We start from the raw sequence: 57159 nt of genomic DNA, 5'->3' as shown, positions 1-57159 counted from the left end.
GATGTGAATCCGTTGACGCGGGTCGACTGGAGCCCGCCGCAGACGGACGACGAAATCGACTTCCGATACGTGCCGGACCCTCAGCTCGCAGCCGCCCTCATCGATGGCGTGGCCGCACAAGGGCCCCGCGGCGAGCACCTCGAAGCCTTTTTCGGCTGCATGTACTACGCCTATACGCGCCCGTCCGAAGCGGCGGCTCTGGCCGAGGATGCCCTCGTTCTGCCGGAGGAAGACGAACCGGATGCATGGGGCGAGCTGTTGCTGTCCGAGAGCCGTCCCGAGGTCGGCGCGGGGTGGACCAACGATGGATTGTCTTACGAGAAGCGGGGACTCAAGAGGCGAGCGCGGAAGACCACCCGCTCCGTTCCCATCCCGCCGGTGTTCGTCCGCATGCTGCGCGCGCACCTCAAGCAGTACGGCACCGCGCCCGACGGTCGGCTGTTCCGAGCTGTCAACGGCGGGCGCGTGCGCTCCACCGAGTACGCCGAACTGTGGCAAGCGGCACGTGAGACGGTGCTGCCAGCCGAGGAAGTCGGGACGCCACTCGCCGAGGTGCCGTACTCGCTTCGGCAAGCAGGGCTGTCGCTCGTGATCAGATCCGGTGTCGATCCGGTGGAGGCGGCCAGGAGGGCGGGCCACAGTGTGGCCGTGCTGTTCCGCTTCTACGCCAAGGTCATCAAGAACCGCCAGGACGAGAACAACGCTCTCATCGCACGTGCTCTGACCGGCGCGAATGCCGGATCGGACGACAGAGCGTAACGACCGGATCTGGCCCGCGCATGGCCCGCACACACCGACCGACGCCGGGATATGAGCGACGCAGAGTGAGACAGCCAACGGCAGAGCGGGTGCCCCGAACGCTGGGGCACCCGCTCTGACCTGCTTGTACTGCTGTTACCGCGGAGGCTGTGGGATTTGAACCCACGGTGACATCGCTGCCACGACGGTTTTCAAGAGGACCGCTTCCCGGCATGAAAATCGTCTCTGAACTGGGCTTCGCCCCGATCCGTCGCCGTGGAGCGGGCACCTCGGCCCGTCCATGGCCCGTGAGACCCACGCTGAGAACCTCAGTGCCCCTGCGCACCGCGCTCGTCTACTGGCCCTGTAGCCAAGTCCTCACTTTGGGTACTCATTCGGTGTCTCTTGATCTAGCCTAGTTTCGGGAGGGGTGCCACACGCGGCCCAGACACCACAGGGCCGTGGAGGACAAGCGTTCGTGAGTCGGGAGAGCCGGATCGAGGCTGTGAACGAGGACACGTTCACAGCACTCATGGAGCAGCTCCAAGAGGGCTACGTTGCAAGTGTCGCCGCCACAGCCGGCTGTGCCATGGAGCATGTCCGAAGGGACATCTATGGTATGGATGCGTTGCTCGTGCGACCCGCATCCGAGACCGGCAAGCAGGAGGTGAGCGTGTTCGCCCAACTCAAGAACACAACAACCATCCTGCCGGACCCGGCCAAGGCATCGTTCAGCTACCAGTTCAAAAAGCGCGAGTACTTTGATCGACTTGCGATGGACCGGAGAGATCCACAGGCAATTCTGATCGTGATGGCTACGTCCTACCGGCAAGCCGAGTGGACCAATGCCAGTCACGAGCGCCTTGAGGTCAAGCACTGCTGTTATTGGCTCTCGCTAAAAGGTGAAAACGCGCGTGCAGGCGTGGAGAGTCCCACAGTCCGCATCCCCACCAAGAACATCTTCGACGCAGCAGCACTGACGACAATTCTCGACAAGCTGGACAGGGGTGAATCGCTCAATGACTAGCAGAGTTGGCTCACTCGCCCCTCAAAGCGTTAACCCTTCGAGGCTGTCCACCCTGCTTGAGGAAGCAGGGTGGATTACAGTTGGCGGTCGCGCTGGGTCCTACAATCGGCTTGCACCTCCGGGCGATAATGCATTCTTTGCGGGAAGTCTACTAATTCCTCTAGACGAAGGAGCCCCGGAGTTCGCATACCTGATGGAGGCGGTTCTAAAACAACTGTCGGAAGACAGGGATCTTTGGGACCGAACTATCACGCCTAGGCTCACCGTGAGACTTTCCGATGAGTTCAAGTTTCGCAAAGAATCATCGGCACCATCTGGAATGATCTCCTGGCGCGATGGTGAGTTGCTGATTTCGTCTGCCCGACGCACTCTCTTGGCTGGCGCTAAATCATTTATGGAGCCAGTTAGACACTTCAGCAACAGGTTTGGCCAATTTGCTAATAGGTATCTAGAGAGCGTCCTTATGGGGCAAACGGCTCCCGGAAGCTACATTGTCACAGCGTATGCGCCAGTCGATGTCACAGTTCCTTTGCGCGGCGGTTCGCAGTCACCGGACTTGACTAGTTCAAACGTCGCCCAATCACGCGCAATCAACATCGCGGTTGTACGTGCGGTAGAAGCCACAGTGGAAGCCCTGGAACACTACAGATCTCATCAATCACTGTCAGGGTTCGAAGACGGGGTACGCAATGGTGTGTCCTACGAGATGACGACGGCGCTAATGGGGATTGCGTCTCATTCCGACAGTGCAGATATTGCCATTGAATGGGATCCATCTATCCCAGCGCCGACAGACGGACTATCTAGCAGTTTCGATATTCGCGCCAGCGATGCCCCCGTGCTCGAAAAGGCAGCGAACACTCTCGCGGAGCAGGGCGAGCCAACTCGGGCAACTATTATTGGCCGTGTGCATTTGCTCGCCAAGAAGGAAGCCGGAAGTCCAGGCGTCTTCGGAGTCGAATCGCTAAGCGGGACCCTACCAAAAAAGGTAAGGGTACGCCTATCATCCGAAGACGACTACCATGAAGCCGTTCGCGCGCATGAAGAAGATCTAGCTATCCGCGTAAGTGGAAATCTAGAACGCGAAGGTACTCTAAGTTGGTTGTACAACGCTGTCGTAGTGGAAACAATGGGGCCGATTGATCTGCTCCGCGGGACTACGAGTCGCACGCGAGCTGAGCGCCAAAATCCTGGTCAGGATCACTTGTTTGACACCGATTGACATGTAAACAAGTTCAGCCGCTATAGCTGGCGGGCGATCGAATGGGACGTGATGTGCTGTGTCTGACCGACCGTCTCGATAGTGGGATGTCGCAAATAGTTAGACACTCACATCCTCTTGGCGCAACGCGGAAGCGGCGCCACCCGGATTCTCGGAGTCGCCGCTTCGGTGCAGGAAGTCACTACACAGGCAGGAATCCCGGCTTCGCGCGCCCAAGGTCATGTAAACGCATGAGGTACGCCTGTGCCGCAGGTTCCGTGGCGTATCGGTCCTTGACGACAGCAGCGAGTTCACGACTGACCATTAGGAGCGATGGGACCGATTGGCGGTCGCCAACAAGGGCTCGTTCGCCGTACGCGAGCGCCGCTTCAAGGTCGCCCTCACGGGCTGCCGCTACTCCAAGGGTGATACGGGCCTCGGAGTTACGCATCGGGGAGTGCTCGGCATCGTCAAACTCCATGCCAAGGCGAAGGACTTCTTCTGCGAGTGTGCGGGCCATTCGGTCTTCGCCCAACAGCCGATAGCAATCCATGCTGTAGAAGTCGAACTTCGCCGGATCTACCACGAAGTGGTTGTCAAGGTTGTCGGGGTGCGGCAGTCCTTCGAGGAGCCGCCGGCCGCGGTCAAGAGCGACCTCTGTCTGACGCCGATCACCGATGCGGGCCCATGCCTTTGCCTCCTGTGCGGCGAGCTGCACGGCAACACCGTGGTTCGGCGCGATGCTGGCGCCCGCCTGCGAGGCCGCAATGACGCCGCGGTAGTCGCCCGTGGTGAGGGCAAACCAGGCGCGCATTTCGTGGGCCCACCCTTGGATTTCCGCGTTCTCCGATTCATGCGCCAGAGAGAGGGCGGCACGGCGGGTGGATTCGGCCGCCCGTCGGTCGCCGCTGTCGTATTCAACGCAGCCGACAAGGAGGGCCAGCCATCCGGAGAGGGTCAGAACCTCGCGGTGCTGCGCGAGCGTGAGCCGCTGCTCCTGAAGTTGCCCAACACGGCGAAGCCATGCTCGGCCTTCCACGATCAACTGTTCGCTTGGCAGAAACGCATACTCGGAGCATAGCCTGTCGGCTGTGATACGCAATGCTTCAATCGTGGCGTTATCAACGTCCGAAGCTTGCAGACGACTGACTATCTCTAGCGTTTCCATGCCGCTGACGGACGCAATTTCGGCGTTCGCATCGCGCTTCCCTTTCAGGGGGAATAGGGCGTGAGTCACGGTTCCGAACATTGCCGCGATGACCGGTTGATAGAACGTGCCCGGCGTCGCGGTGCCGGCCTCCCAGCGCTTCCACTGTCGGAGCATGTTCGCGTCGTCTGGCAGATCCTTGGGCGCGTGCGCTCGCAGCGCGCGGACGGCTTCGGCCTGAGACCAGTCACGTGATTCCCGCTCGGCAACCATACGCCGTGCCCATGACGGTCGATCGTCGCTCATTTGCCCTCCTCCGGGTGCCTGCTCCGATCTGACTACAGGGGACCTGGTGACAGTCAAGGTGACAAGCCGGTGACAACGAACGTGTCCGCTCTGTCCCCATCGTGAACTGGTGATGTCACTGTGCGTGCTGGATCCCGCACCCCACTGTGGTTGATGTCAGGCGTCGCCGGAGCCGGAACTTCCTTCCAGCTTGGCGACTCGATCACTCAGCTTCTGGAGTTCGGAACGGAGGACAGCGATGGATTCACCCAAGTCTTCCCGATCGACTGCGCTGCCAGCATCCGTGCGCTCCGAGCCTACGGCGAAGTGCCCTCGGTTAGGGACGGAGAAGATCCGCCCCTCTTCCCTGAGCGTGGCCAGGCCCTTCTTGACGGTCTCTTCGGCGATGCCGAAGCGCGTGGCCAGGGCCTTGATCGAAGGCAGTTTCTTGTCCGGCGGGTACAGGCCCGCTTCAAGTTCCTCGCGCAGCGTGTCCGCCACCTGCGCCGATGGCAGCCGTGGGCTGTCCTTCGTAATCGTCATGCAAACAGCGTATCCGGTAGCTCGCACTAGCCCACACTGCTTGCCTACTTGACACACTAGCGTGAACTAGTCCACGCTAGTTATTGAAGCGATTGAGGGCCTTCATACGGGTCTCAGGTCGCTGGTTCGACTCAACTCCATAGCGTGATCCACCGCAGTACGGCGGCCGTGTCCACACCGGCCGGGGCGAGTGGAGACCAGCCGACAGAGAAGGGGCTCGCGCCCTGACACCTCGGTCCGCCCTCAAGACGGCGGCCGTACATGGGACACGCAGTCGGCTCTAAAGAACGACGCGGCTGACCTTGGTCGGCGACGACTTCCGGGAGGGATCTCCCCGGAGTGAGCCGATGCCCGCGTCTGGCTGGGATTCCTGCCTGTCGTCAGCAACGACATCGCACTACCGAGAGGAGATCCGCTGATGGGTCGCCGAAGTACGCAGGGCGCCGCCCGGTTCTGACCAGCCGGGCCGGTGGCCCTTCGCGTCGTTGCGTGACGCCGGTTGTTCCGGGCTTCGGCCGCGGACATCGGCGTTGCGGTGTGCGTCGAGTGCGCACGGTCCCTGACATGGCCTTTGGCGTGTCGGGTGGCCGTGGCTGCTCGAAGCCGAGTGGTCAAAAGAGTGCGGCTCCGGTGGGCAAACACCGGAGCCGCTTACAGGAACCCCAAGGAGGAACCTGTGTTCACGAGTCTGACAGAGGCCGAGCGCGAGGACTTGTCGCGCAAGGTCGGCGAGGCCAACAAGCGGTCCGCGAACGGCAGCGGGAAGTGAGCGCCGACCCCGGCACGTTCGCCGCGGTGTTCGCGGCACTGTTCGTCGCTCACAGCGTGGGTGACCACTGGGTGCAGACCGACGCTCAAGCTCAGGCCAAGGGCCGTCCCGGGTGGGCCGGCCGCTGGGCCGACACCCGGCACGTGGCCACGCTCACCATCACCAAGCTCGTTCTGCTGCTGCCCGCCGGTCTGCTGCTGGGTCTGCACCTGTCGGTGTGGGGCCTGGCCGTGGGTCTCGGTGTGGACGCTGTGACGCACTGGTGGGCGGACCGGCGTACGACGCTGGCCCGCCTCGCCGAAGTGCTCGGCTCCGGCGGCTTCTTCCGCATGGGCGCCCCGCGGCCCGGCTGCGATGACAACCCCAGCTTGGGGACTGGCGCGTATGCGCTTGACCAGTCTTTCCACTACCTGTGGCTGTTCATCGCGGCCCTGGTGATCGCTGCTTTTTAGCTCTGCCCGGGACGGCCGCACCTCTCGCCAAAGACACGCGACCGTCCCGGTTCCCTCGCCGTTCCCGAAGGAACAGGAGTTACCTGCCATGCTGCCCCACATCCGTGATGAGGATGCGCCGACCGTCCACGTGCTGGATGACGAGTCGGAGCCGTCCGCGGCTGAACTGGACGCGATCGAGGCGGAGATGCCCGCGGTCCTGGCGGCCGTGGACCTGCTGGACGCGGAGATCAGTCTGTTGGACCGCGACCGTACCGAGCTGGACACCCGCCGCATCCGGCGGGCGCACCACCGCCTGATGACCGCCCGCTGCAACGCCGCCAACGCCCGCCGGGACCTGCTGGCGGGGGGTGCGGCATGAACCGCACGGCTAAGACTCTGCTGATCACGGCCCTGGTGGGTGTGGTCGGGATGGCGTTTCGGGTGTCGTGGAACGCGCAGCGCGACATCGCCCGCGCGGTAGGTGCGGATCACACCGCAGCGACGTTGTACCCGTTCGTGGTGGACGGCCTGATGGCTTTGGCCTTGGTGGCCACCCTCGTTCTGACCGATGACGACCGGCGGTTCGCGCTGCGGGTCCTGGCCGGGTACACCGCCGCGTCGCTGGTTTTGAACTACGTGCATGGTCTGCTGCCCGCCCTTCACACGGGTACGGCCGGTCGGATGCATCTGGCCGACTGGGCGCCGGGGAATTGGGCGTTGGTGCTGCTGGCCACGTCGCTGCCGGTCGGGTCGATCTACTTCGGGTCGGACCTGGTGGCGAAGGTGCTGCACTACCGACCGGTAGCGGTCGCAGATCAGGATGAAATGATCCTGACTACCGTAAATCGGTTGGGGTCTGACCTGCGGAAGTCGGCGACCCCGATCCCGCCCGCGGTTCCCGCTCCGGCCGCTGTGGAGGCACCCGACCCGGCACCGGCAGTCGAGCCGTCCGAGTCGGCTCCGCTGGAGGCGGTCGCCGCGGCCGTGCATGCTCCGCGTCGGGCGACCGGTCGGGTGCCGCAGGCCGCCCGCGCTCCCCGACCGGTCCGCACACCCGACCAACTCCTCAACGAGGCGAGGGAGTTGACGGCGGACTGGCCGGACGCGGCAATGACCGCTGAGGGCATCCGTAAGGCGGTCCGTACGTCGGCCGCCAACGGCCGCATGCTGCGGGACGCGCTGAAGGCCGAGCGGGCCGGCGGGGACAGCACGGGTGAGGTCGCGGCATGACGCGCCCGTTGCTGCTGGATCTGTTCTGCTGCGCCGGCGGTGCCGGAACCGGCTACCACCGCGCCGGCTTCGAGGTGCACGGCGTGGACATCGCGGAGCGACCCACCTACCCCTTCCTGATGCACCGCGGCGACGCGTTGGAACACCTCGCGCACCTGATCACCACCGGCGACATCGCCCGCTACGCGATGGTGCACACCTCCCCGCCGTGTCAAGACAAGTGCACTCTGACAGTGGGAACCAATCGTTCCCGTGGTTGGGGCGGTGTCCATGAGGACCTGGTGGGCCCGACACGGGACCTGCTGCTGCGGGCCGGCCTGCCGTACGTGATGGAACAGCCCAACGGCCGGGCGAAGATCCGCAAGGACATCACGCTGTGCGGGGAGATGTTCGGCCTCGGGGTGATCCGGCACCGCAACTTCGAGCTTGGCGGCTGGACCGCCGTCCGGGCGGCGCACCTGCCGCACCGCGGCCGGGTCTCGGGCTATCGCCACGGCAAGAAGTACGACGGCCCGTACGTCGCCGCGTACGGCAGCGGTGGCGGCAAACCCACAATCCCGCAGTTGCAGCGAGCCATGGGCATCACCTGGACCGACGTGCGCGAGGAGCTGACCGAGGCCATTCCGCCCGCTTACGGCGAGTGGATCGGCCGGGCCTTCCTGAGCGCCCGCACCGATGCCCTGCCCGTTCTTTGGAACGCGGCGTGAGCCGCTTCTACGACCCGGACGGCGAACGGTTCGGCACTCCGACGTTCCCGTTCCGGTGCGCCCCGGACGGTATGGCCACCCGGCGGCAACTGCGCGCCAAGGCATTGCGGCCGGGTGGTCAGCCGGTCGCCGCGCAACTGATGTGGCGCTCGCGCAAGACCCGCGGCAGCGTGCGCACCGCGTTCCTGTACCGGCTGGACCTGGCTCTGCCGGTCCGGCCGATGACGCCGGCCAAATGGGCCGCGCTCGCCAGGGCGAACACCGCCCGCCGCACCTGCCCGATCTGCCTCCGCGATGCCGGATACGTCATCCCGGCCTCGCTCGGCTCCTGCGTCCCGTGCGCCTATCCCGACGAACAACGCGCCGCTTGACCTGCACCAACGGTGTCCGGCCGCTCACCTTCCACAGTCCGCGGCCGGACCCCGCCACCACTCCTGACCTCATGAGATGAGGAGCAGACCTACCGTGTCGGAAACCACAGATTTTGACCAGCCGGGACACATCGCCCCCGGCAACGAGGGGACCACGGCCGCGGTGCTGCCGTTCCCGCTGAAGAAGACCCTGCCCCCGCCCACCGACCCGACCCCGGACGCACCCGTGCCGGGGGAGGTCAAGCCGGGTGAGTGGCAGGCCGAACTCCCCGACGACCACCCGGACGACGAAGCCGGGGACACGGCCGAGGGTGACCTGGTGGACCCGCCGGTCACGGTCTATCCGCCGTCGATCGGCGAGTGGATGAGCGAGCACGACAAGGCCCGACGCCCGGTGTTCCCGGACTGGGTGAAGCTCCCCGACCAGCGCAAGGCCGTCCGCAAGTGGGCGGTCCGGCACTACTCCGCGATGGTCGGGTATCACGCGTGGCGGCTGCCGTGCATCTACACCCCGAAGATCCTCGTCTATGCCCCGCGGGGTGCGTGGCGGTGGTCCACCATGGCCGGGCACTGGGTCTTCGACAACGAGGGCAAGGCCCTGCGCCTGGCCGCCGTGGTCTCCGAGGACGCGGGGGAGTACCTGAAACTGTCCCGGCAGCGGGACGCCCGCGTTCGGCTGCGCGGCATCATCGCCTCCCTGGCGTCCGTGATCGGCCTGACCGGTGCACTGGTGTTGTGGGTGCTCGCGCCGCTGCCGTTGCTGCTGCTGGCGGTGGCCACCATGACCACCACACTCGGGGTGGCGGGTGCGCCGGCGGACCGGCCGCTCATCGACCGTGCGAAGGTCACCTTCCGCAAGCGGAAGCTGTCCTCAGACATCATCACCCGGGCGTTCGCCGCAGCGGGGTTGACCGGTAAGGACACCGGGATTGCGTTCCCGCGTCCGATCGGTCGGGACGGCGACGGCTGGCGTGTGATCGTGGACATGCCCTACGGCCGGTCGTTCGCCGACGCGCTGGGCAAGCGCAAGGCCCTCGCGTCGGGTATCGACATCGCCACCACGCAGCTCTTCCTCGACCCCGATCTCAGCTCTGAGCGGCGGGTGTCGATGTGGATTGCCGACCGCGACCCGCTCGCGGTCCCGGCGGGTAAGTCGCCGCTGTTGGGGGCGACCAGGGTGGACTTCTGGAAGCCGTTCCCGTGGGGTGTGGACGAGCGGGGTAACCCCGTCATGGCGTCCATGTTGTGGCTGTCGCTGTTGGTGGGCGCGGTGCCGCGGCAGGGCAAGACCTTCAGCGCCCGCACCATCGCGCTGGCTGCCGCCCTGGACCCGTACGTCAGGCTGATCATGTTCGACGGGAAGGCGTCGCCGGACTGGCGGAAGTTCGCGCTGGTGGCGCACCGGATCGGCTTCGGGATCGTCCCGCGCAACGGTATCGACCCCGTGGAGCACCTGGTCAGCTCGCTGGAAGAGCTGAAGGCCGATGTCGAGGACCGCTACCACCGGCTTTCCGAGCTGCCGTTGCACATCTGCCCGGAGGGCAAGCTGACCCCGGAGCTGTCGCGGGACAAGAAGCTGAACATGCCGCTGACGCTGGTGGTGATCGATGAGGTGCAGGAGTACTTGCAGCACCCTGTCTACGGGAACGTGATCCTTGACCTGCTGGTCTACCTCGCCCGCGTCGCCCCCGCGGTCGGCGTGTCCGTGATGCTGTCCACGCAGAAGCCGGACGACACCGCGTGCCCGCCCAAGCTCCGTGACCAGTGCCAGGCCCGGTTCGCCCTGCGGGTGGGGTCCTGGCAGGTCTCCGACGTGGTCATGGGCGCCGGTTCATACTCCGAGGGCCTGGACGCGTCCCGGCTGCTGAAGTCCCACAAGGGCGTCGGCATCCTCAAGGGCATGTCCGACGAAGCCGGGATCGTGCGCACCTACCTCGCGGACGGCCGCGACGCCGAAGCCGTCCTGACCAGGGCCGCGGACCTGCGGGAGGCCGAGGGCACGCTGACCGGCGACGCGGCCGGCGAAGTCACCACCGCCCGCAGCGCCGACGCGGTGCTGGACGACGTGGCGATGGTCCTCGGCAAGGCGGAAATCAAGGTGTGGTCCGAGACCGTCGTTGACCGCCTGGCCGTCCTCAACCCCGCCGCCTACGGCGACTGGGCAGCGCTTGAAGGCCGCGCCAAGGCCGATCAACTGGCCGCTGCGCTGAAGCCGTACGGCATCCGGACCGACCAGGTGTGGGGCAAGATCGAGGACGGCAAGGGCGCGAACCGGCGGGGCATCGACCGGCAGCACATCATCGACGCCATCACCCTGCGTAACAAGAAGCGGGCCGAGAAGTAGCCCGAAGCGTCGCTAGGTCTAGCAACCCCCGTCGCTAGACCTAGCGACCTCGCTAGCGACCCATCAGGCATCTGATCAGGTGCCTAGCGTCTAGCGACTGACCTGCGCAAACCCCGAAAACCCGCCCGGGAGACCCCTCGTGACCCTCGCCATGCTCGCTAGCGCCTTCCTGCTGGCCATCACCCTCGGTTACGCCGCTGTGTGTGCGGGTCAGCCCTTCGCCCGCTGCCGCAAGTGCGACGGCCTCGGCTTCGCCCTCACCTACACCCGCCGCGGCAAGGCCAAGCGCGGCAAGCACTGCCGCCGCTGCGACGGACACGGCATCCGCATACGCCGCGGACGCCACGCCTATAACGCCTGGCGCCGCACCTACGACCGCGGCACCGCCCCCGACCGGTCCGCCGCGGTGCCCGGCCGGCCGTTCACGCCGAATCAGGGAGACCGCCCGTGATCCTGTCCGTCTCCGCCGTGCTGCTCTTCGGCGTCGCCTCGCTCTTCGCCATCCGCTCCCGCGCCACCAACGTTCTCGCCGCGGCCGTGGTGTTCCTGTTCGGCTTCTACGCCGCCGCCTCCGGCATGGCCGGACCCATCAACGACCTCATGGCCAGCGTCGCTCACACCCTCGCGCAGATGCGCGCCTGACCACCGGATCGGAGACCGCGCCATGAACCAGCCCATCCTCTACCGCCACTGGACCGCCAGTCTCGCCCCCAAGGTGGTTCCCGCGCTGGCGACGTCCACCGTGCTGATCCTGGCGCGGATCTGGAACGCCAACGGAGCCCAGCACAGCATCGGTGACGCGTCCGTGATGGGCGTCCTCGCGGTGGGCGCCGCGTTCGCGGGGAACGCGCTCGCCCGCGGCGAGAACGGCGAACCGGTCGCCGCGGCAGTCGGCTTCACCGCCGCCGGCACCTTCGCGCTCGCCGGAGTCGCCGCCTACACCGACGCGTTGCCGTTGCCGTTGCTGCTGTGGTCCGTCGCCACTGTGCTGGCGTACGTGCTGGCCTACCGGCACTGGCGCAACGACAAGCGCGCAACGACCGCGTACGACCGCGCCACGACCGACCGGCGCGAAACACAGCACCACGTCGAAACCGTCGAAGTCATCCGCGCCCGCGCCGCCGTGGAAACCGCCCGCGCCGGAGGCGACTACGCCACCGCACTCGCCGCAGCCCTCACCGCCCGCGCGACGCTTCCCGGCTTCGACCCGGCCGCGCTCACGGCGGCCGGATTGCCGGAGCTGCCGGTGACGGAACGGAAGGACGCCTGACCACAGCCCCGATTTTGTCGGTGGCATCTGGTACAAGGCGCTCCGCAAGGATGTTCCGGGAGTGCCGAGTTGGCGTACGCACGTGCATCCGCAAGTGCGGCAATAGCGACCCGCTATGCCCTAAAGGGCATAGCCGCAGGTGAATCGGTAAGATCTTTTCGAGACCCCCCCTAGAAGCTCGTAGGCCGTGGTGGCATCATGTTCAACCGTTGGCCTCAACACGGGGGGACGCGCCAACCGAGTTCAGTCGTTCGGGTCGAGCCGAACGGATGATTTTTGGCGCTCCGCACCTCATGCGGGACTGTGACTTGCGTCACAGTCGCCCCCTTGGGCCTGCGACGATCGCGCTGCGTGCGGCTCTTGCCCAACGCCGGTCCGCCCAGAGGTTCGGGCGGCGGGTGCGCTGGGGATGGCACTATGGGGACTTCCCCATTGGTACGTGACTCAGATCACAGAGGCACGTGCTTTGGCGTGCGTACAACCGAAGACTGCGAAATAGGGAAGCGCCCCGCCGGCCCATTGGTTGGTAGCCCGAGCCAGGCGAGACGCTTCCGGTCGCAAGATGTGGCCCTCATCGGTGACCCGGTGGGGGCCACATCGCTAGAAGTGCCGGTGCAGGATGACGATCACGTCAGCCACGTTCTTGGCGAACTTGGCGACCATGACCGCGTACCGCCCGGCCTCGCGGGCCCGAACTGCGGCCCGCTCCCACTTCTCACTGTTCTTGCGACCCTCTTCACCCGGGTTCTCGGGCACGAGGGTTACTCCTTTCCTCTGGACAGCGACGGAGCCCAACGATTCGTGAACCCCGCGGGGGTCCGCGTCTCGGCCGCATGGCCTCCGACTCAGAGGATCGGTGTGGAGAGACAGCGTACCGGTGTCGACGGACATGCTTCGCGTGTCCCGCCAGTAACTACGTCGACATGTCGCCGACCCCAACGGCACTGAGTGACCGACCCAGTTGAGGTGTAGACCACCAGAAACTGACGGCCTGGGAAGATCCCTGCGGAATTACGAGTTCCGTACAGGCACGCCGTGTCGACCTTGCCCAGAATTACCGGCCGGTCACAGACAAGAGTGCTCCTAATCACGCGTCACATCGACGCGCTCACCTGCAACGCAGCTAAATTCCACACCCGCAAGCGCGACTGACCGAACGGAGACACCCACAGTGCCCACCCCGCACCCCCGCCGCGCCGTCACCCGATCCCTGATCAACCTCGGCGAACTCGGCACACCTGACCGCCGCGTGGCCACCGGCCGCATGGCCGCCCTGGAGGCGGCCGTTACCATCCGCGCGGCACGCCGCAACCGCCACAAGATGTTCGACGCCGTGAACGTCTACATCACCACCGACCGCAGCGGGACCCCGCTCATCGTGGCCTACGTCCGCTACCACCCCGGCTTCTACAGCGGTGTGACCGACTACGCCGACCTGTACGAGATCCCCCTGGAAGCCCTCACCGACCTCTAGCTGTGCCCGGGACGGCCGCACCTCTCGCCAAAGACACGCGGCCGTCCCGGTTCCCTCGCCGTTCCCGAAGGAACAGGAGCGTTCCCAGCATGACCCAACAGACCCGCAGCGCACTGCTGTGTGCTGCGCTGGACGCCGCAGACCGCGGCTGGCCCGTCTTCCCCCTGCACCCCGGCGGCAAGCCGCCCGCCCTGCACGGGGAGACCCGCTGCCCCCGCACCGGGGACTGCACCGATGGCCACCGCAAGTTCGAGCAACGCGCCACCACCGACCCCGCCCGCATCGAACGCTGCTGGGCTGCGGGCGCGTACAACGTCGGCATCGCCACCGGCCCGGCCGGTCTGCTGGTGGTGGACCTCGACACCCTCAAGGCCAAGGACTCACCGGACACGCCTGACGGCGCGCAATCCTTCCTGGCGCTCTGCGAGCGCGCCCGGACCCCGGTGCCCCGCACCCGCTGCATCCGGACCCCGAGCGGCGGTGAGCACCTGTACTTCCGTGCGCCGGCCGGGGTGCGGCTGCCGTGCAGCACCGGCCGCCTCGCACCGAAAATCGACACCCGCGCATGGGGCGGATACGTCGTCGCCCCCGGCTCCGCGACCCCTGACGGCCCGTACGCGGTCGTGGACCCCGCACCCGTTGCAAACCTCCCTCAATGGCTTCAAAGCCTCTCAGAAGCCCCTCAGGGGGCCGTCACGGGCCCGATCCTGCCAACTCCCGCCCACCCGGGGAGTGTTGCCCGGATCGCGTTCGAACGGGAACAGGCAGGCATCGCCGCTGCGACCGAGGGCGGACGGGAAACCGCGCTGTTCGAAGCCGCCCGCAAGGTGGGCCGGTTCATCGCCTGGGGTGACCTGGACCGCAGCGAGGTAGAGCAGGCATTTCAGCGCTGCGCCGAGTCCACCGGTCTGCCGTCCTGGCAGTGCCGCTCCACGCTCCGCAGCGCACTGAACTGGTCGATCGCGCGCTGCAAGCCGCGGGAACACCAATGACCGGCCCCCGCAGTGCCCCGCTGAAATGCCGTCCCACCCCGGCCGCCTCCCGGCCGCGCGCCGCCCGCCCTGCTGCTGTCGTGGCGGCTGTGGGCGGACCGGAGGACGCCGCCCGCAGGGCGTCCCTTCAGCCTGTCTCCCTGACCTGCACGTCAACTGCGGTCGCTCCGGAAGGAGTTGCTGCCTTGTGAATCCACAGCCTGTGGACGACACCGACCTGTGGGCAGCTTTCCCCGCCGTGGACGCCCCCGACACCGTGCCGGCCGATGCACCCTGGGAGGACCCGGTACCGCTCAAGCAGGCCCGGCAGCTCCCGGACTTCCCCGTGCACGTCCTCCCCGGCTGGCTGCGGGACTTCACCGCCGCCGTCGCCGAGGAAACGCAGACCCCGGTGGACCTCGCCGGATGCGTCGCCCTGGCAGTGCTGGCCACCGCCGCGGGCGGCCGGTCCGTGGTCCACGTCCGCGGACGCTGGCGGGAGCCAACCAATCTGTTCACTGTGTGCGCCCTTCCGCCGGGCAACCGCAAATCGGCGGTGTTCGCCGCGATGACCGACCCGCTGTACGAGGCGGAGAAGCAGCTCAAGACGCAGGTCATGCCCGCGATCATCGAAGCCACCCTGACCGCGAAACTCGCCGAGGACGCCGCGGACAAGGCCACCCGCAAAGCCGCCGCAGCATCCGGCGAAAGCCGTGACCAGATGATCGCCGAAGCAGTCGGCATGGCCCAGACCGCCGAATCCCTCACCATCCCGCCCGAACCGCAGTTGCTCGCCGACGACGCCACCGCGGAAACCATCACCTCGCTCATGGCAGACCAGGGCGGACGCATCGCGCTCATGTCCGCGGAAGGCGAGATCTTCGACATCATCGCCGGACGCTACTCCGGCGCCCCCAACATGGGCCCCTTCCTCAAAGGCCACGCCGGAGACCGGCTGCGGGTCAACCGGCAGACCCGCAAGGAATACATCGACCACCCCGCACTCACCATGGGCCTGTCCGTGCAACCGCAAGTCCTGGACGACATCGGCAAAATCAAGGGAGCCAAAGGCCGCGGACTGCTGGGACGGTTCCTGTACTCCCTCCCCGAATCCCTCCTCGGACACCGCACCTCCGACCCCGCCCCCGTCCCCGACGACGTCGCCGCAACCTACGACCGCAACGTCATCGCGCTCACCCTGGCCCTGGCGGACTGGACCGACCCCGCCGTACTCCAACTCACCCCGGATGCCGACACAGCCGTACGGGCCTTCCAGGACCGCCTGGAACCCAAACTCGCCGCACGCGGCGGCTCCTTGGGGCACATCTCCGACTGGGCATCCAAACTCCCCGGTGCCGCGGTCCGCATCGCCGGACTCCTGCACCTCGCGCAGCACCTGGACAGTGGGCACAACCAACCTGTCACCGCGGACACCATGCACGCCGCCGTCACCCTCGCCGACTACTTCGCCGGCCACGCCCTCGCGGTGTTCGACCGCATGGGCGCCAACGAAGCAGCCGACCGCGCCCGTACCGTGGTGGACCTGCTGCGCGCCAACCACTGGCCCGAGGTCAGCAAGCGCGACCTCATGGTCAAGCTCAGCCGCGCCGAATTCCCTACCGCCGCCGAACTTGACGCACCGTTGGCGCTGCTGGAAGACCACGGCTACCTGCGTGCCCTTCCAGCACTGCGCACCGCCGGCCGCGGCAGGCCGCCCTCCCCCCGCTACGTGGTTCACCCCTACCTGACCGACCCCGAAGCCTGACCTCTGCCACAGAAACCACGTAATACACAGAAATAAGCGCGCACATCGCCTGACCTGCACAAACAGCACTTCCGGGATCGGCCAGACCGTTGCCACAGAAACCCCGGAAACTTCCACACAAATACCAGCGCCCACGCCTGCCCGCCCGGAGACCTCGGCGGGTCACGGACCGGCCGCCGCTATTTGTGTGGAACTTCCACGGGGTTCTGTGGCAACAGCCCCCTACCCCCGCGAGACCGCCAAAACAGCAGGTCAACGGCACACTCACCGTGTTTCTGTGTATTTAGTGGTTTCTGTGGCAGCACCTCGCGTCCACTGCCCCTGCCCGGACAGCAAGGAGTGCCACCGTGGCGACCGCCTGCCCGAACCTCAAGCTCCCCGAAGTCCTCAACGAGATCGGCATCTCCCGTGCCGCGTTCTACCGGATGCGCGCACGGGGCAAGGCGCCCAAAACCATGAAGCTGCCGAACGGACAGATACGCGTCCGCCGCCGCGACCTCGACGCATGGCTGAGCGCATGCGAAGAGACCGGCTACTGACCCACCAACTCAGCGAGAGGCCCGACGCAACGCGTCGGGCCTCTCGCTTTGGGAGCACCATGAGCCTCAGTTACGAAGTGGAAGTGTGGTCGATCCGCCAACGGAAAGGCCGCCCAAAGCCGTACGAGCTGCGTTGGAGAGTGGAGAAGCGCGAGCACTCGCAGAGCTACCGACTGAAGACCCAAGCCGAGGGCCGGCAGTCGCAGTTGCTGGAAGCGCTGCGCCGCCGCGAACAGTTCGACTTGGAGACCGGCCTCCCCGAGTCGGAGTTGCGAGCACTGAACTCCCCCACCTGGTATGCGCATGCCTGCGCATACGCCCTGATGAAATGGCCGAACGCCTCCGCCAAGCACCGCGCGAGCATCGCCGAAGCCCTGGCAACCATCACACCGGTACTAGTCAAGGACGCCAAAGGGGCTCCGCCCCGCGACTTGCTGCGAATCGCCCTGTACGCATGGGCGTTCCGCTTCACTTTGGACGATGCCAACCTAAAGCCCAGATCTGCCGTGGAATGCCCACCGGAAGACGTGGCCGCCGCACTGGCGTGGATCGCCGACAAGTCCGTACAGGTCACCGAACTCACCAAGTCGGCCACCGTACGAACCGCCCTGGACGCATTGGCACGGAAGAAGGACGGGACGACAGCGGCCGTCAACACCACCCGCCGGAAGTACACGGTCTTCAGCAACGCCCTTCGGTACGCGGTGGAGTGCGATCTCCTTCCCCTCAATCCCCTTACGCGGATCGACTGGGAGCCACCGGAGACCGACGACGAAGTTGACTTCCGCTACGTTCCGGGGGCCGCGTTGGCTCGCAGGCTCATAGATGCCGTTGGCAAACAGGGGCCACGTGGCGACCATCTGAAGGCATTCTTCGGGTGCCTGTACTACGCGGCAATGCGGCCCTCTGAAGCTGCGGCCCTGGCGCGTGAAGCATGCAAACTCCCGGATGCGACAGACGTCGAGGCATGGGGCGAGTTGGTCCTGGGTGAGAGTCGCCCGGAAGTCGGCTCTGGGTGGACGGATGATGGCCTGTCGTACGAGAAACGCGGTCTGAAGCGGCGCGCCCGCAAGGCCACCCGCTCCGTCCCAATCCCGCCGGAGCTGGTTGGCCTCCTGCGCCATCATCTGGAGAAGTACGGGACAGCGGTTGACGGACGCCTCTTCCGAGCCGTCGAAGGCGGACGCGTCCGCTCAACCGAGTACACGGAGCTGTGGCGAGACGCCCGGCAGATGGTGCTCACTTGGCATGAGTTTGAGAGCCCACTCGCCGAAGTCCCCTACTCAGCGCGGCAGGCAGGCGTCTCGCTGTGGCTCGAAGCGGGCGTTGACCCGGTGGAAGTGGCGCGCCGCGCCGGCCACAGCGTCACCGTGCTGTTCCGGTTCTACGCGAAGGTCATCAAGGGCCGCCAGCAGCACGATAACGCCCGCATCTCCAAGTCACTCCGAGCGTCCGACGAAGCTCCTCGACACGGAGAGTAGTCGGCAATTCTGGCCCGTGTATGGCCCGTACGCACTGGTCAGAGCTGGGATACGGGCGAAACGAGGTGAGACAGCCTGAGCGCAGATGGGGTGCCTCTCAGCGAGAGGCACCCCATCTGGTCAGCTAAGACGCTGAGCTGTGCGGAGGCTGTGGGATTTGAACCCACGGTGACATCGCTGCCACGACGGTTTTCAAGACCGTTCCCTTAGGCCGCTCGGGCAAGCCTCCTGGCGCGGGGCGCGGGGACAGCTTAGTGGGTGGGCACTAGTTGCTGTCGCCGGTGCGCTGGCCGAGGGTGACGGTGGTGGTGTGGGAGGTGCCGTTGCGGGTGTAGGTGATGGTGGCCTTGTCGCCGGGGGAGTGCTGCCAGATCTCGCCGATGAGGGTCTGGCCGCTGTCGATGAGGGTGTCGTCGAAGCGGGTGATGACGTCACCGGGCTTGAGGCCGGCGTTGGCGCCGGGGCCGCCGGAGGTGATGGCGGTGTTGGAGTCGGTGGAGATCTTGGCGCCGTCGCCCTGGTACTGGGTGTCGAGGCTGACGCCGATCACCGGGTAGACGGGCTGGCCGGTCTTGATGAGCTGGTCGGCGACGCGCTTGGCCTGGTTGATGGGGATGGCGAAGCCGAGGCCGACGCTGCCGCCCTGGGTGCCGGGGTCGCTGTTGCCCGCGGGCTGGATGGCGGAGTTGATGCCGATGACGGCGCCGTTGGCGTTGAGGAGGGGGCCGCCGGAGTTGCCGGGGTTGATCGAGGCGTCGGTCTGGATCGCGCTCATGTAGGAGGCGCTGCTGCCCTGGCCGTCGCTGGAGGCGACGGGACGGTGGACGGCGCTGACGATGCCGGTGGTGACCGTGCCGGAGAGGCCGAAGGGGGCGCCGATGGCGATGGTGGCGTCGCCGACCTGCGCCTGGTCGGAGTTGCCGAGCGGCAGCGGGGTGAGCTTGACGCCGCTGGCGTTCTTCAGCTTGATGACGGCCACGTCGTACCCCTGGGCGCGGCCGATGACGGCCGCGTCGTACGTCTTGCCGTTGGAGAAGGTGACGGTGAGCTTGCCGCCGCTGGCCGCCGGGGCGACCACGTGGTTGTTGGTGAGGATGTGGCCCTCGGTGTCGTAGACGAAACCGGTGCCGGTGCCGCTCTCCTGGCTGCCGCTGGCCTTGATGGTGACGACGCTCGGCAGCGCCTTGTTGGCGATGCCCGCCACCGAGGTCGGGGCGCGGTTGAACGCCTTCTGGCTGCCGGAGTCGGAGACGGTGGTCGAGGAGGTGGAGCTCGACTTGTCGTTGTGGTCGGCGATCGCGTAGCCGACGCCTCCGCCGACGCCGCCCGCGACCAGCGCGGCCACCAGGACGGCGGCGACCATGCCGCCGATGCCGCCGCGGCGCTTGCGGCCGTCGTTCGGCGGCGGGGGAACGTGCGTGCCCCAGGCCGGCGGCAGACCGCCGGGGCCGCCGGGCTGGCCGGTACCGGGCGCGTTCGCCGCGCCGTAGGGGGACGACGGCGCGGCGAACGGGTCGTGCGGCCCGCCACCGTGGCCGGACCCGCCATGACCCGACCCGCCGTGGCCCGACCCCGCGCCCTGCTCCGTACCCGACGTACCCGACGCACCCGACGCACCGAACGCGCCCGGCCCCGCGGGCGGCTGCTCCGCCGCGAACACCGCGGCAGGCGGCGTCCCGTACGGCGAAGGCGGCCCACTCGGCGGACCGTAGGGCGACGGCGAAGGCGCGGGCGCGGGCGAAGAGGAAGAAGAGGAGGAGGACGGCGACGAGTACGGGTCGGCCGGGGCCCGGTACGGATCCGCGGGCGGCACCGGAGCCGCGTCCCGTACCTCCGGCAGGATCTCCGTACGCGACTCGCCGTCCGCGGACGCCGGGGGAGCGGCGGGCGCGGGCGGGGCGGCCGGAGGGGCCGTCGGAGGAGCGGGCGGCGGGGCGAGCGGCGGAGCGGCAGGAGGTACGGGGGCCTGGGCCGCCGAGGCACCGTCGGGCGCGGGCGCTGCCGACTCCGCAGCCGAGCCGGAGCCGGCTTCGTTCTCGGTGCTCACAGCGATTCTCCTCAGGGTCGGGACAGGTTCTGAACAGGATTCCGAACCGGGTGCGGAACAAGGTGGTGGGCCGAACACAGCATTTCCCACGGCGTGTCGGACCGCCGTAAGCGGTAGCTGTGCATCTTCGCGTACCCGTCGTACGGCCGTGTTACCGGGCCGCCGGGGAGACGGTGGCACCATGACACGGTGACTTACGCGCGCGCGGTCCCGGAGGCGTTTCCGGACGGGCGACCTGTCCAGGTCGTCGCCCATAGAGGCGCCTCCGCGGACGTACCAGAACATACGCTCGCCGCGTACCGGAAAGCCATCGAGGACGGGGCCGACGCCCTGGACTGCGACGTTCGGCTGACCGCGGACGGCGAGCTGGTGTGTGTCCACGACCGGCGGGTGGACCGTACGTCGAACGGCCGGGGCGCCGTCTCCTCCCTCGCCCTGGCCGACCTCGCCGCGCTGGACTTCGGCTCGTGGAAGGACGGCCGCGGCGGACCCGGCGGCGCCGGAAGCCGGGACCGTCACCTAGGAGACGTCCGTGCGAAAGACGCGCATATAAGAGGTGCCCGCGCGGGACGCGTAAAAGAAGAGGACGAAAACGCCGTGCGCGAACGCAGCGGCGTCCTCACGCTGCGCCGCCTGCTGGAACTGGTCGCGGACACCGACCGCCGCCTGGAGGTGGCGATCGAGACGAAGCACCCGACGCGGTGGTCGGGCCAGGTCGAGCGGCGGCTGCTCGACCTGTTGCGGCACTTCGGTATGGACCGCCCGGCACGCGGGGAGCCCGCCCAGGTGCGGGTGATGAGCTTCTCGCCGGGGGCGCTGCGCCGGGTACGGCTGGCCGCGCCGGCGGTCCCCACCGTCTTCCTGGTGCGCCACGCGCTCCCCCGGCGCTGGAGCGGGTGGCTGCCGGCGGGCGTCGGCATCGCGGGGCCGAGCATGCGGATCGTGCGGGCCGACCCAGGATACGTGGCGCGTTTGCGCCAGGCGGGGCACCGCGTCCACGTCTGGACGGTGGACGAACCCGCCGATGTCGAGTTGTGCGTACGGCTCGGGGTGGATTCCATCATCACCAACCGCCCGAGTGCGGTTCTGTCCCAACTGGGTCGCTGAAGTTCACAGATGTCCGCAGGCCACAGCAGGAGTCAACACAGAGCAGCCGACATCACCAGGCGACAGCCGTCACAGGGCGTACCCCGGCGCGTTCGTATCGTGTTCGGGCTGCAATTGTGCGTCGGGAATGTGTACGGAGTACGTCAATGGATCGCGGTTGGCTTGTTTCCGGCCGAGTCGTAGAGGGCATCCATCCCGTGGCGCAAGGGCGTGAAGGAGGTCTCGGGGGTGTCGTTGATGGTGGCGCAGGAGGTGCCTACGTCCTCGACCATGGCCCTGCCCCATGGTCCGACCGGCGTCGCGGTGGCGCGCCGGAAACTGCGGAACGAATTGTGCGCGCAGGACGTGCCGGAGCCGGTGATCGACGACGCCGTCCTCATCCTGTCGGAGCTGCTGAGCAACTCCTTCCGGCACGCGCGTCCTTTGGAGACGCACGAGGCCGGGGGCGGCGGTGACGCCAATGGCGCACGGTCCGCCCGGGACACTCCCCGTACGGTGAACGACGACTGGACGGCCGGCGGCCGTCACGACAGCCCACGGACGGACAGCGGACGTACGGGCAGCGACCGTACGGGCAGCGGCCGTACCGACAGCGACCGCGCCGACTGCGGCGAGTGCGGGATACGCGCCGCGTGGGCGATAGGCACGGACGGACTCCTCGCGGTCGAGGTGACCGACGGCGGCGGCCCCACCAGGCCACGCCCCTCCACCCCCTCCCTGAGCGCGCACGGCGGCCGGGGCCTCGGCATCGTCGGGAGCCTGTCGCTGCGCTGGGGCGTGCGCGACGACGCGCCCGGCGAGGTGACGGTCTGGGCGGTCCTTCCGGTACGCGCCCGGCACGCGCGCCGCGACGACCCGGTGATCGCGGGCGGTACGGGCGGCACGCGCGGCCAGCGGGCCGGCCTCGGCGGAATCGGCGGTACGGGCATCAGTCCGATCGTCGGTGCGGGCGGCGGCCTGCCGATGGGCATGTCGATGGACCTGGCCGAATCGATCGAAGCGTTCGACGCGCTCGGGTCGCTGAACACGGCTTTCGACGCGGTCGACGAACGCGGCTGAGGTCGCGGGTCCAGGCGTAGGGCCGCGCGCCGGGCCGCACAGAGCCGGGCCGGGCCGCGCGGGGTACAGCACTACAGCACGCAGGACACCCCGGTAGTCCCTCCGCACGCCTCGCCGTGGTCCGGCGGCGACCGCGCCGGGCGCTAGGCTCACGGCCGGAACACCGCCGTTACGGGAGAGACCGAGCCATGGCCAAGAAGCGCGCGACCGCGACGAAGACGAAGGTCCCGACGAGCGGAGAGGTCCCGGTGGTCGGCGCGCGCGAGCCCTGCCCCTGCGGCTCGGGCCGCCGGTACAAGGCGTGTCACGGCCGCGAGGCGTCGCACGCGGTGACCGAGCTGGTGCGCCGCCCGTTCGAGGGGCTGCCCGGCGAGTGCGACTGGGTCGCCCTGCGCGAGCTGGTTCCGGCGGCGACCGCCCCGCTCACCCTCAAGGACGCGCTGCCCGACGGCGTTCCTTCGGTGACGCTCGGCACCGTGCTGCCGATGGCGTGGCCCGGACTGCGCCGCGACACCGGGGCCGTCCTGCTCGGCCTCCAGAACGAGGCGGCGTCCGGTGACGTCAGCCGCGACCTCGCCGACACGCTGCTGCGCGCGCTCACCGCGGCGCCCGGCAATCCGGTGGACGGCCGCCGCCCGCCGCAGGACGGGCCGCGCCTCCAGGACGTGCTGGACCTCGACGCGCCCTTCACGCCCGAGGTGCACAGCGGCTTCGAGTTCTGGCTGGAGGACGCCGACGCGGCGACCGGCGAGGTGGCCGCGTCGCTGGAGCGGGCCAACCAGGCGGCGATCCCGACCGTACGGCTGACCGGCGTGGACGCCGCGTACTGGTGCGAGACGCCGGAGAAGAACCACCTGCGGTGGGTCATGCCGCACCCCGAGGAGGAGTTGCTCGACGCGTTGGCCCGGCTGCACGCCGCCGGGGTGTCGTCGCTGGGTGACGGTACGCGGCTGGTCGGCTCCTTCCGCGCGCACGGGCTCGTGGTGCCGGTGTGGGACCTGCCGGTCGGCATGGGCGCCGACGAGGTGGAGAAGCCCGCCGCCGCCTTCAACGAGCGTCTGGCCGAGACGCTTGCCAAGTCCGGCCCTCTCACCGCCGACGAGCGGCGCGCCCGCAGCGGCTTCACCAACCGCCAGATCACCCTGAGCTGACGCCGGCCACCTCCGCCTCGCGGCGAGCCATTCCACGGCCTCCAGCCGTACGGGTGGCGCACGCCACCCCGGCCGAAGCGCTCCCGCACCTCACCACCCGCCCCGGCGGGGCAGTCCGCTCGCCCCCGGACCACCCGCCGGTGGAGGGTTACCCGCGCAGTTCCCCGCGCCCCTCACGGGGCCCACCGTCTTTCGTCCGGGCGGGGGCCGGTCTTTTTAGGGGCGCGGGGGCCCTGCGCCCTCAGCAACGATGCTCCCGCACGTCACCACCCGCCCCGGCGGGGCAGTTCGGTGGTGTCCGGGCCACCGGCCGGTGGGGGTGGCCCGCGCAGTTCCCCGCGCCCCTGACGGGGCGCACCGTCTTTCGCCCGGACGGCGAGCCGATCCTTTAAGGGGCGCGGGGAACTGCGCCACCAGCCACGGCGCTCCCGCACGTCACCGCCCGCCCCAGCGGGGCAATCCGGTCGCCGCCGGACCACCCGCCGGTGGAGGGTTACCCGCGCAGTTCCCCGCGCCCCTGACAGGGCACACCCACCTTCGCCCAGGCGGCGAACCGATCCTTTAAGGGGCGCGGGGAACTGCGCGACGAGCCACGGCGCTCCCGGACGTCACCGCCCGCCCCGGCGGGGCAGATCGGGAGGTCCGCGGACCACCGGTCGGCGGGGGCGGGGGCGGCACGGAGGGGGAGGCCGTGATTCCGGTCACAACTCCCGTTGAATCGCGGCTAATCGGCGCCCCGTCGGCGTCGGGGAATTTGCTAACGGACGAAGTCTTGTTACCGTTTGGTCAGCCCGGTCGCTGGTGCATCCCCCGTCGCCAGCGACCGGGCGTTTCCATGCCCGCGGGGCGCCGGACGGCGCTTTTCGCCATGCGAGGGAGACGACGGCGACGCTTTTCGTCGTACCGGTCGGTAGCGGTTCAGGTGCCTTCGGCAGGCGGCGGAAGCATTCCGTAACCGTCCACGGACGTGGTCCTGGCGTGCGGGGCGCCGAGGCCCGCGTGGCCGGAGTGGCCGCCGTGGCCCGGGTGTTCCGAGGGGCCGTCCGTGGCGGCGGCCAGCGGCAGGACGACGGCCAGGGCGGCGACGCTCGCGAGGGCCACCATGCGCAGCCCCGACACATGGTCCTGCGCGACCTGCTGAACGGCCTGCGAATGCGGCTGCGGCTGCGGCTGTGACTTCGGCTCCACGGGCACGACCCCACCTGCGCTCGACGGTTGCGGTCCGCCGAACGTAGCGGGCGGACCGGGGACTTCGGAACGATCAGGCGCCGTTCAGCGCAGGGCCGGGGCCCTCGGCTACCCGAACGAGTGACAGAGCGCGCGGCGAACGACACCGCGCCCGCCCTGAACAGCGTTCAGAACAGGCGCGGTGTCAACGCGGCGCATCAATACGCGGATCAATAGGTGAGCCGGTCGCCGTCCGGCGCGGTCCGGCCCGCCCGGACGAGGGCGTCCACGAGGTCGCCGATCCGCGGCAGCCACGGCGCGGCGCCGCCGAGCCCGACCGGCGCGTCGGGCCCCGTCGCCTCGGGCACCGGGGGCCGCACCCAGCGGAGCTGCCCCGCGCTGCTGCTCGACGGCGGCAGCGCCACGTATCCGCCGTCGCCGTGGTAGCGCAGCGATGTCGGCACCCAGTCCTGGCTGTCGAGGAGTTCGCCCAGCTCGGCGAGCGAGTAGGGCGCGACGAGGATCACGTACCGGGTGGGGGTGGCGACCACCGGGCCGAGCCGTACGCCGAGGCGTTCGATCGCGTCGAGCGCCCGCGTGCCGGCCACCGCGGGCAGGCTCGCCGCGGACACCCGGTCGCCGGTCGCGAGGACCACCGGCGCGTCCGGCCTGCGCGTCCACCACCAGCGCACCATGCGCGGGTCACGGGTGGCGGCCAGGAGTCCCGGCTCGTGCGGATGGGCGCCGGGCACCGGGCAGTTGGGGCGGGCGCAGGCGCACGGCTGCGCACCGGTCGCCCGCCATGTGCCGCGTTTGTCGTATCCGACACCGGGCACCACACGCCATTGCCACTGCTCGGCATAGGTGAGCGCCGCGTCACGCAACGCGGTCCGCCCCTTTCGCGGCAGTGAGAGCTTGCGTCGCCTTCCGAGGATCTCGCGCATCAGCGCTCGTTCCTTTCCGTTAACGCCCAGGGATCTGCCCTTGCACACGTATCTGTCGAGCACGCCGTTCACGAGGCAGCGCATCACGCCGCCGGCCGAGCGTGGAACGTGGCGGTGGGTGGCGTGCGCATGGCGCTTGCTCACTTGCCCCGATCGCGAGCCACTAGTCGTGGATCCCGTTGGGCGCAGCTCCCGCTCGCCACTCGGGGTGGGGTCGGCTGTCAATTGCTTACGTACTACGACGCTTGAGCCGGACTCCGGGTTCCTACCCATCACCCGCAAATATGACGCGCTGTTGGCCGGGATCAGTCGACAGCGCGCATGAGACGGGGGTAGCTCTTTCTGGCCAACCTGCGGCGGTCCGACGGCTACTCCAAGCCACCGGCGCACCACGGCACGTGACGCCGGTCACGTCCCGACACCACTCCGTCTACCAGGACAATCCTGGACATGCCCGCGATTGTGCGTGTACAAGTGGGTTCCTTGGTAGCGACGCGCCACGACATGGGGGTTTGCGATGCTATTGATGCAGATGCGCCGCGCTTTGCGGACGAAAAGCGCGGAATGCCCCATCCATTGGCGACTGGCCGGAAGCCCCCGGCCATGAGCGCCGCTCACATGAAAAAAGTGGCCGGAACAGAGCCACCTCCTTCCGCGGCGGCGCAGAATGCGTCCCCCGCGGGAGGCCCTGCGCAGGTCACGGCCGCCTCCGCGGTCCCCGCCGTCTCCCCCGCCGCTCCGCCCGCACCCGCGACGGAACCGGCGGGACCGAGGACGGAACCGGTGACGGGACCGGCGGCCGATTACACGATCGGTTCCACGATCGGTTCCGCACCCGATTCCACGACCGGTTCCGCGACCGCGCCCGTGACCGACCAGGCCGCCGAACCCGCGGCCAAGCCCGTGACCGTACCCGGTGCGGGCCGTCCCCGGGCGCCGGAGCAAGCGGTCGGTGACCGGTACGGCTCCCCCGCCGTGCAGGACCGGCTGGCCTCCTGGGTGTGCGACCTGTCCCTGGTGCACGAGCTGACCGAGCGGCTGGCCCGGACGACCGCGCTGGACGACACGCTGCACGAGGTGCTGCGCGCCGGGGCCACCCTGGTCGGCGCCCGCCGCGGCATGGTCGCGCTGGAGCCGGCCGACGGCCTCGGCCCCGAACGCACCGTCGGCCTCGGCCTCGGCCACGCCGACCTCGGCACGATCGAGACCGTGCCCGTACCCCGTACGTCCGCCTCCGACACCGGCGTGCCGAGTGACGCGAGCGGATCAGGAGCGCGGGACGGGTCAGGAGCGCGGGACGGATCGGGGGCAGAGGACGGATCAGCGGCGAAGGACGGATCGGCGGCGCGGGACGCGGACGGCGAACGCGTCCACGCCGACCTGCTGCACGAACCCGGCCTCGACCGGCGGCACCGCGAGGTCGCCGTCCAGCTCGGCCTCGGCGCGAGCTACGCGCTGCGGCTGACGGCGCAGTCGGCCGGCAGGCTGGGCACGGCCGTGTGGTTCTACGACGAACCCGCGGAGCCCGACGACCGGCAGCGCCGCCTGATGGGCCTGTATCTGCGCTTCGCCGCCGAGCACACCGCACGCGTGCTCGACCTGCGGCGCGCACGGGACACCACGGCGGCGCTGGCCGCGGAACTGCTGCCGGAACGGCTGCCGCGCGTCCCCGGCGTACGGCTGGCGGTCAGGCACCGGACGAATCCGCGCGGCGGCGGCGACTGGTACGACGCGCTGCCGCTGCCCGAGGGCGCGCTCGGCCTGGCCGTCGGCGGGGTGACGGGGCGCGGCCCCGGCGCGGTGGCCGCGATGGGTCGGCTGCGCGCGAGCCTGCGCGCGTACGCGGTGATGGAGGGCGAGGACCCGGTCGCGGTCCTGTCCGACCTGGAACTGCTGATGCGGCTCACCGAGCCCGCCAGGTCCGCGACGGCGCTGTTCGCGTACGTGGAGGCGGAGGCGGCGAACGGCGGCCCGCGCCCGGCGGGCGGCCCCGGCGGCCGCAAGCTGATCCTGGCGGGCGCGGGACACTGCCCGCCGCTGGTGATCGGCGACCGCCGCTGCGAGTACGTCGAGACGTCGCTGTCCGCGCCGCTGAACATGCTCAGCTGCTGGGAGGCGCCCAGCGTCGAGCTGTACGCGCGGCCCGGCGAGACCCTGGTGCTGTTCACGGACGGGCTGCTGCACCGTACGGGGGAGTCCGCCGACCGGGCGCTCGCCCGGCTGCACGCCGCCGCGCAGAGCGCCCCGCGCCCGGCCCGCGACGACCCCGACCGTCTCGTCGACCACATCCTGCACGCCGTCCTGCCCGACGGTCTCGACCGGTCAGAGGGCGTGGAGGACGTCGTCCTGCTCGCCGTCCGTTTCGACTGAGGCGGACAGAGACGGGCCCCTGAGAGACGGGCGACTGCGGAAGACGGGCCCCTGCGAGACGGGCCCCTGAGAGAGACGGGCCGCGGTCACCCGCGTCCGCTTCGGTCCGCCCGGTCCTGATTCGTGAGCGATTCAGGACCTATGCCCCCCGCACGCCCTCTTCCGCGCGCACATACGATGCGTAGAGGTCCATAGCGGGTCCCGGCGGGACCTTCAGCGAGCTATGGCGACGACAGCGAGGAGGACAGGACGTGGCCGAGGCCCAGGCACAGCCGGACGAGCAGGTCGAGCGGGTCGGACAGGAGACGCCCGAGACTCCTGAGACGACGGGGACGGCCGTGACGGCGGCCGAGGCGGCCACGGACGCGGCAGTCGAAGCGGCCACCGACGCGGCGGCCACGGCGGACGGCGACGCGGCGGCCACGGACGCGGCGGACGGCGACGACAAGCCGATCAAGCAGCGCAAGAACCGCCTCTACCCGGCTGTCTCCGACGAGCTGGCGGCCGTGATGAAGGCCGACTGGGCCGACACGGAGCTGCACGGCCTGGCCCCGCTGCCGCAGGCCGCGTACGCCGCCGCGCGCCGCGCCGCGCTGTCCGAGCGCTTCCCCGGCGAGCGGATCGTCGTACCGGCGGGCAATCTCCGTACCCGCTCCAACGACACCGAGTACCCCTTCCGGGCGGCCACCGAGTACGCCTATCTGACCGGTGACCAGACGCAGGACGCCGTCCTCGTGCTGGAGCCGCGCAAGGGCGGCGGGCACGCGGCGACCGCGTATCTGCTGCCGCGCTCCAACCGGGAGAACGGCGAATTCTGGCTGGACGGCCAGGGCGAGCTGTGGGTCGGGCGGCGGCACAGCCTCACCGAGGCCGAGCAGTTGCTCGGGATGCCGTGCCGGGACGTCCGCAAGGCCGCGGAGACGCTGCGCGAGGCGGCCGGTCCGGTCCGCGTGGTGCGCGGGCACGACGCGGGCATCGAGGCGGCGCTCACCGACAAGGTGACGGCCGAGCGCGACGCCGAGCTGACCGAATTCCTGTCCGCGCTGCGTGCGGTGAAGGACGAGTTCGAGATCGCCGAGTTGCAGCGGGCGTGCGACTCGACGGCGCGCGGCTTCGAGGACGTCGTCAAGGTCCTGGACAAGGCGGAGGCCACCTCGGAGCGGTACATCGAGGGAACGTTCTTCCTGCGCGCCCGTGTCGAGGGCAACGACGTCGGCTACGGCTCGATCTGCGCCGCGGGCCCGCACGCCACCACCCTGCACTGGGTGCGCAACGACGGCCCGGTCCGCTCCGGCGACCTGCTGCTGCTCGACGCGGGCGTGGAGACCCACCACCTGTACACCGCGGACGTCACCCGCACCCTCCCGATCAGCGGCAGCTTCTCGCCGGTCCAGCGCAAGGTCTACGACGCGGTCTACGAGTCCCAGCAGGCCGGTATCGACGCGGTGAAGCCGGGCGCGGCCTTCCGTGACTTCCACGAGGCGTCGCAGCGCGTGCTGGCCGAGAAGCTGGTCGAGTGGGGGCTGCTCGAAGGCCCGGTCGACCGGGTGCTCGAACTGGCCCTCCAGCGCCGCTGGACGCTGCACGGCACCGGCCACATGCTCGGCATGGACGTCCACGACTGCGCGCACGCCCGGACCGAGGCGTACGTGGACTCCACCCTGGAGCCCGGCATGGTGCTGACGGTCGAGCCCGGCCTGTACTTCCAGGCGGACGACCTGTCGGTGCCCGAGGAGTACCGGGGCATCGGCGTCCGGATCGAGGACGACATCCTGGTGACGGACGACGGCAACCGCAATCTGTCGGACGCGCTGCCGCGGCGCTCGGACGAGGTCGAGGCGTGGATGGCGGGGCTGCGCGGCTGAACACCGGGCCCGGCCGATGGTCCCCACCAGGTCCCGCCGGGCGCAGCCGGTCCGCCGACCCTAGCCGGTTCGCCGCGCCCTGCCGGTCTCACCGGCCGGTCCCACCGGAACCGGAGTCGAGTGGCGCTACGACGCCTTCAGCAGGGCGTCGTCACGCCACTTGAGCACCTTGTCGAAGGAGACGACCGTGCCGTGACCCGGCCGGTTCTGGAAGTGGACGTGGTCCACCAGCGCCTCGATGAGGAAGAGTCCGCGTCCGTGCTCGGCCTGCTGGCCCCTGGGGCTCAGCGGCCGGGCCGGGTGGCGGAAGCGGTCGCGGGGGAATCCGGGACCGGAGTCGGCGACCTCGATACGGCACTGGTCGCCGTCGATCCGCGCGGTGACGCTGTACTCCGTGCCCGATCCGGCGTGTTCGACGGCGTTGGCACACGCTTCCGAGAGGGCCACCGCCAGGTCGAAGGAGATGTCCGGATCGACTCCGGCCGTCTCCATGGTCCCGATCAGCAGCCTTCTGGCCAGCGGAACGCTCGCAGCCTCGCGCCGCAAATGGAGTGACCACCAGATGCTCATGCTCCAGCCTCCTGGCTGCGGCTCGACATAAGGTTACGTATTGCCGCGAAGAGCGTCCCGTAAGCGCGATGTTGACGTGATATCGCTCATTCGGCGGATGCCCATGCCCGGCGTACGGGTGTAAGGGGACTTCACGCGCACACCCCCGCGAGCCGGACACCCGCCGTATCCGCCCGGAGCGCGCGGTGAGAAGATGACCGCCGTCATGACTGCCACGCGGGGCTCCGTCCCCTCCGTGCGCGCCGGCGCCGGAATGCGACTGCTGCGGGCCGCGGTGTTCACCGCGGTCTGCGTCGTGCTGGCCGCGGTCGGGCACGCGATGGCGTCCGGCCGTACCGTGCCGGTGTGGGCGCTGGTCGTCGGCTGGTTCTCGGTCTTCGCGGTCGTGGCGCCGCTCGCGGGGCGCGAACGCACCCTGCCCGGCATCGCCGCCGCCCTCGCCGTCGGACAGCTCGCGCTGCACAGCGTCTTCAACGCCGGGCAGATGTGCGCGAGTACGACGGCCGCCGGGCACGGCGGCGGCGCGGGGTCCGGCTCCGGCGGTCTGCTGGCCGTCGCGGCCCGGCTGGTCTGCGGGAGCACGGCCGCGGCGCCGCTCACCCCGCGGAAGGCGCAGTGGGTCGTCCAGCAGGCGGGGCTCGACCCGTCCGCGATGGGCGCGCCCGTGCACACCCCGGGCATGGACATGAGCGGCGGTACGGCCGCGGGCGGTACGGGAAGCGTCGCGCACGCCGTGATGTCGCTGCCCTTCTGCTCCCTGCCGATGTTCCTCGGCCACCTGCTCGCCGCCGTGGTGGCGGGCTGGGTGCTGCGGCGCGGCGAGGCGGCGCTCTGGCGGCTGATACGGCTGTCGGTGCGCGGCGCCGCCGAGTTGGCCGCGCTCTCGCCCGCCGTACTGCGCCGCGCCCACGCGCTGCTGTCCGCGCTCGCGGCGCAGGCGGCCGGGACCGCGGGCGTACGGCCGCGGCGGCGCTGCACGGCGGACGCGACGGCGGCCAGGCACCGCACGGTGTGGCTGCTGCGGCACTCGCTGGCCAGGCGCGGGCCGCCGTTCGGCCTCGCGGCGGTCTGACGCGACGCACCCCCGCCGACTCCCCCTTGGCGTAGGCCCCCGGGGACTCGCAGGTCCTTGCGGACCTGAGAGGCCCTCACTGGGCTGATGAGTCCATCGGTCCTACGTAGGTCCATAGGACTTATACGGCATAGGTCCATAGGACTTACGCCGCCTTCCAGGGAGCACGGCGACGGTGGCGCGCGGGTCCGCCCACGCCTCCGCCGACCGCGGGCGCCTGACGCGCCGTGGTCCGCGGTTCCATGCCACCGTCAGCCCACTTCCCACAGACCTGTGGAGAACTGGAGCACCCTCGTAATGAGCAGCTCACGTATGCGCGGCCGTGCCGCGACCATCGCCGCCCTCGCCGGTGCCACAGTCCTGCTGGCCGCCGTGCCCGCCTTCGCGCATGTCACGGTGACGCCGAACAGCGCGGCCCAGGGCAGTTACAGCACGGTCGCCTTCAAGGTGCCGAACGAGGAGGACAGCGCGTCCACGACGAAGGTCGAGGTCAATCTGCCCACCGACCACCCGGTCGCCTCGGTCTCGATCCAGCCGGTGCCCGGCTGGACGGCGCAGGTGACGAAGTCGAAGCTGGCGACCCCGCTGAAGTCGGACGACGGCACCATCGACGAGGCGGTCACGAAGATCACCTGGAGCGGCGGGAAGATCGCGCCGGGCCAGTTCCAGCAGTTCCCCGTGTCGTTCGGGCCGCTGCCCGCCACCACCGACGCGCTGGTCTTCAAGACGCTCCAGACGTACGACAACGGTGACATCGTGCGCTGGATCGACGTGCCGAAGGAGGGCCAGGCCGAGCCGCAGCACCCGGCGCCGACCCTGAAGCTGACGGCGGCGGCGGCCTCCGACGGCTCATCGGCCACGCCGAGCGTGACGGCGACCCCGGCCGCCGACGCCAAGTCCGGCGGCTCGTCCGCCGGTACGCAGGCGGCCTCGTCCGACACGAGCGACGGGACCGCCCGTGCGCTGGGCGTCGCCGGAATCGTGGTCGGCGCGATCGGGATCGGCTACGGCGTCTTCGCCGGTCGCCGCCGCAACCCGTCGGCCTGACGCCGGACGCCTGACGGCCGGTCCGGCCGACGGCTCCGGCCGACGGCTGGTCCGACCGACGGCTGGTCCGGCTGACGGCTGTCCGGCTGACGGCCGGCGCCGGTTCTCGCTCGACCGGTGTCGGCCGGATCGCCGGTTACACCTGAAGCACCTGCTCCACCGGATCCACCGGACCGCTCGCGGTCCCGTTCGACCCGAACAGCCCGCTGGGCGGCCACGCGAGCCGTGGCCGCCCGGCACCACCCGTCCACTGAAGGGGCATCACCTTCATGCGCACCACCCGCTCCACCCGCACGACCGCTTCCCCGCGCACGACCGGCACGACCGGCACGACCCGTACGCGCACCCGCACCTGTGCCCGTACCACCGCCGTGACCGGGGCCGCCGCGCTCGCCGTCGCGGGGGCGCTGCTGCTGTCCGGCTGCGGCGGCTCCGGCGACTCGTCGGCGAACGCCAATGTGGCGGCGGTGTCCGCCGAAGCGCCGCAGAAGGCGGGCACGCTGCTCGACACGCCGTTCACGAAGCCCGCGCTCGTGCTGACCGACAACCAGGGCAAGCCGTACGACCTGGTGAAGGAGACCGCGGGCCACCCGATGCTGCTCTTCTTCGGCTACACGCACTGCCCCGACGTCTGCCCGACGACCATGAGCGACCTGGCGCTGGCCAAGGCGAAGCTGCCGAAGGCCGACCAGGACGCGCTGCGGGTCGTCTTCGTCAGCACCGACCCGGAGCGCGACACCCCTGCGCGGCTGACGGCGTGGCTCGGCGCGATGGACAAGTCCTTCATCGGACTGACCGGTAAGTTCGACGCCATCCAGGCCGCGGCCCGCTCGGTCGGCGTCGGCATCGACCCGCCGGTCAAGGAGAAGGACGGCAGCGTCACCGTCACGCACGGCGCCGAGGTGCTGGCCTTCTGGCCCAAGGACGACAAGGCGCACGTCCTCTACATGTCGGGGACGACGGCCGGGCAGTTCGCGGCCGACCTGCCGAAGATCGTCAGGAGCGAGGCGCCGTGAGGCGGCGCGCGCTGCTGGGCGCCGTCGCCGGTGTCGCGGCGGTGGCGCTGGCGACCGGCGCGGGCGTCGCGCTGAGCGACGGATCGTCCGGGTCCGGCGCCGGGTCCGGCGCGGGGTCAGACAAGGCGTCCGGCAGCGCGTCCGGCAAAGGATCCGGCAGCGGGCCCGGCAAAGTGTCGGTGAGCGGCGGGTACATACCGCAGCCGCTGCTGACCGACGAGGCCGCCGCGTACGTCACCGTCGCCAACGCCGGGGGCGGGGACGCCGAACTCACCTCGGTCAGCACACCGCTGGCCGCGCACGTCACCCTGCACAGCACGACCGGCACCACCATGCGCCAGGTGACGGCCCTGACCGTACCGGCGGGCGGCACCCTCACCCTCGGCACCGGGGGCGACCACATGATGCTGGAGAACCTCACCCACAAGCCGCGGGTCGGTGAAACAGTCACCCTGCGACTCCACTTCGCCCACGCCACGCCCGCCACGGTCACGGTCACCGTGCCCGTCGAGGCGACGACGTACCGCCCGGACCCGAAGGGCTGACCGCAGTGAACCCAGCGACGCCAGCGCACACAGCGCCCGCAGCGAAGAAGAACGCCCGGTTGCCACGTTTGAGGCCACCACGTCGCCAGACCGGCGGGCGGCGGCTGGCGGCGCTCGCGGCCTGCCTCGGCGGGCTGCTCGCGCTGCTGCTCGGCGTCGCTGCGCCCGCGTCCGCGCACGCGGCGCTGCTCCGTACCGACCCGGCCGACGGGTCGGTCGTGCAGAGCGCGCCGCAGCGCGTGGTGCTCACCTTCTCGGAGGGCGTGCTGCTGTCGGCGGACTCGCTGCGCGTGCTCGACCCGCAGGGCAAGGACGTGGCGGTCGGCAAGCCGCAGCACGACAGCGGCAAGGACTCCGGGTCCACGGCCACCGTCGGGCTGCGGCCGGGCATCGGCAACGGCACGTACACCGTGGCGTGGAAGGCGGTGTCGCAGGACAGCCACCCGGTGGCCGGGGCGTTCACCTTCTCGGTCGGCGCGGCCTCCAAGACCAGCGTCGACCTGTCGGGCGCGGCGGCGGCGGGCGGCGGCGCGGCGTCCACGCTCTACGGGATCGCCCGCTACTTCGCCTACGCCGGTTTCGCGCTGCTGGTCGGCAGCGCGGTGTTCCTGTCCGTGTGCTGGCCGCGCGGCGCCCTGCTGCGTCCCATGCGGCGGATCGCGGCGGGCGGCTGGGCGACGCTGGTCGCGGCCACCATCGCGCTGCTGATGCTGCGCGGCCCGTACGCCAACGGCACCGGGCTCGGCGACGCGGTCGACCCCGATGTGATGCGCGCGGTGCTGGAGACCCGGCCGGGCGCGGCGCTCGTCTCCCGGCTGCTGCTGCTCGCGGCGGCGGCCGTCTTCCTCGCCGTGCTCTTCGGCAGCTACGCCAAGCGCGAGGACCCGGAGGAACGCGCCGACCTGGCCTGGGGTCTGGGCATCGGCGGCACGGTCGTCGCGATCGGCATCGCCGCCACCTGGGCGATGGCCGAGCACGCCTCCGTCGGCATCCAGCGGCAGGTCGCGATGCCGGTCGACATCGTCCACCTGCTGTCCATGGCGGTCTGGCTGGGCGGGCTCATCACCCTGCTGACCGCGCTGTTCGCCCGCTCCACCGCCGGTACGGTCGAGCCGTACGCCGTGCGCCGCTTCTCCCTCATCGCGCTCACCGCCGTGACGACCCTGATCGGCACCGGCACGTACCAGGCGTGGCGGCAGATGGGCAGTTGGGCGGCCTTCTTCGACACCCACTACGGGCAGCTGCTCTTCATCAAGATCTGGCTGGTGTGCGCGCTGGTCGGCGTGGCCTGGTTCTCGCGGCGCTGGACGCGGGAGCTGGGGGTGACGCGGGTGGCGCGGACGGAGGCGGTGGCGTCCGCGGTGGGGGCTCCGGCCGCCGCGTCCGCCGGTACGGCGTCGGGTACGGGGTCCGGTACCGGGTCCGGTACGGGTTCCGCCAGGGGCAAGGGCTCCGGAACGGGTTCGGGTTCGGGTTCGGATTCCGCCGGGGCGGGTACGGGGTCCGGCTCCGAGGACCCGGCGCGGGCCGCGCAGTTGCGGCGACAGCAGGACGCGCGGGACTCGGCGAAGGCGAAGAAGGTGCGCGACGCGGATCCCGCGCGCAACCGGCTCCGGCGTTCGGTCCTGATAGAGGTCGGCATCGCCGTCGTCCTGCTGACCGTCACCACGATGCTGACCGGCTCGCAGCCGGGCCGGGCCGCGGAGGAGCAGAAGGACCTCAAGGCGCCGCCCGCGGCGACCGGCGGCGGGAACGCGACGGCCCCGACCGAGGTCGTCCTGTCCATCCCGTACGACACCGGCGGTCCCCACGGCAAGGGCACGGCGGGCCTGACGGTCTCCCCCGCCCGGTCGGGCGCCAACGAGGTCCACCTCTTCCTCAGCACGCCCGCCGGAAGCTCGGTGGACGTGCCGGAGGTGCGCCTCCAGTTCACGCTGCCGGCCAAGAAGATCGGCCCCATCGACGTCCCCTTGCAGCACCTGACGGTGGGCCACTGGACCGCGGCGGGCGTCCAACTGCCGCTGCCGGGCGCCTGGCAGGTGGCCGTCACCGTCCGCACCTCGGACATCGACGAAGTGACGGAGACGAGGAACATGCAGGTCAACCCGTGAAGTCATCCGATTCGGCGGAAGACGTGAAGCCCGCGGAGTCCGTGCGGACCGAGGACGCGGCCCCCGCCGGGCTCAGCAGGCGGCGGCTGCTCGCTACGGCCGGGGCCGCGGGCGCGGCCGGACTGGTCGTCGGCGGCGGTGCCGGTGCGGGCGTCGCGCGGGCCGTGCGGGACGAGCCGGTCGCGCTGAGCACGGTCGGTTCCGCGTACGTCCCCTTCGAGGGCGCGCGGCAGGCGGGAATCGTCGGGCCCGCGCAGGCCGTCGGCCACCTCGTCGCCTTCGACCTGGTACCGGGCGCGGACCGCAAGGCCGCCGCCGCGCTGCTGCGCCGCTGGTCGGACGCGGTACGGACGATGACGCGACCGGGAACGACGATGACGCGGCCGGGGACGCGGCCGGGGACGCGGAGCGGGACCTCGCCGGGGGGCCGGGACGCGCTGTCCTCGTCGTACGACGATCAGATCGCGTACGACGCCGGGCCGTCCTCGCTGACGGTCACCTTCGGTTTCGGCCGGAGCTTCTTCGGCCGTACGGGGCTGACCGGGCGGTTGCCCGGAGCGCTGGCACCGCTGCCGGACTTCGCGGGCGACGTCCTCGACCCGAAGCGGAGCAACGGCGATCTGTGGGTGCAGATCGGCGCGGACGACGCGCTGGTCGCCTTCCACGCGCTGCGCGTGCTCCAGAAGGCGGCGCGGGACACCGCCGGGGTGCGCTGGCAGATGAACGGGTTCAACCGGACGCCGGGCGCGACCGCGCACCCGATGACCGGGCGCAATCTGATGGGCCAGATCGACGGGACCAACAATCCGAAGCCGACCGACGCCGATTTCGATCAGCGGATCTTCGTACCGGCGGGCGGCTCCGCCGACTCCGGCTCCCCGGCCTGGATGGCGGGCGGTTCGTACGCCGTCGTCCGCCGCATCCGGATGCTGCTGGACTCCTGGGACCATCTGTCGGTGGCCCGGCAGGAGAAGGTGATCGGGCGCCGCAAGTCGGACGGGGCGCCGCTGTCGGGCGGCACCGAGACCACGCCGGTCGACCTGGCGAAGGTCGGCGCGGACGGCGCCCTGGCCATCGCGGGCGACGCGCACGTCCGGGTCGCGGCCCCGGCCTCCAACGGCGGCGCCGCCATGCTGCGGCGGGCGTTCTCGTACCACGACGGCATTGGGACGGACGGGACTCCGGACGCCGGGCTGCTCTTCGTGGCCTGGCAGGCCGATCCGCTCAAGGGTTTCGTGCCGGTGCAGCGCAAGCTGGACGGCGGCGACGGCCTGTCGCGCTTCCTGCGGCACGAGGCGAGCGGACTCTTCGCGGTGCCGGGCGGCTGCGGGGCCGGAGAATACGTGGGTCAGCGGCTGCTCGAAGGGTGATCGCACGATCTGGTGGCGGCGTTCCGGGCTGATGAACAGACCGGCATTCCGGGTCGGTGCGGGCCATTAGGCTGAACGCATGTCGCCAGCGAGCCGTTATACCTATCTGGGTCCCGAAGGCACGTTCACCGAGGCCGCGCTGCGGCTGCTGCCCGAGGCCGCCACGCGCGAGCTGGTACCGATGGTGTCAGTGCCCGCGGCGCTCGACGCGGTGCGCAACGGCGAGGCGGGCGGTGCGCTGGTCCCGATCGAGAACTCCGTCGAGGGCGGCATCACCGCCACGCTCGACGAGCTGGCGTTCGGCGACCCGCTGATGATCTACCGCGAGGTGCTGCTGCCGATCGCCTTCGCGCTGCTGGTCAGGCCGGGCACCGCGCTGTCCGACGTGAAGACGGTGACCGGGCACCCGGCCGCGCAGTCTCAGGTGCGCAACTGGCTGTCGGGCAATCTGCCCGACGCGGTGTGGGAGTCGGCCGCGTCGAACGCGGACGGCGCGCGGCTGGTGCAGGAGGGCCGCTTCGACGGCGCCTTCGCGGGCGAGTTCGCGGCGCCGACGTACGGTCTCGAACCGCTGGCCACCGACATCCGCGACGCGCAGAACGCGACGACGCGCTTCGTGCTCGTCGGGCGTCCGGCGCGGCTGGCGGCGCCGACCGGCGCGGACAAGACGTCGGCGGTGTTCTGGCTGCGCGACGACCACCCCGGCGCGCTGCTCGAACTCCTCCAGGAGTTCGCGATCCGCGGGGTGAACCTGATGCGGATCGAGTCCCGGCCGACCGGTCGCGGCCTCGGTCAGTACTGCTTCTCGGTGGACGCCGAGGGTCACCTCACGGACCGCCGGGTCGGCGAGACGCTGATGGGGCTGCGCCGCCGCTGCCTGAACGTCCGCTTCCTCGGTTCGTACCCCCGGGCCGACGAGGTCGAGGTGCGGGTGGCGCGGGGAACGACGGACTCGGAGTTCACGGACGCGGCGGACTGGCTGAACCGGGCGCTGGACGGGCGGGCCTGAGGCGGGCGGGCCTGAACCGGGCAGGGCGTGTTCTTCCACCGTGGGGAAAAGTTATCCACAGGCTTCGAGCGCAGCCTGTGGGTAACTGGGGACATGTCGACACAGCAACCCGACCTAGTCGACAAATCTGTACACAGACACCATCGCTGTCCACAGCGGGGCAGGTCACCCCTCGTCACCCCAATTCCCCCGACCAACTCTCCCGAGGGAACACTTCTCACTCGAAAGTGAGTGTGGAACGGGTTTGAAGGGGGAATCCATAGCCGAGCATCGAGCCCGGTCGAAAGATCTCCCTCCTTCTCCACAGATCTTCCCCACACCCTGTGGACAAAGAATGGAAATCCCCAGCAGCCTGTGGATAACTTTCGGCCGGACGGCCCCCGAGAGGCCCGCGAAGGCCCCGCCGGAGCCCCGGCGGCGATGATCAACTCCGGTTCTCCACAGGCGCGATGACCCGGGGGAGGGACGCGGCGAATTTGGTTGACCGTCCCCCCTTTCTCCCCTTTACGGAATTTCCTCGCTTTACCCCTGAAGCGGACAAAGCACACCATAAAGTCCGTAAGTTGTCGCGGCCGATGCCCGCTCCCCGGTAACCTGGTCGCGTGATTGACCTTCGTCTGCTTCGTGAGGACCCCGACCGTGTGCGCGCCTCGCAGCGCGCCCGTGGAGAGGACGTCGCGCTCGTCGACTCCCTCCTCTCCGCCGACGAGCGGCGCAGGTCGTCCAGTACCCGCTTCGACGAGCTGCGCGCCGAGCAGAAGCAGCTCGGCAAGCTGATCCCGAAGGCGCAGGGCGAGGAGAAGGCCGAGCTGCTCAAGCGGACCGGCGAGCTGTCGGCCGCCGTCAAGGCCGCCGACGCCGAGCAGCACGAGGCGGCGGAAGAGGCCCAGCGGCTCCTGCTCCAGCTCGGCAACCTCGTCCACCCGGACGCGCCGATCGGCGGCGAGGAGGACTTCGTCGTCCTCGAACAGCACGGCGCGCCGCGCGACTTCGCAGCCGAGGGCTTCACCCCCAAGGACCACCTGGAGCTGGGCGAACTGCTCGGCGCCATCGACGTCGACCGCGGTGCCAAGGTGTCCGGCTCGCGCTTCTACTACCTGACCGGTGTCGGCGCCCTGCTCGAACTGGCCCTGGTCAACGCGGCCGTCGCGCAGGCCACCGCCGCCGGTTTCACGCCCGTCCTGACCCCGACCCTGGTCAAGCCGTCCGCGATGGCGGGCACCGGCTACCTCGGCCAGGTCGAGGACGACGTCTACTACCTGGAGAAGGACGACCTGTACCTGGTCGGCACCTCCGAGGTCCCGCTCGCCGCGTACCACATGGACGAGATCATCGACGCGGGCAAGCTGCCGCTGCGCTACGCCGGTTTCTCGCCCTGCTACCGGCGCGAGGCGGGCTCGTACGGCAAGGACACCCGCGGCATCATCCGCGTCCACCAGTTCGACAAGGTGGAGATGTTCGTCTACACCACGCCGGAGGACGCGGAGGCCGAGCACCAGCGGCTGCTGGCCTGGGAGAAGCAGTGGCTGTCCGCGCTCGAGCTGCCGTTCCAGGTGATCGAGCTGGCCTCGGGCGACCTGGGCTCCTCGGCGTCGCGGAAGTTCGACTGCGAGGCGTGGATCCCGACGCAGGGCAAGTACCGCGAGCTGACCTCGACGTCGAACACGACCGAGTACCAGTCCCGCCGCCTGTCGATCCGGCTGCGTGACGAGAAGGGCACCCGGCCGCTGGCCACGCTGAACGGCACGCTGTGCGCGGTGCCGCGGACGATCGTGGCGATCCTGGAGAACCACCAGCTCGCGGACGGTTCCGTACGGGTGCCGGAAGTGCTGCGGCCGTACCTGGGCGGCCGGGAGCTGTTGGAGCCCGTCACGTCCAGCGCCAAGTGAGCGAGTCGGAGGCCGGGGCCCTCGCCGGTACGGGACCGGGTGCGGGGGCCGCGGACAGAGCCGAAGCCGTGACCGGCGCCGGAACCGTCACCGGAGCCGCGGACAGAGCCACGAACAGAGCCGCGCACAGGGCTCCGGCCGCCGACGCGACCGACGCGGCGCGGCTTCCGTACCGGATGGTCGCCACCGACCTGGACGGGACGCTGCTGCGCGGCGACAACACCGTCTCGCGGGTGACGAGGGACGCGCTCGCCGCGACGGTGGCGGCGGGCGCGGTGCACATCATCGTCACCGGCCGCTCGGTGCCGTGGACCCGGCACGTACTGGACGACCTCGGGTACGAGGGCCTGGCGGTCTGCGGCCAGGGCGCGCAGCTCTACGACGCGGGCGCGCACCGGCTGCTGACCTCGGTCACCCTCGACCGGCAGCTCGCCGGGCTCGCACTGGCCAAGATCGAGGCCGAGGTGGGCCCGCTGTTCCTCGCGGCCAGCCGCGACGGCCTGGCCGGCGACGTCCTGATCGGCGAGGGGTACCGGTACAACCCCGAGCTGCCGGTCATCCTCATGTCGGACCCGGCCGAGCTGTGGTCCGCGCCCATCAACAAGCTGTACATACAGCACCCGGAGCTGGGGGACGACGGTCTGGCGCGGGCCGCCCGCGAGGTGGCCGGTGACCTGGTGGGCGTGACGATGGCGGGCGAGGGCATCGTGGAGCTGCTGCCGCTCGGCCTCACCAAGGCGACCGGGCTCTCGCTGGCCGCGCGGCGGCTCGGCGTGACGGCCGCCGAGACGATCGCCTTCGGTGACATGCCCAACGACCTGCCGATGTTCGCCTGGGCGGGGTACGGCGTGGCGATGGCCAACGCCCATCCGGAGCTGCGGCGGGTCGCCGACGAGGTGACGCTGTCGAACGATGAGGACGGCATCGCGGTGGTGCTGGAACGGCTCTTCGGGCCGTTCTGAACGGCCCGGCCGGGTGTGCCGGAGGCCGGGTCGGGGCGTGTCGGGGCTAGGTCGCAGCGGGGGCGCGGCGGGGGCGCGGCGCTCAGGCGGTCTTCTCGCGGGCGCGCCCCGGCGGCGTGATCGCGTAACAGCTCAGGCCGATCAGCGCGGCCGTGAAGTGACCGAGGTCGGTGTAGGTCGCGTCGCCGAGCAGCGGATAGCCGAAGAAGCCCAGCACGCCGAGGAGATATCCCCAGCGCCAGGGGCGCGGCACCAGATACGTGAGGACGCCGACGATGCCCGCGAGGCCGTAGCTGACCCCGATGTCCACGGTGTGCGCGAGGGAGCGCGGCAACCGCTGGTCCCTGATGCCGAACATGACGGCCTTCTCGCTGACGAGCGTCGCGCCGATGTGCGCGGTCGCGACGACGACCAGCCAGCGCCAGGTGCCGAGCCAGCGTTCGGCCGGGGCGTGGATCAGCTCGAAGAGGAAGAAGTAGAGGACGAGGCCCGAGGGCGTCTCTATCCACAGGGCACTGGCGAACAGCACCCGCAGCGGATGCTGCCGCAGCTGGACCAGGTTGGTGCTGACGTGGTGCAGCAGATACGAGCGGACGTGCGGCGACACGACGGCGACGATGCCGCTGGTGATGATCAGGATCAGCAGCCAGATGTGGGTGCCGGGCGAGGCCCGTATCCATTGCGCGGCGAAACGCCGCGCGTCACGCGGGGTGACGCGGCGGCGCTCGCGGGCGGCGGTGGAGGACTCGTGAGCCGGGGCCATCGCGACCAGTCTTCACCGATCACAGCCGGGCTGCGACTCGCTCCCTTCCATTGACACCGCATTCACAGCTTGCGCCGCCGTCACACCGTGTTCCCGTTCCCACGGGTGGTCTTTTCCCTGCCGGTGCCTCGGCCCCGGTCCCTTCCCTGCCGGTGCCTCGGCCCCGGTCCCTTCCCTGCGGGTGACGTACCCCGGTCCCTACTCCTCACCCGCGAGCTTGAGGGTGCGCAGCTTGTGTCCGGCGAACCAGGTGGTGCCGACGGTGACCACCGCGAGCAGCACGATCGCCGTCGGCAGACCGACGTCGGAGCTGACGATGCCGCCGTGGCCCAGCTTCTGCGCGACCGCGAGCGACCACTGCTGGACGCTGAGGGTCCTGGCGCCCGGCACCACATTGCCGATGACGGACTCCCAGACCAGGGCGTAGACCAGGCCGACGATCACCGCGTGCCGGGTGAGGACGCCGAGCATCAGGAAGATCGCCGCGTAGGCGACGGACGCGACGGCGGCGGCGACCCCGAAGGCGACCGCGACGTTCTGCCCGTTGCCGTTGAGGATGAATCCGGCGAGCAGGGTGGGGATGGCGGAGAAGGCGGCGACGACGCCTATCGCCACGATGAGCTTGGTGGACACGATCGTGGACCGTCTGATCGGCTTGGCCAGCAGGTAGACGATCGCGCCGTCGTCGATCTCCGGGCCGATGGCGCCGGTGCCGGCGATGACGCCGACCAGCGGGACCATCGCGCTGAGCGCGAAGCCCTGGAGGATGTCGTTGGCGGTGGAGTCGTCCGCGCCGGTCAGCGCGCGGACCGCGACGGAGATGATCAGCAGCAGCATCGGCAGCGCGAAGAGCAGCAGGGCGCGGCGGCGGCCGAGCAGCGCGCGGTAGGTGAGCCGGGCCACGGTGGGGTGGAACACGGCGGGCCCTGAGCGGGCGGGGGCCGCGGCCCTGCCGCTCGGCGGCGCGGGGGTCTGTGTGGCGGACATCTGTGTCGGCTCCTTATGCCGTGACCAGGTAGGAGAAGACGCTCTCCAGGGACTCGTCGGACGGCGAGACGGTGAAGAGCCGGATGCCGTGGTCGCGGGCGATCCGGGGCAGGAATTCGGTGAATCCGGCGAAGTCGATGGCCTGGACGCGCAGCGCCTTCTCCGACCAGTCCAGCTCGATCGCGGCGGTGGACGCGTGCGCGATCAGCACGGACGCGAGCAGCCGGTCGTCGCTCGACCGTACGAGATAGCGGTGCGGGCGGTCGGTCATCAGGCGGCGGATCTTGCGGAAGTCGCCGGAGGCCGCGTGGCGCCCCGCCACCACGACCTCGATGTGGTGGGCGAGCTGCTCGACCTCCTCCAGGATGTGCGAGGAGAACAGGACGGTCCTGCCCTCGGCGCCCATCCGCCGCAGCAGCTCCATCAGGTGCAGCCGCTGCCGGGGGTCCATGCCGTTGAACGGCTCGTCGAGCAGCAGCACCGACGGGTCGTGGACCAGCGCGGACGCCATCTTGGCGCGCTGCCGCATGCCCTTGCTGTACGTGTCGATCTGCCGGTCCTGGGCGTACTCCATCTCGACCGTGGCCAGCGCCCGGCGGGCGGCGGCGTCCGGGTCGGGCAGGCCGTGCAGCTCCGCGTTGGCGACCACGAACTCGCGGGCGGTGAGGAAGTCGTACATCGCCTCGCGCTCGGGCACGATGCCGATCTCGCGGTACGACTGCTCATTGCGCCAGATGGGCGTCCCGTCGAGGGTGACGGCGCCGGTGGAGGGGGCCAGGAAGCCCGCCATCATGTTGATGAGGGTGGATTTTCCGGCGCCGTTGGGGCCGAGCAGGCCGGTGACGCCGGGGCCGATCGTCATGGTGATGTCGTTGACCGCCACCACGTTGCCGAACCAGCGCGAGACGTTGTCGATGCTGATCGTCGTCACGAGAGACCGACCTTCTGGTAGCGGCGCATCAGGAGGCCGAAGCTGCCGGTGATGATGGTGAGGACGGCCAGCAGGTAGACGATGCCGGCCAGCGCGTTCGGCGGTCCCGAGGCGTGCGGGAAGGCCGAGCTCGCGCCGAGGAACCAGGTCTGGAAGCCGTCGATCAGCGTGATCGGCGAGAAGAGGCCGAGCCAGCCGATCACCTCGTAGTTCTCCTGCACGGAGGCGACGCCCTGGACGCTGGAGACCGCGCCGTAGGTGATGACGAACACCGCGATGATCGCGGCGACGCCGAAGCCGCGGCGCGGGGTGATCGCGGCGATGACGAGCGCGATGCCCGCGAAGAGCAGCGACAGCAGGAGTACGGACACCAGACCCTTCGCGAACCCGGCGGTCTGGGTGCCGAAGCTGAGCTTCGCCAGCAGCGCGCCGATGTAGAGGATGAGCAGGGGCAGCGCGGTCAGCAGGAACAGCGCCGTGGCGAGCGCCGCGTATTTGGCGGCCACGTAGTCGACGCGCTCGATGGGCCGCGAGAAGTACAGCGGCGTGGTCTTGAACCGCAGGTCGCGGGAGACCGACTGCGGGGCCTGCGAGGCGACGAAGAGGGTGATGACCGCCTGGAGGATCACCGCGTAACGGGTGTAGTCGACCGGCAGCTTCGTCATGTTGGTGAAGATCGCGACCGCCACCATGATCAGCGCGGGCGCGCACATCGCGGCGAGCAGGATCATCGGCAGCACCTTGGACTTCGCGCTGCGGCCGAGGCCGTACGCGCCGCGCAGGCTCTGGCTGAAGAGGGAGCGCCGGGCGTAGGCGCGGCCGAGGCGCGGGCCGGTGTACTTGCGGTAACCGATGTTGTGGATGACGTCGGGGGCGGTGCCGGTGCCCGGGGGGCCGGGGTTCGGCGTGCCGGGCGTCACCGTGTCAGGCTGCGTCACGGCCTTCTCCTTCCTTGGTCAGGGTCGCGGTGTCCGGGGTGTTCGGGGTGCTCTTGTCGTGCGAAGTGCTCTTGTCGGGCCGGGTGCCGGGGTCGTGCCGGGTGCTCGTGCCGCCGGGGTCGTGCGGGGGGTCGGGGTCCGGGCGGTCGGGGTCGTCCGGGTCGTCGTACGTCAGGTCCTCGTCGTCCGTGAACAGCTCGGCGATGCGGTGGCGGCGCTGCTCCATGCGCACCAGGCCGACCCCGAGTGCGGCGACGGCGTCGCGGACGGTGTCGTACGTCGCGTCGTCCGCTATGTCGACGTGCAGCAGGTGGCCCTTGGTCTGGGCGGTGAGCCCGGCACCGGTCAGCGCGGCCAGCAGCTCCTTCTCACGGTCGGTGACCTCGACCGCGAGCGACGCCGTGGCCTGCGTGAAGTCGCTGGTGGAGGAGGCGCGCAGCAGTGTGCCGCCGTCGATGACGACGATGTGGTCGCTGGTGCGCTCCAGCTCGCCGAGCAGGTGCGAGGTGACCAGCACCGAGATGCCGAAGTCGGTGTGCACGCGGCGGATCAGGCCCAGCATCTCGTCGCGGCCCGCCGGGTCGAGGCCGTTGGTCGGCTCGTCGAGCAGGACGAGCTGCGGGTCGTGGACCAGCGCCTGCGCGAGCTTGACGCGCTGCTTCATGCCCGTCGAGTAGCCGCCCATCGGGCGGTACCGCTCCTCGTAGAGGCCAACGTGGCGCAGCGTGTCGGCGGTCCGCTCGCGCGCGGCGGTCGGCGGCAGCCCCGACATCCGGGCCATGTGGACGACGAATTCGGTCGCCGAGACGTCGGGCGGCAGGCAGTCGTGCTCGGGCATGTAGCCGACGAGGCCGCGGATCTCGGCGCCGTTGGTGGCCACGTCGAGTCCGAGCACGGCGGCACGACCCTCGGTCGCCGGGGACAGTCCCAGCAGGATCTTGATCAGGGTCGATTTCCCGGCGCCGTTGGCACCCACCAGCCCGGTCACACCGGGGGTGATGTCGACGGTCAGCCGGTCAAGAGCGGTCACCCTCGGGTACCGCTTGCTCAGGCTTTCGGTAGCGATCACAGTCACGTGTCCGACCGTAGTGGCGGGCGCCACAGTCCCGCGTCCGTCCCGAGGATCGGATCCGCCGCGATCGGGGTACTCCTGCGGGCTGACCACCCGTAGGGGTCGGGGGGGTTCCGGGAGTTATCCACAGGGGGTCGCGGGGCTCTTGACCTTGCCACGAGCCGATGTCACATTGATTGCTGTCAGCTTTCGAATGTCGGCGCGGGGTCTGGGGTGAGCGGCCATGGGCGAGGGGTGGGACGGCGGGCGCGACGGGTTCCGTGAGGTCGACGGGCTCGACGGGTTCCGTGAGGTGCAGCGGCTGGCGTACGCGTGCGCGGAGGCGGTCGCGGCGGAGCTGCGGCCGGGGATGACCGAGCGGGACGCGGCGCACGCGATGCGGGTGTGGGCGCGGGAGCGCGGGGTCCGCGACTGGTTCCATCTGCCCTTCGCCTGGTTCGGCGACCGTACGGCCTTCACCGGCTTCAAGGTGCCGCTCCAGTTCTTCCCGACCGGGCGGCGGCTCGAACCCGGCATGCCGTTCATCCTCGACCTGGCCCCTGTATACGCGGGCTGTACCGCCGACGTCGGCTACTCCGGTTCGCTCGGCCCCAATCCGGTGCAGGAACGGCTGATGGCGGATCTGCGCGAGCACCGCGAGCTGATCCTGCGCGGGGTGCGCGAGCGGCACCCGCTGCGCACCGTCTACCAGGACGTCGACCGGCTGATGGTCAGGCAGGGGTACGCCAACCGGCATCGCGCGTATCCCTTCGGCGTGATCGCCCACAAGGTCGACCGGGTGCGCGAGCGCCGCTGGTCGCCGCGGATCGCCGGGTTCGGCACGCGGAGCCTGAAGGGGCTGGCCTCCGACGCGCTGCACGGACACCGCGAGGGCTGGTCACCGCTGTGGAGTCCGCACCGCATGTCCGACCACCCCCCATACCCCGGTCTGTGGGCGGTGGAGCCACATGTGGGATTCCGCGGCACCGGCGCGAAGTTCGAGGAGATCCTCGTGGTCACGGAGACCGACGCCTACTGGCTGGACGACGACCTGCCGCACGTCAGGCGCTGGCGGGAGACGGACGCGGATACGAGGACGGGATCGATGTCGAGGTCACGGATGGGGACGGGCACGGAATCGGGTTCGGGGACGGGGACTGGGACGGGGGTGGCGGCATGACGCGGGACCAGTGGGAAGAGCGGAACGACCGGGACGAGGGCGCGGGTCCGGGCGAGGGCGGCGAGAGCCCGGGCGAAGCGGTACGGGACGGGGAGGTGCGGGACGGGGCGGCCGACGCGGCGGCGCGGGAGAGGTTCGTGACCGGGGGCGGCGGCGTACGGCTGTGCGTCGCCGAGTACGGGGACGCGGCGCTGCCGACGGTGGTGCTGGTGCACGGCTACCCGGACAGCAAAGAGGTGTGGTCGCAGGTGGCCGGGCTGCTCGCCGACCGCTTCCACGTGGTGCTCTACGACGTGCGCGGGCACGGCAGGTCGAGCGCCCCGGCGCGGCTCAAGGGCGGCTTCACGCTGGAGAAGCTCACCGAGGACTTCCTGGCGGTGGCGGACGCGGTCAGCCCGGACCGCCCGGTGCACCTGGTCGGGCACGACTGGGGTTCGGTGCAGGGCTGGGAATTCGTCACGGTCGGCGGGACCGAGGGCCGGATCTCCTCCTTCACCTCGATCTCGGGCCCGTCGCTCGACCACTTCGGCCACTGGATCAAGCGCCGGGTGCGCCGCCCCACCCCGCGCCGGGTCGCCCAAGTGGTCGGCCAGGGGGCCAAGTCCTGGTACGTGTACGCGCTGCACACCCCCGTGCTGCCGGAGCTGGCCTGGCGCGGAGCGCTCGGCAAGCAGTGGCCCAAGCTGCTCTCCCGCGCCGAGAAGCTGCCGTCCGACGGCTACCCGACCGCCTCGCTCCCCGAGGACGCGGCGCACGGCGCCTGGCTGTACCGGGACAACGTCCGCCGCAGGCTGGGCAGTCCGCGCACCGACGCGTACGCCCACGTCCCCGTGCAGCTCATCACGCCGACCGGCGACGCCTTCCTGTCGCAGCGGCTCTACGACGACCTGGAGCAGTGGGTGCCCCGGCTGACCCGGCGCACCGTGGCCGCCAAGCACTGGGTGCCGCGCTCCCGGCCCGAGCAACTGTCGCGCTGGATCGGCGAGTTCGTCACAGCGCACGAGTACGGCGGCCCCGCCGTCCCGGCCGCGACCTCGACCGTCACCGGGGCGGGCGGGACGGTGCTCGGGAAGGCGGAGACCGGCGCCAAGGAGCGGTTCGGCGGCCAACTGGTGCTGGTCACCGGCGCGGCCAGCGGCATCGGCCGGGCCACCGCCTTCGCCTTCGCGGAGGCGGGCGCGCGGATCGTCGCGGTGGACCGGGACGCGGAAGGCGCCGCCAGAACCGCCGAGTTGGCCCGGCTGATCGGCGCGCCCGACGCGTGGCCCGAGACCGTCGACGTGTCGGACGCCGAGGCGATGGAGAAACTGGCCGAGCGCACGGCCGGCCTCCACGGCGTCCCCGACGTGGTGGTGAACAACGCGGGGATCGGCCTGGCGGGGGCCTTCCTCGACACCACACCCGAGGACTGGAAGCAGGTGCTCGACGTCAATCTGTGGGGCGTCATCCACGGCTGCCGCCTGTTCGGCCGGCAGATGGTGGAGCGCGGCCAGGGCGGGCACATCGTCAACACCGCGTCGGCCGCCGCCTTCCAGCCGTCCCGCTCCCTGCCCGCGTACAGCACGTCGAAGGCGGCGGTGCTGATGCTCAGCGAGTGCCTGCGGGCGGAGTTGGCGCCGCACGGCATCGGGGTGAGCGCGATCTGCCCGGGGCTGGTCAACACGCCCATCACCCGCAGCGCGCGGTTCGCGGGCGTCGGCGAGGAGGAGCAGGAGCGGCGCAGGGCGCGGTCCGCCCGGCTCTACGGGCTGCGCAACTACCCCCCGGAGAAGGTCGCCCGCGCGATCGTCCGGGCGGTGGAGCGCGACTCCGCGGTCGTCCCGGTCACGCCGGAGGCCCGCGGGGCGCGGCTGCTGTCCCGGCTCTCCCCCAAGACGCTGCGGGCGCTGGCCCGCGTGGACCCGCCGCTGTAGCCCCGCCGCCGGCTCACCACCGGCACCCTGCTGGCAGCACCGATCCCCACTCCGACACCGCCGATCTTCTCCGAAGGAGGACGCACCGCCATGAGTTACGCGATCAAGCCGCGCCGGGTCACGTTCGACTGGAAGCAGACCCCTCTGCACTGGATTCCGGGCGAGCCGACCGCGACGCACGTCATCAATGTGCTGCATCTGCTGCTGCCCGCGGGGGAGCGGTGGTTCGTGAAGGTGTTCAAGGAGGCGCTCCCCTACGTCAGCGACGAGCAACTGCTCAAGGACGTCAAGGGGTTCATGGGCCAGGAGGCCACCCACAGCGTGCAGCACGCGTATGTACTGGAGCACCTGGCCGAGCAGAATCTCGACACCAGCGGCTACACCAAGCACGTGGAGTGGATGTTCGACGTGCTGCTCGGCGAGAAGCCGCCGTGGGGCGCGCCGGTCACCCGGCGCGAGTGGCTGCGGTTCCGGCTGTCGCTGATCGCGGCGATCGAGCACTTCACCGCCGTCCTCGGCGACTGGATCCTGGACGCCGACGCGCTGGACGAGGTGGACACCGACGAGGTGATGCTGGACCTGCTGCGCTGGCACGGCGCGGAGGAGGTCGAGCACCGGGCGGTCGCGTTCGACATGTACCAGCACGTCGGCGGGGGCGGCGCGGGGCGGTATCTGCGGCGCGCGGAGGGCATGGCGTTCGCGTGGCCGACGCTGTTCTATCTGTGGGTGGTCGGGGCCCGCTACCTGATGCGGCACGACCCGGGGCTGGTCAAGGGCAAGTACCGGTTCAGGAACCACCGCGCCGCCGCCCGCCGCGGCCTGCTGCCGTCCTGGGCCGCGCTCAACGGGGCGATGCCCAGGTACCTGCGCCGGTCGTACCATCCGTCACAGGAGGGGTCGCTGAGCAAGGCCGTCGAGTATCTGGCCATGTCCCCCGCGGCCAGGGCCAGCGAAAGACCGGCGGGCCGCACCGCGGCCTCCTGACCACCGAGGAGTACGGAGGAGTGTGGGCGTGACCACCGCCGCCGAGCAGCGCGCGTACCGGATCGAGGACCTGTCCCATCTGAGCGGGACGACGGTCCGTACGATCCGCGCCTACACCGACCGCGGGCTGCTCCCGAAGCCGGAGCGCCGCGGCCGGGCCAATGTGTACGACGACACGCATCTGGCCCGGCTGCGGCAGATCGCCGATCTCCTGGAGCGCGGCTACACGCTGGCCAGCATCAAGGAGCTGCTGGCGGCGTGGGACGCGGGCACCGGCCTCGGCGGAGTGCTCGGCCTGGTCGGTGAGGTGGACCGGCCGTGGTCGGACGAGACGCCCGCGCGCATCAGCCTGGCCGAGCTGATCGAGGCGTTCGGCGGGACGGCGGATCTGACGGCCGTCGAGGAGGGCCTGCAACTGGGCATCCTGGAGCCGGTGCCGGGCAGCGACGAGGAATTCCTGGTACCGAGCCCCCAGGAGCTGGCGGTCGCCGCGGAGCTGCACGCCGCCGGTGTGCCGCTGCCCGCGATCACCGGCCACCTGCGGGAGCTGCGGGTCCAGGTCGAGCACATCTCGGAGCGGTTCCTGGAGTTCACCACGGAGTACGTCTTCGAGCGGTTCCTGCGCCACCCGCCGACCGACGAGGAGGCCGAGGAGGCGGCGGCCCTGGTCCGGCGGCTGCGCCCGCTGGCCCAGCAGACCGTGGACGCGGAGCTGGCACGCGCCATGCGGACGCTCGCCACCGAGCACGTACGCCGTCACCTCGGCGACGCCGTGCTCCCCGCGCCGCCGCCGCGCCCGGCCGCCGAGCCGCCCTCGCACGTCCCGGTGGCCCTCCCGGCGGCCACGGTCGCCGCGGTCCGGGAGCTGGTCGGGCCCGACCACGTACCGGAGTTCGTGACGGCCGCCGCCGACCGGGAGATCGCGGCCCGCCGCATGGACGCCCTGACCGACCGGCGCCCCGACGACCCGACGCACTGACGACCTTGCACACTGACCACCCGGCGCGCGGATCAGGCCAGTTGGGCGGGGGCCTCCAGGGCGATCCGCTCGAAGGCGGCGGGGTCGGTGTCGAAGTCGCTGTCGGGGATGGGCCAGTGGATGACCATCTCGTCGATCCCGGCCTCCGCGTGGCGGCCCGCGAAGTCCACGAAGGCGTCCACCGACTCCAGCGGGCGCCCCTGGTCAGGGGTGAAGCCGGTCAGCATCACCTTCGGCACCTTCAGCACGTCCCGCCCGGCCTGCGCACACGCCGCGCCCAGCCGTTCCACCTGCCCGCGTACCGCCGCCAGCGACTCCTCCGGCGTCCCCGTCTCGTACAGCGCCGGGTCCCCCGTCGTCACCCACGCCTGCCCGTACCGCGCGGCCAGCCGCATCCCCCGCGGTCCCGTCGCCGCCACCGCGAACGGAATCCTCGGCCGCTGCACACACCCCGGAATCGTCCGCGCCTCGTGCGCCGAGTAGAACTCCCCCTCGTACGACACCTGGCCGTTCGTCAACAGCCGGTCCAGCAGCCGTACGAACTCCCCGAACCGATCCGCCCGCTCCCGCGGCGACCACGGCTCCTGCCCCAGCGCCGTCGCGTCGAACCCGCTCCCCCCGGCGCCGATCCCCAGCGTCACCCGCCCCTCGCTCACGTCGTCGAGCGTCATCAAGTCCTTGGCGAGCGTGACCGGGTGCCGGAAATTCGGCGACGTCACCAGGGTGCCCAGGCGCATCCGGCCGGTGACCGCGGCGGCGGCGGTCAGCGTCGGCACCGCGCCGTACCACGGCTTGTCCCGGAAGCTCCGCCAGGACAGATGGTCATACGTATAGGCGGTCCCGAACCCCAGGTCCTCGGCCCGCCGCCACACCTCCCGCCCCTCGGCGGCCCAGCGATAGATCGGCAGAATCACAACACTCAGACGCATGAGGACGACCTTACGAGCAACAAGCCCCGCACCGGCGATGGATCGCTATCGGGGAAGCGGGCGATGGAACACGCACCGTCTCGCTACCGTGGCTGGGATGAGCAATGAGCGCCGCCGAAGTCGACGCACACCGGAGCGCGACACGAGCCACGTCCCAGACCTCGCCCAGGCCCTGCGCCGCAGCGCCGAACTGAAGGACGACCTCGTGGCGTTCGGGGAGAGCCGCTCCTTCGAACGATTCCTCGACCCGCTCCTGACGGAAGCCGTCAGCCCCGAAGGCGCGTTGGACGAGGCGACCGCGATCAACGTCATCGACTGCTTCCTTCTTCAGCACCGCCTTCCGGACGGCACCACGGTCGCCGACCGTTTCGTCACCCGGCGGACGGCCCTGACCGATGCCGATCGGCAGATGGTCCTGGCCTGGCGTGACCCGGTGGAGGGGATCTTCGAGGTACGGGGCAAGGACGGCGACTGCCTGCTCCTGTTCAACCTGGTGGACGACCTCGAATACCGGGCCTACACCAACGCCGGACGGTCGACTTTCCGCGGGGTCGCGAAAGAAGGCTTCCTCGGTGCCCGCCTGGTCGCCCTGACACCTGTGCCCGGCGCGTGGCTCGTCTCCGGCGTCATGTCCTCCTACCCCCGGGCCGCCGCGCCGGAGATCGCCGCTGCCGCCCTCGACCTGGCCACCAGCCGGCCCGACCTCGTCTTCCGCAACCCGGAGAAGGTCGAGGAAGGATGGCGCTCGATGCGGGAGGACCGGGCCGCTTTCACCGACTTCTTCGGCAGCGACGAGCTGGTCCTCACCGTCGGAGAAGCCGAGGAGCGCATCAACGCCTATTACCGCCACCGGCAGCAGACTGCCACCGCGGCCCGACGCCCCGGCCGTGCCTGGGGCAATCGACACGCCACCCCAGAAGTGCCTCTCTTCACGCTGCCCGCCGAACTCGCGGACGCGGAGACCATCGGCGTCATCTATGACCAGGTCGACGGACTCAACTTCTACGCGGACTACGGATCGCTGCGGGACCTGTTCGCGGACCCCGACCTCCCCGGCCGCAGACACCACCAAGACCTGCTCCGTACCTATCTGCGCGAGGAGTCGATCACACCACTGCCGATCCGCCGCCTGGCCGCCGCACACCCGGTGACCGTCGACACGGTGTTCCAGAAGCTCCTGCGGCAACCAGGCTTCACCTGGAGCGAGCACGGCGACGCACTCCTGCGCCGACGCAAGCCCTGGTACGACGAGACCGAGCCGCGCCCCGGAGTCTCCGTGATCGGTGACCGGCTCAGTGAACTGCTCCGCGTTCGGTCGCGCTGAGCGCGTGCCCGCCGCACAGCCGGCAACCGAGAAGGACGGCCACTGCCGTGCATACTGCGGCATGCTCACCGTATGGCTGACACGACCCGGATCACGGTCACGCTGCCGACCGAGCAGGTGGCAGAGTTGAAAAAACTCACGGACAACGTCTCCGGCTACGTCGCCGAAGCGGTCGCCCGTCAGATCAGGCACCAACTGCTCGGGGCGGATCTGCGGAGCTACGAAGACGAGCACGGCTCCTTCAGCGAAGAGGAACTGGCCGAGGCTCGAGCCCGTATCGCGAGGGCGACGGAGACCACGGGCGGCGCGAGCGCCGCGTGGGTCAGCACATCGAATCCGTGGTGTTGGACAGCGAGGGCCTGTCCGCCTGGGTCGCCCAGGACCGGAAGGCCCTCGGCCTGCTGAAGGTGTTCCACGAGATGGGCGCGGATCTGATCATCAGCGCGAACACCAGCGTGGAGGTCAGCCACTCCCGCGTGAACATGCCCCGCCTGCAGTGGGCCCTGTCCAGGGTCAAGGTGGAGCCGGTCACCGAGCAGACGGCCAAGGCGGCGGCGAAGCTGCTCAAGGCCGCCGGGCTTCACGAGCACAAATACGCGATCGACGCGACCGTCGCGGAAACGGCCCTACGGCAGACCGGCCCGGTCGCCATTCTCACCTCCGACGTCGACGACATGGCCCGGCTCTGCGGTGAGCACGTCAGGCTCATCAGCCTCTGACCGTCGTTCCCGCAGGTCAGCCCGTGATGCATGAACGCGGCTTGACTGACGTCACCAGGGTGCCCAGGCGCATCCGGCCGGTGACCGCGGCGGCGGCGGTCAGCGTCGGCACCGCGCCGTACCACGGCTTGTCCCGGAAGCTCCGCCAGGAAAGATGGTCATACGTATAGGCGGTCCCGAACCCCAGGTCCTCGGCCCGCCGCCACACCTCCCGCCCCTCGGCGGCCCAGCGGTAGATCGGCAGAATCACAACACTCAAACGCAAGCTCATGCTCGGGAGCTTACGACCGGCCGGAGCCCCCCCCCCCGGCCCTCCCGCGTGCCTCGTGGCGGAGCACTTGGCAGGGCGGGTCTGCTACTCGTCGCTGCCCGACGGCCTCTGGGCATGTCGTCGTATCCAGTGGCCTCGGCGGCCGCGAGCCTCTTCCCTCGGGAGCGCCGACCCGCCGCTACCGGCGGGGTATCAGGAGCAGCAAGCGAAGGGTCTTGCGTGCGTCGCGGCGGCGGTGCGGGGTGCGGGCGCCCAGCGAGGTGAGTGCGGCGATCGCGATGGTCGTGGCGTGGGCGGCGCCGGTGAGGACGGCGATCAGGGGGATCAGGGACGAGTGCACGGCTGCCTCCGGGTGGTCGTTGGGCGGAGGCATCTTTCTCCGGTCCACGGCGGGTTTCCGGCAACGCGCGAGGGTGGGCGGGAAGCGCTAATAGTCTGGTCAACTGCGGTGAGCCGAGTTTTCCGGAGGCGTGTGTGGGCGGAACCCGATTACCGGGGACGGAGGACCTGGCGGGGCGGCTTCTGGCCGAAGTGGCGCGCCTCTACGCAGTGGCGGGCAGCCCTCCTCGGGAGGCGCTGGTGAGGCGGTGCACCGAGGCGCTCGGCGATCGTGTCAGTTTGTCCACGGTGAATCCCTGGCTGCTCGGGCAGAGCCTGCCCAAGTCCGGCTCGCCGGTCTTCCTCACGCTCGTGGGCGTGCTGCAGCAGATGGCCGCTGAGCGGGGCGCGCAGGTCACCAAGCGCAGCGAGGGCGCGTGGAGCCAACTGCTGAGGAATGCCAACGATCAGCGGGCGGCCGAGAAGCGCGGCGGTCGGCCCCGGAAGAAACCACCCGGCGCGCCCAGGAAGCCGGTGAGCCCCCGGACGCTGCCCGCAGACATCGCGGACTTCACCGGGCGCGATGCCCAGGTGAGCGAACTCCTCGGTTTACTCGAGCCGGGTGCTCCGGCGGAGGTTGTGCTCGTCGCCGCCGGCATGGCGGGTGTCGGCAAGACCACGCTGGCAGTTCACGTCGCCGACCGGGCCCGCCGGGCGGGCTGGTTTTCCGGCGGGGTGCTGTTCGTCGACCTGCTCGGCTTCAGCCCGGATGCCTCCCTCGACGCCGCTGGGGCCGCTGCGGTCTTGCTGCGCGATCTGGGTCGACGTGCGGCGCCGCCGCCGGCGAGGGAGCGGGCCGGGGCCTTGCGCTCCCTGCTCGCCGGACGGCCGCCGGTGCTGATGGTGCTGGACAACGCCGTGTCCGCGAAGCAGCTGACAGGACTGGTACCTCATCCTCCGCACCGGCTGCTCGTCACGTCCCGCGACACGCTTTCGGCGCTCCCGTCGGCCCGTGTCGTCCGGCTCGACTCGCTGTCCGAGCAGGAGTCGGTCCTGATGCTGGATCGTGCACTGCGCCAGGCGTGCCCCGCCGACGACCGGGTGACGGCCGAGCCCGGCGCCGCCCGCCGGATCGCCGAGCTGTGCGGTTTCCTGCCTCTGGCGCTGCGCATCACCGCCGCACAACTGCGCGACGACCCCTACCATTCACTCGCCGCCCAGGCCGAGGCCCTCTCCCAGGCGCACGCCCGGCTCGGCCTGCTCAGCTATGACGACGTGGATGCCGACGGCCGTCCGCTGGCCGTGCGCGCCGCGTTCGACCTGTCCTTCGACCGGCTCGCCGACGCATCCCAACGCGCTTTCCGACTGATCGGCGCCCTGCCCGGCCCGGACATCGGCCAGGAAACGGCCGCCATCGGTCTCGACCGCAGCGCCCAGGACACCTACCGCCTGCTGGCAGACCTGGTCCGGCGCCACCTGCTGCGCAGACGGCCGGACAGCCGCTGGGACACGCACGACCTCCTGCGCCTGTACGCGGCCGAACAGGTGGCGCCCGGGGAGTACGAGGCCGCTCTGGACCGGATGCTGCACCACTACAGGCGGCGCGTCCCGGCGACCTGCCGCAGCGTCTCCCGGGACACGGGCCGCGCGAAGGACCGGCGTCAGGCGGTCGAGTGGCTGGACACCGAACACCGCGCTGTCGCCGCGGTTGTGGTGGCAGCCTGCGAACACGGCCGGCGTCGCGAAGCGGTGCACCTGGCCAACGACATGTCGACGTACTGGGAGTTCCGCAGACTAGGCCGGGAGTGGACCGCCGCCGCCGAAGCGACCCTGGAGGCGGCACACAACCTGAGCGCGTACGAGTTCGCCATGGCGTCCTCGAACCTCGGCAACGCCTACCGGGCGGATCATCGGTCCGCCGAGGCGCTGCCCCACCTGGAACGCGCGGCGCTGCTCGCACCGAATGAGCTCGTCCGGGGCAGGGCGCTGCACAACCTGGGCCTCGTCCAGTTCCAGCTGGGCCGGTACCACGACGCCGCGTCCAACCACCGGGCCGACCTGGACATCTGCCGCTCCCAAGGAGACGAGCTGGGAGCGGTTCAGGCGCTCGTCGCCCTAGGCGACGCTCAGCGCAAGCTCGGTCGGCACTCCCAGGCCGCCGACACATTGGTGACGGCGCTCTCCGTGCTGAGCACCAGCCGCCACGGTGCCCGCGGCAGCCGCACCGACACACAGCAGAACGCGCACGTGAACCTCGCGCTCACCCTCATGGACT

Annotated in this window: 53 protein-coding genes, 1 tRNA gene and 2 pseudogenes (2 of these 56 running past the window's edge); 39 read left to right on the top strand and 17 right to left on the bottom strand. The window is 70.3% G+C overall.

Annotated elements, in window-relative coordinates; all coding sequences use genetic code 11:
- The 3 genes from ACIO6U_RS12395 to ACIO6U_RS12385 form a co-directional block, all read left to right on the top strand.
- On the top strand, window positions 1-759 hold the 3' portion of the coding sequence (locus ACIO6U_RS12395; RefSeq protein WP_401718057.1) for a site-specific integrase. It extends 693 nt beyond the left edge of the window; the window shows 759 of its 1452 coding nt (coding positions 694-1452); its start codon lies beyond the left edge, outside the window; the stop codon is at window positions 757-759.
- A 484-nt stretch (window positions 760-1243) separates the two neighbouring features.
- Window positions 1244-1765 (top strand): DUF4365 domain-containing protein, encoded by a 522-nt coding sequence (locus tag ACIO6U_RS12390; RefSeq protein ID WP_401718054.1) that lies wholly within the window; start codon window positions 1244-1246, stop codon window positions 1763-1765.
- A 265-nt stretch (window positions 1766-2030) separates the two neighbouring features.
- Window positions 2031-2987: a hypothetical protein gene (locus ACIO6U_RS12385; protein ID WP_401718051.1), complete on the top strand. Its 957-nt coding sequence runs from the start codon at window positions 2031-2033 to the stop codon at window positions 2985-2987.
- Window positions 2988-3168: 181 nt separating this feature from the next.
- On the opposite strand, the gene ACIO6U_RS12380 is transcribed toward ACIO6U_RS12385, so the two are convergent.
- Window positions 3169-4419 (bottom strand): XRE family transcriptional regulator, encoded by a 1251-nt coding sequence (locus ACIO6U_RS12380; protein ID WP_401718048.1) that lies wholly within the window; start codon window positions 4417-4419, stop codon window positions 3169-3171.
- 156 nt (window positions 4420-4575) lie between these two features.
- A complete protein-coding gene (locus ACIO6U_RS12375; RefSeq protein WP_401718045.1) occupies window positions 4576-4941 on the bottom strand; it encodes a GntR family transcriptional regulator in 366 nt (121 codons plus the stop codon).
- A 765-nt stretch (window positions 4942-5706) separates the two neighbouring features.
- On the opposite strand from ACIO6U_RS12375, the gene ACIO6U_RS12370 reads away from it, so the two are divergent.
- From ACIO6U_RS12370 to ACIO6U_RS12330, 9 genes are all read left to right on the top strand, one after another.
- The gene (locus ACIO6U_RS12370; protein WP_401718042.1) at window positions 5707-6162 is read left to right on the top strand and encodes a DUF3307 domain-containing protein; all 456 of its coding nucleotides are present in this window, start codon (window positions 5707-5709) and stop codon (window positions 6160-6162) included.
- An 88-nt stretch (window positions 6163-6250) separates the two neighbouring features.
- On the top strand, window positions 6251-6523 hold the full coding sequence (locus tag ACIO6U_RS12365; RefSeq protein WP_401718039.1) for a DUF6284 family protein: 273 nt from the start codon (window positions 6251-6253) through the stop codon (window positions 6521-6523).
- Window positions 6520-7374: a DUF2637 domain-containing protein gene (locus ACIO6U_RS12360; RefSeq protein WP_401718036.1), complete on the top strand. Its 855-nt coding sequence runs from the start codon at window positions 6520-6522 to the stop codon at window positions 7372-7374. Before ACIO6U_RS12365 ends, ACIO6U_RS12360 begins: the two co-directional genes overlap by 4 nt.
- Window positions 7371-8081 (top strand): DNA methylase, encoded by a 711-nt coding sequence (locus ACIO6U_RS12355; RefSeq protein ID WP_401718033.1) that lies wholly within the window; start codon window positions 7371-7373, stop codon window positions 8079-8081. The genes ACIO6U_RS12360 and ACIO6U_RS12355 overlap by 4 nt, the downstream gene beginning before the upstream one ends.
- Entirely contained in the window at window positions 8078-8452 is a 375-nt protein-coding gene (locus ACIO6U_RS12350; RefSeq protein ID WP_401718030.1) for an RRQRL motif-containing zinc-binding protein, read from the top strand. Before ACIO6U_RS12355 ends, ACIO6U_RS12350 begins: the two co-directional genes overlap by 4 nt.
- Window positions 8453-8546: 94 nt before the next feature.
- Entirely contained in the window at window positions 8547-10796 is a 2250-nt protein-coding gene (locus tag ACIO6U_RS12345; protein ID WP_401718027.1) for a cell division protein FtsK, read from the top strand.
- 139 nt (window positions 10797-10935) lie between these two features.
- A complete protein-coding gene (locus tag ACIO6U_RS12340) occupies window positions 10936-11247 on the top strand; it encodes a hypothetical protein (RefSeq protein ID WP_401718024.1) in 312 nt (103 codons plus the stop codon).
- The gene (locus ACIO6U_RS12335) at window positions 11244-11438 is read left to right on the top strand and encodes a hypothetical protein (protein WP_401718022.1); all 195 of its coding nucleotides are present in this window, start codon (window positions 11244-11246) and stop codon (window positions 11436-11438) included. The genes ACIO6U_RS12340 and ACIO6U_RS12335 overlap by 4 nt, the downstream gene beginning before the upstream one ends.
- A 22-nt stretch (window positions 11439-11460) precedes the next feature.
- Entirely contained in the window at window positions 11461-12066 is a 606-nt protein-coding gene (locus ACIO6U_RS12330; RefSeq protein WP_401718019.1) for a hypothetical protein, read from the top strand.
- A 600-nt stretch (window positions 12067-12666) separates the two neighbouring features.
- On the opposite strand, the gene ACIO6U_RS12325 is transcribed toward ACIO6U_RS12330, so the two are convergent.
- Window positions 12667-12822, bottom strand: a complete 156-nt coding sequence (locus ACIO6U_RS12325; RefSeq protein WP_401718016.1) for a hypothetical protein — start codon at window positions 12820-12822, stop codon at window positions 12667-12669.
- Window positions 12823-13237: 415 nt separating this feature from the next.
- On the opposite strand from ACIO6U_RS12325, the gene ACIO6U_RS12320 reads away from it, so the two are divergent.
- From ACIO6U_RS12320 to ACIO6U_RS12300, 5 genes are all read left to right on the top strand, one after another.
- Entirely contained in the window at window positions 13238-13540 is a 303-nt protein-coding gene (locus tag ACIO6U_RS12320) for a hypothetical protein (protein WP_401718013.1), read from the top strand.
- An 89-nt stretch (window positions 13541-13629) separates the two neighbouring features.
- Entirely contained in the window at window positions 13630-14532 is a 903-nt protein-coding gene (locus ACIO6U_RS12315) for a bifunctional DNA primase/polymerase (RefSeq protein WP_401718010.1), read from the top strand.
- A gap of 202 nt (window positions 14533-14734) precedes the next feature.
- A complete protein-coding gene (locus ACIO6U_RS12310; RefSeq protein ID WP_401718533.1) occupies window positions 14735-16276 on the top strand; it encodes a YfjI family protein in 1542 nt (513 codons plus the stop codon).
- A gap of 347 nt (window positions 16277-16623) precedes the next feature.
- Window positions 16624-16815 (top strand): helix-turn-helix transcriptional regulator, encoded by a 192-nt coding sequence (locus ACIO6U_RS12305; RefSeq protein WP_401718007.1) that lies wholly within the window; start codon window positions 16624-16626, stop codon window positions 16813-16815.
- A gap of 59 nt (window positions 16816-16874) precedes the next feature.
- Window positions 16875-18296: a tyrosine-type recombinase/integrase gene (locus tag ACIO6U_RS12300; protein WP_401718004.1), complete on the top strand. Its 1422-nt coding sequence runs from the start codon at window positions 16875-16877 to the stop codon at window positions 18294-18296.
- Between the two features lie 142 nt (window positions 18297-18438).
- On the opposite strand, the gene ACIO6U_RS12295 is transcribed toward ACIO6U_RS12300, so the two are convergent.
- Window positions 18439-18525 (bottom strand) — tRNA-Ser (locus ACIO6U_RS12295).
- Window positions 18526-18561: 36 nt separating this feature from the next.
- A complete protein-coding gene (locus ACIO6U_RS12290) occupies window positions 18562-20343 on the bottom strand; it encodes a S1C family serine protease (RefSeq protein WP_401718001.1) in 1782 nt (593 codons plus the stop codon).
- Between the two features lie 189 nt (window positions 20344-20532).
- Here ACIO6U_RS12290 and ACIO6U_RS12285 point away from each other — a divergent pair, with 189 nt between their 5' ends.
- Window positions 20533-21450 (top strand): glycerophosphodiester phosphodiesterase family protein, encoded by a 918-nt coding sequence (locus ACIO6U_RS12285; RefSeq protein ID WP_401717999.1) that lies wholly within the window; start codon window positions 20533-20535, stop codon window positions 21448-21450.
- Window positions 21451-21593: 143 nt separating this feature from the next.
- Here ACIO6U_RS12285 and ACIO6U_RS12280 read toward each other — a convergent pair whose 3' ends face one another.
- Window positions 21594-21722, bottom strand: a complete 129-nt coding sequence (locus ACIO6U_RS12280) for a hypothetical protein (protein WP_401717996.1) — start codon at window positions 21720-21722, stop codon at window positions 21594-21596.
- On the opposite strand from ACIO6U_RS12280, the gene ACIO6U_RS12275 reads away from it, so the two are divergent.
- Window positions 21721-22509 carry an ATP-binding protein gene (locus ACIO6U_RS12275; RefSeq protein ID WP_401717993.1) on the top strand — a complete coding sequence of 263 codons (789 nt, stop codon included), beginning with the start codon at window positions 21721-21723 and terminating at the stop codon, window positions 22507-22509. The two genes, ACIO6U_RS12280 and ACIO6U_RS12275, sit on opposite strands and share 2 nt — an antisense overlap.
- A gap of 188 nt (window positions 22510-22697) precedes the next feature.
- Window positions 22698-23660, top strand: a complete 963-nt coding sequence (locus ACIO6U_RS12270) for a DUF5926 family protein (RefSeq protein ID WP_188281531.1) — start codon at window positions 22698-22700, stop codon at window positions 23658-23660.
- Window positions 23661-24578: 918 nt separating this feature from the next.
- On the opposite strand, the gene ACIO6U_RS12265 is transcribed toward ACIO6U_RS12270, so the two are convergent.
- Both ACIO6U_RS12265 and ACIO6U_RS12260 read right to left on the bottom strand, forming a co-directional pair.
- Window positions 24579-24848, bottom strand: coding sequence for a hypothetical protein (locus ACIO6U_RS12265; RefSeq protein ID WP_391042128.1), 270 nt, complete (start codon window positions 24846-24848; stop codon window positions 24579-24581).
- Window positions 24849-25057: 209 nt separating this feature from the next.
- Window positions 25058-25771 (bottom strand): bifunctional DNA primase/polymerase, encoded by a 714-nt coding sequence (locus ACIO6U_RS12260; RefSeq protein WP_355336591.1) that lies wholly within the window; start codon window positions 25769-25771, stop codon window positions 25058-25060.
- 783 nt (window positions 25772-26554) lie between these two features.
- On the opposite strand from ACIO6U_RS12260, the gene ACIO6U_RS12255 reads away from it, so the two are divergent.
- Entirely contained in the window at window positions 26555-28141 is a 1587-nt protein-coding gene (locus ACIO6U_RS12255) for a PP2C family protein-serine/threonine phosphatase (RefSeq protein ID WP_401717989.1), read from the top strand.
- A 452-nt stretch (window positions 28142-28593) separates the two neighbouring features.
- On the top strand, window positions 28594-30006 hold the full coding sequence (locus tag ACIO6U_RS12250; RefSeq protein ID WP_355336757.1) for an aminopeptidase P family protein: 1413 nt from the start codon (window positions 28594-28596) through the stop codon (window positions 30004-30006).
- Window positions 30007-30132: 126 nt separating this feature from the next.
- Here ACIO6U_RS12250 and ACIO6U_RS12245 read toward each other — a convergent pair whose 3' ends face one another.
- Window positions 30133-30576 (bottom strand): ATP-binding protein, encoded by a 444-nt coding sequence (locus ACIO6U_RS12245; RefSeq protein ID WP_391042124.1) that lies wholly within the window; start codon window positions 30574-30576, stop codon window positions 30133-30135.
- A 205-nt stretch (window positions 30577-30781) separates the two neighbouring features.
- On the opposite strand from ACIO6U_RS12245, the gene ACIO6U_RS12240 reads away from it, so the two are divergent.
- The 9 genes from ACIO6U_RS12240 to ACIO6U_RS12200 all read left to right on the top strand — a co-directional run bounded on the left by ACIO6U_RS12240 (window position 30782) and on the right by ACIO6U_RS12200 (window position 41597).
- Window positions 30782-31648 (top strand): hypothetical protein, encoded by an 867-nt coding sequence (locus ACIO6U_RS12240; protein ID WP_401717986.1) that lies wholly within the window; start codon window positions 30782-30784, stop codon window positions 31646-31648.
- Window positions 31649-31945: 297 nt separating this feature from the next.
- On the top strand, window positions 31946-32695 hold the full coding sequence (locus ACIO6U_RS12235) for a DUF1775 domain-containing protein (protein WP_391042121.1): 750 nt from the start codon (window positions 31946-31948) through the stop codon (window positions 32693-32695).
- 269 nt (window positions 32696-32964) lie between these two features.
- A complete protein-coding gene (locus tag ACIO6U_RS12230) occupies window positions 32965-33711 on the top strand; it encodes an SCO family protein (RefSeq protein ID WP_401717983.1) in 747 nt (248 codons plus the stop codon).
- Window positions 33708-34256: a copper chaperone PCu(A)C gene (locus ACIO6U_RS12225; RefSeq protein WP_391042118.1), complete on the top strand. Its 549-nt coding sequence runs from the start codon at window positions 33708-33710 to the stop codon at window positions 34254-34256. Before ACIO6U_RS12230 ends, ACIO6U_RS12225 begins: the two co-directional genes overlap by 4 nt.
- Before the next feature lie 68 nt (window positions 34257-34324).
- Window positions 34325-36367, top strand: coding sequence for a copper resistance CopC/CopD family protein (locus tag ACIO6U_RS12220; protein WP_401717980.1), 2043 nt, complete (start codon window positions 34325-34327; stop codon window positions 36365-36367).
- A 23-nt stretch (window positions 36368-36390) separates the two neighbouring features.
- Entirely contained in the window at window positions 36391-37737 is a 1347-nt protein-coding gene (gene efeB / locus ACIO6U_RS12215) for an iron uptake transporter deferrochelatase/peroxidase subunit (RefSeq protein WP_401718530.1), read from the top strand.
- 79 nt (window positions 37738-37816) lie between these two features.
- Complete coding sequence (gene pheA / locus ACIO6U_RS12210) at window positions 37817-38746, top strand: prephenate dehydratase (protein WP_355336599.1); 930 nt, start codon at window positions 37817-37819, stop codon at window positions 38744-38746.
- Between the two features lie 602 nt (window positions 38747-39348).
- Complete coding sequence (serS, locus tag ACIO6U_RS12205) at window positions 39349-40635, top strand: serine--tRNA ligase (RefSeq protein ID WP_355336600.1); 1287 nt, start codon at window positions 39349-39351, stop codon at window positions 40633-40635.
- Window positions 40636-40811: 176 nt separating this feature from the next.
- Window positions 40812-41597: an HAD-IIB family hydrolase gene (locus ACIO6U_RS12200; protein WP_391043506.1), complete on the top strand. Its 786-nt coding sequence runs from the start codon at window positions 40812-40814 to the stop codon at window positions 41595-41597.
- Window positions 41598-41679: 82 nt separating this feature from the next.
- Here the strand turns inward: ACIO6U_RS12200 and ACIO6U_RS12195 are convergent, their stop codons facing one another.
- From ACIO6U_RS12195 to ACIO6U_RS12175, 5 genes are all read right to left on the bottom strand, one after another.
- A complete protein-coding gene (locus ACIO6U_RS12195) occupies window positions 41680-42360 on the bottom strand; it encodes a rhomboid-like protein (RefSeq protein WP_355336601.1) in 681 nt (226 codons plus the stop codon).
- A gap of 198 nt (window positions 42361-42558) precedes the next feature.
- On the bottom strand, window positions 42559-43278 hold the full coding sequence (locus ACIO6U_RS12190) for an ABC transporter permease subunit (RefSeq protein ID WP_355336760.1): 720 nt from the start codon (window positions 43276-43278) through the stop codon (window positions 42559-42561).
- Between the two features lie 82 nt (window positions 43279-43360).
- Window positions 43361-44278, bottom strand: coding sequence for an ABC transporter ATP-binding protein (locus ACIO6U_RS12185; protein WP_355336602.1), 918 nt, complete (start codon window positions 44276-44278; stop codon window positions 43361-43363).
- Entirely contained in the window at window positions 44275-45198 is a 924-nt protein-coding gene (locus ACIO6U_RS12180; RefSeq protein ID WP_401718526.1) for an ABC-2 transporter permease, read from the bottom strand. Before ACIO6U_RS12180 ends, ACIO6U_RS12185 begins: the two co-directional genes overlap by 4 nt.
- A 4-nt stretch (window positions 45199-45202) precedes the next feature.
- The gene (locus tag ACIO6U_RS12175; protein WP_401717976.1) at window positions 45203-46318 is read right to left on the bottom strand and encodes an ABC transporter ATP-binding protein; all 1116 of its coding nucleotides are present in this window, start codon (window positions 46316-46318) and stop codon (window positions 45203-45205) included.
- A gap of 193 nt (window positions 46319-46511) precedes the next feature.
- Between ACIO6U_RS12175 and ACIO6U_RS12170 the strand changes: the two genes are divergently transcribed.
- From ACIO6U_RS12170 to ACIO6U_RS12155, 4 genes are all read left to right on the top strand, one after another.
- Complete coding sequence (locus tag ACIO6U_RS12170; protein ID WP_401717973.1) at window positions 46512-47447, top strand: M24 family metallopeptidase; 936 nt, start codon at window positions 46512-46514, stop codon at window positions 47445-47447.
- Window positions 47444-49360 carry an SDR family oxidoreductase gene (locus ACIO6U_RS12165; RefSeq protein WP_401717970.1) on the top strand — a complete coding sequence of 639 codons (1917 nt, stop codon included), beginning with the start codon at window positions 47444-47446 and terminating at the stop codon, window positions 49358-49360. The genes ACIO6U_RS12170 and ACIO6U_RS12165 overlap by 4 nt, the downstream gene beginning before the upstream one ends.
- 90 nt (window positions 49361-49450) lie before the next feature.
- Window positions 49451-50344 carry a metal-dependent hydrolase gene (locus ACIO6U_RS12160; protein ID WP_391158904.1) on the top strand — a complete coding sequence of 298 codons (894 nt, stop codon included), beginning with the start codon at window positions 49451-49453 and terminating at the stop codon, window positions 50342-50344.
- Between the two features lie 28 nt (window positions 50345-50372).
- Window positions 50373-51323, top strand: a complete 951-nt coding sequence (locus ACIO6U_RS12155; protein WP_401717968.1) for a MerR family transcriptional regulator — start codon at window positions 50373-50375, stop codon at window positions 51321-51323.
- Between the two features lie 32 nt (window positions 51324-51355).
- On the opposite strand, the gene ACIO6U_RS12150 is transcribed toward ACIO6U_RS12155, so the two are convergent.
- The gene (locus ACIO6U_RS12150) at window positions 51356-52252 is read right to left on the bottom strand and encodes an LLM class flavin-dependent oxidoreductase (protein WP_355336608.1); all 897 of its coding nucleotides are present in this window, start codon (window positions 52250-52252) and stop codon (window positions 51356-51358) included.
- A gap of 97 nt (window positions 52253-52349) precedes the next feature.
- Between ACIO6U_RS12150 and ACIO6U_RS12145 the strand changes: the two genes are divergently transcribed.
- From ACIO6U_RS12145 to ACIO6U_RS12135, 3 genes and pseudogenes are all read left to right on the top strand, one after another.
- Window positions 52350-53576, top strand: a complete 1227-nt coding sequence (locus ACIO6U_RS12145) for a hypothetical protein (RefSeq protein ID WP_401717965.1) — start codon at window positions 52350-52352, stop codon at window positions 53574-53576.
- A gap of 72 nt (window positions 53577-53648) precedes the next feature.
- Window positions 53649-53894 (top strand): annotated as a pseudogene (locus ACIO6U_RS12140) (hypothetical protein); the annotation flags it as partial.
- Complete coding sequence (locus ACIO6U_RS12135; protein WP_401717962.1) at window positions 53894-54295, top strand: PIN domain-containing protein; 402 nt, start codon at window positions 53894-53896, stop codon at window positions 54293-54295. The pseudogene ACIO6U_RS12140 and the gene ACIO6U_RS12135, both read left to right, overlap by 1 nt.
- 22 nt (window positions 54296-54317) lie before the next feature.
- Here ACIO6U_RS12135 and ACIO6U_RS12130 read toward each other — a convergent pair.
- Both ACIO6U_RS12130 and ACIO6U_RS12125 read right to left on the bottom strand, forming a co-directional pair.
- A pseudogene (locus tag ACIO6U_RS12130) lies at window positions 54318-54566 on the bottom strand (LLM class flavin-dependent oxidoreductase); the annotation flags it as partial.
- 178 nt (window positions 54567-54744) lie between these two features.
- Complete coding sequence (locus ACIO6U_RS12125) at window positions 54745-54939, bottom strand: hypothetical protein (RefSeq protein WP_366564968.1); 195 nt, start codon at window positions 54937-54939, stop codon at window positions 54745-54747.
- 254 nt (window positions 54940-55193) lie between these two features.
- Between ACIO6U_RS12125 and ACIO6U_RS12120 the strand changes: the two genes are divergently transcribed.
- A protein-coding gene (locus ACIO6U_RS12120) for a tetratricopeptide repeat protein (RefSeq protein ID WP_401717960.1) crosses the window boundary here: on the top strand, window positions 55194-57159 show its 5' portion. Its footprint extends 506 nt past the window's final position; only the first 1966 of its 2472 coding nucleotides appear in the window; its start codon is at window positions 55194-55196; its stop codon lies off the right edge, out of view.

It is taken from the genome of Streptomyces sp. NPDC087422 (assembly GCF_044744145.1).
Classification (GTDB): Bacteria; Actinomycetota; Actinomycetes; order Streptomycetales; family Streptomycetaceae; genus Actinacidiphila.
The sequence above is the reverse complement of the archived record's forward strand: the minus strand, read 5'-3'. Positions and strand labels throughout refer to the sequence as shown.

Coding starts and splice junctions, on each gene's coding strand:
- ACIO6U_RS12380 (WP_401718048.1), bottom strand. CDS start 4,419: ATGAGCGACGATCGACCGTCATGGGCACGGCGTATGGTTGCCGAGCGG.
- ACIO6U_RS12375 (WP_401718045.1), bottom strand. CDS start 4,941: ATGACGATTACGAAGGACAGCCCACGGCTGCCATCGGCGCAGGTGGCG.
- ACIO6U_RS12365 (WP_401718039.1), top strand. CDS start 6,251: ATGCTGCCCCACATCCGTGATGAGGATGCGCCGACCGTCCACGTGCTG.
- ACIO6U_RS12360 (WP_401718036.1), top strand. CDS start 6,520: ATGAACCGCACGGCTAAGACTCTGCTGATCACGGCCCTGGTGGGTGTG.
- ACIO6U_RS12355 (WP_401718033.1), top strand. CDS start 7,371: ATGACGCGCCCGTTGCTGCTGGATCTGTTCTGCTGCGCCGGCGGTGCC.
- ACIO6U_RS12330 (WP_401718019.1), top strand. CDS start 11,461: ATGAACCAGCCCATCCTCTACCGCCACTGGACCGCCAGTCTCGCCCCC.
- ACIO6U_RS12315 (WP_401718010.1), top strand. CDS start 13,630: ATGACCCAACAGACCCGCAGCGCACTGCTGTGTGCTGCGCTGGACGCC.
- ACIO6U_RS12300 (WP_401718004.1), top strand. CDS start 16,875: ATGAGCCTCAGTTACGAAGTGGAAGTGTGGTCGATCCGCCAACGGAAA.
- ACIO6U_RS12275 (WP_401717993.1), top strand. CDS start 21,721: ATGGCCCTGCCCCATGGTCCGACCGGCGTCGCGGTGGCGCGCCGGAAA.
- ACIO6U_RS12280 (WP_401717996.1), bottom strand. CDS start 21,722: ATGGTCGAGGACGTAGGCACCTCCTGCGCCACCATCAACGACACCCCC.
- ACIO6U_RS12270 (WP_188281531.1), top strand. CDS start 22,698: ATGGCCAAGAAGCGCGCGACCGCGACGAAGACGAAGGTCCCGACGAGC.
- ACIO6U_RS12260 (WP_355336591.1), bottom strand. CDS start 25,771: ATGCGCGAGATCCTCGGAAGGCGACGCAAGCTCTCACTGCCGCGAAAG.
- ACIO6U_RS12245 (WP_391042124.1), bottom strand. CDS start 30,576: ATGAGCATCTGGTGGTCACTCCATTTGCGGCGCGAGGCTGCGAGCGTT.
- ACIO6U_RS12240 (WP_401717986.1), top strand. CDS start 30,782: ATGACTGCCACGCGGGGCTCCGTCCCCTCCGTGCGCGCCGGCGCCGGA.
- ACIO6U_RS12235 (WP_391042121.1), top strand. CDS start 31,946: ATGAGCAGCTCACGTATGCGCGGCCGTGCCGCGACCATCGCCGCCCTC.
- ACIO6U_RS12230 (WP_401717983.1), top strand. CDS start 32,965: ATGCGCACCACCCGCTCCACCCGCACGACCGCTTCCCCGCGCACGACC.
- pheA (WP_355336599.1), top strand. CDS start 37,817: ATGTCGCCAGCGAGCCGTTATACCTATCTGGGTCCCGAAGGCACGTTC.
- ACIO6U_RS12200 (WP_391043506.1), top strand. CDS start 40,812: ATGGTCGCCACCGACCTGGACGGGACGCTGCTGCGCGGCGACAACACC.
- ACIO6U_RS12195 (WP_355336601.1), bottom strand. CDS start 42,360: ATGGCCCCGGCTCACGAGTCCTCCACCGCCGCCCGCGAGCGCCGCCGC.
- ACIO6U_RS12170 (WP_401717973.1), top strand. CDS start 46,512: ATGGGCGAGGGGTGGGACGGCGGGCGCGACGGGTTCCGTGAGGTCGAC.
- ACIO6U_RS12165 (WP_401717970.1), top strand. CDS start 47,444: ATGACGCGGGACCAGTGGGAAGAGCGGAACGACCGGGACGAGGGCGCG.
- ACIO6U_RS12160 (WP_391158904.1), top strand. CDS start 49,451: ATGAGTTACGCGATCAAGCCGCGCCGGGTCACGTTCGACTGGAAGCAG.
- ACIO6U_RS12150 (WP_355336608.1), bottom strand. CDS start 52,252: ATGCGTCTGAGTGTTGTGATTCTGCCGATCTATCGCTGGGCCGCCGAG.
- ACIO6U_RS12145 (WP_401717965.1), top strand. CDS start 52,350: ATGAGCAATGAGCGCCGCCGAAGTCGACGCACACCGGAGCGCGACACG.
- ACIO6U_RS12125 (WP_366564968.1), bottom strand. CDS start 54,939: ATGCCTCCGCCCAACGACCACCCGGAGGCAGCCGTGCACTCGTCCCTG.